The sequence below is a fragment of the Mycolicibacter sp. MU0102 genome, from assembly GCF_963378105.1.
In the GTDB taxonomy this organism is placed as follows: domain Bacteria; phylum Actinomycetota; class Actinomycetes; order Mycobacteriales; family Mycobacteriaceae; genus Mycobacterium; species Mycobacterium holstebronense.
Genome location: NZ_OY726398.1, coordinates 1,371,776 through 1,429,446 on the forward strand (window position 1 = coordinate 1,371,776; position 57,671 = coordinate 1,429,446).

Annotated in this window: 46 protein-coding genes, 1 tRNA gene and 3 rRNA genes (2 of these 50 running past the window's edge); 36 read left to right on the forward strand and 14 right to left on the reverse strand. The window is 66.8% G+C overall.

The window, feature by feature from the left end:
* A protein-coding gene (locus tag RCP37_RS06465) for an LLM class F420-dependent oxidoreductase (protein ID WP_308486115.1) crosses the window boundary here: on the reverse strand, positions 1-2 show a 2-nt sliver of it. Its footprint begins 916 nt before the window's first position; just 2 of its 918 coding nucleotides fall inside the window; the start codon is cut by the window's left edge — 2 of its three bases fall inside, at positions 1-2; the stop codon falls past the left edge of the window.
* 283 nt (positions 3-285) lie between these two features.
* Between RCP37_RS06465 and RCP37_RS06470 the strand changes: the two genes are divergently transcribed.
* Both RCP37_RS06470 and RCP37_RS06475 read left to right on the forward strand, forming a co-directional pair.
* Positions 286-2,901: a PE family protein gene (locus RCP37_RS06470; RefSeq protein WP_308486116.1), complete on the forward strand. Its 2,616-nt coding sequence runs from the start codon at positions 286-288 to the stop codon at positions 2,899-2,901.
* Positions 2,885-3,892, forward strand: a complete 1,008-nt coding sequence (locus tag RCP37_RS06475) for a hypothetical protein (RefSeq protein WP_308486117.1) — start codon at positions 2,885-2,887, stop codon at positions 3,890-3,892. The genes RCP37_RS06470 and RCP37_RS06475 overlap by 17 nt, the downstream gene beginning before the upstream one ends.
* A 173-nt stretch (positions 3,893-4,065) precedes the next feature.
* On the opposite strand, the gene RCP37_RS06480 is transcribed toward RCP37_RS06475, so the two are convergent.
* A tRNA-Arg gene (locus RCP37_RS06480) sits at positions 4,066-4,138 on the reverse strand.
* A 112-nt stretch (positions 4,139-4,250) separates the two neighbouring features.
* On the opposite strand from RCP37_RS06480, the gene argS reads away from it, so the two are divergent.
* The 21 genes from argS (at position 4,251) to RCP37_RS06585 (ending at position 25,631) form a co-directional block, all read left to right on the forward strand.
* Entirely contained in the window at positions 4,251-5,897 is a 1,647-nt protein-coding gene (gene argS / locus RCP37_RS06485) for an arginine--tRNA ligase (RefSeq protein ID WP_308486118.1), read from the forward strand.
* On the forward strand, positions 5,894-7,321 hold the full coding sequence (gene lysA / locus RCP37_RS06490) for a diaminopimelate decarboxylase (RefSeq protein ID WP_308486120.1): 1,428 nt from the start codon (positions 5,894-5,896) through the stop codon (positions 7,319-7,321). Before argS ends, lysA begins: the two co-directional genes overlap by 4 nt.
* A gap of 3 nt (positions 7,322-7,324) precedes the next feature.
* On the forward strand, positions 7,325-8,659 hold the full coding sequence (locus RCP37_RS06495; RefSeq protein ID WP_373693116.1) for a homoserine dehydrogenase: 1,335 nt from the start codon (positions 7,325-7,327) through the stop codon (positions 8,657-8,659).
* The gene (thrC, locus tag RCP37_RS06500) at positions 8,656-9,738 is read left to right on the forward strand and encodes a threonine synthase (protein ID WP_308486121.1); all 1,083 of its coding nucleotides are present in this window, start codon (positions 8,656-8,658) and stop codon (positions 9,736-9,738) included. The genes RCP37_RS06495 and thrC overlap by 4 nt, the downstream gene beginning before the upstream one ends.
* Positions 9,738-10,685 carry a homoserine kinase gene (gene thrB, locus RCP37_RS06505; protein ID WP_308486122.1) on the forward strand — a complete coding sequence of 316 codons (948 nt, stop codon included), beginning with the start codon at positions 9,738-9,740 and terminating at the stop codon, positions 10,683-10,685. Before thrC ends, thrB begins: the two co-directional genes overlap by 1 nt.
* 264 nt (positions 10,686-10,949) lie before the next feature.
* A complete protein-coding gene (rho, locus tag RCP37_RS06510) occupies positions 10,950-12,956 on the forward strand; it encodes a transcription termination factor Rho (RefSeq protein WP_308486123.1) in 2,007 nt (668 codons plus the stop codon).
* Between the two features lie 144 nt (positions 12,957-13,100).
* Positions 13,101-13,346, forward strand: a complete 246-nt coding sequence (rpmE, locus tag RCP37_RS06515; RefSeq protein WP_046285340.1) for a 50S ribosomal protein L31 — start codon at positions 13,101-13,103, stop codon at positions 13,344-13,346.
* A gap of 72 nt (positions 13,347-13,418) precedes the next feature.
* Complete coding sequence (gene prfA, locus RCP37_RS06520) at positions 13,419-14,495, forward strand: peptide chain release factor 1 (RefSeq protein ID WP_308486124.1); 1,077 nt, start codon at positions 13,419-13,421, stop codon at positions 14,493-14,495.
* A 5-nt stretch (positions 14,496-14,500) separates the two neighbouring features.
* Complete coding sequence (prmC, locus tag RCP37_RS06525) at positions 14,501-15,343, forward strand: peptide chain release factor N(5)-glutamine methyltransferase (RefSeq protein WP_308486971.1); 843 nt, start codon at positions 14,501-14,503, stop codon at positions 15,341-15,343.
* Positions 15,340-15,999, forward strand: a complete 660-nt coding sequence (locus RCP37_RS06530; RefSeq protein WP_308486125.1) for an L-threonylcarbamoyladenylate synthase — start codon at positions 15,340-15,342, stop codon at positions 15,997-15,999. Before prmC ends, RCP37_RS06530 begins: the two co-directional genes overlap by 4 nt.
* Positions 15,996-17,174: a glycosyltransferase family 4 protein gene (locus tag RCP37_RS06535; RefSeq protein ID WP_207543140.1), complete on the forward strand. Its 1,179-nt coding sequence runs from the start codon at positions 15,996-15,998 to the stop codon at positions 17,172-17,174. The genes RCP37_RS06530 and RCP37_RS06535 overlap by 4 nt, the downstream gene beginning before the upstream one ends.
* Positions 17,175-17,289: 115 nt before the next feature.
* On the forward strand, positions 17,290-17,736 hold the full coding sequence (locus tag RCP37_RS06540; RefSeq protein ID WP_308486126.1) for an ATP synthase subunit I: 447 nt from the start codon (positions 17,290-17,292) through the stop codon (positions 17,734-17,736).
* A complete protein-coding gene (atpB, locus tag RCP37_RS06545) occupies positions 17,729-18,484 on the forward strand; it encodes a F0F1 ATP synthase subunit A (RefSeq protein ID WP_308486127.1) in 756 nt (251 codons plus the stop codon). The genes RCP37_RS06540 and atpB overlap by 8 nt, the downstream gene beginning before the upstream one ends.
* 61 nt (positions 18,485-18,545) lie before the next feature.
* The gene (locus RCP37_RS06550; RefSeq protein WP_019735417.1) at positions 18,546-18,806 is read left to right on the forward strand and encodes a F0F1 ATP synthase subunit C; all 261 of its coding nucleotides are present in this window, start codon (positions 18,546-18,548) and stop codon (positions 18,804-18,806) included.
* Between the two features lie 8 nt (positions 18,807-18,814).
* The gene (locus RCP37_RS06555; protein WP_308486128.1) at positions 18,815-19,336 is read left to right on the forward strand and encodes a F0F1 ATP synthase subunit B; all 522 of its coding nucleotides are present in this window, start codon (positions 18,815-18,817) and stop codon (positions 19,334-19,336) included.
* Between the two features lie 8 nt (positions 19,337-19,344).
* Positions 19,345-20,676: a F0F1 ATP synthase subunit B/delta gene (locus RCP37_RS06560; protein ID WP_308486129.1), complete on the forward strand. Its 1,332-nt coding sequence runs from the start codon at positions 19,345-19,347 to the stop codon at positions 20,674-20,676.
* A 60-nt stretch (positions 20,677-20,736) separates the two neighbouring features.
* Positions 20,737-22,386, forward strand: a complete 1,650-nt coding sequence (gene atpA, locus RCP37_RS06565) for a F0F1 ATP synthase subunit alpha (RefSeq protein WP_308486130.1) — start codon at positions 20,737-20,739, stop codon at positions 22,384-22,386.
* A gap of 7 nt (positions 22,387-22,393) precedes the next feature.
* Complete coding sequence (locus RCP37_RS06570; RefSeq protein WP_308486131.1) at positions 22,394-23,317, forward strand: F0F1 ATP synthase subunit gamma; 924 nt, start codon at positions 22,394-22,396, stop codon at positions 23,315-23,317.
* A gap of 24 nt (positions 23,318-23,341) precedes the next feature.
* Positions 23,342-24,772: a F0F1 ATP synthase subunit beta gene (gene atpD, locus RCP37_RS06575; RefSeq protein WP_067975131.1), complete on the forward strand. Its 1,431-nt coding sequence runs from the start codon at positions 23,342-23,344 to the stop codon at positions 24,770-24,772.
* A 34-nt stretch (positions 24,773-24,806) separates the two neighbouring features.
* Positions 24,807-25,172 carry a F0F1 ATP synthase subunit epsilon gene (locus RCP37_RS06580; RefSeq protein ID WP_064889093.1) on the forward strand — a complete coding sequence of 122 codons (366 nt, stop codon included), beginning with the start codon at positions 24,807-24,809 and terminating at the stop codon, positions 25,170-25,172.
* A 15-nt stretch (positions 25,173-25,187) separates the two neighbouring features.
* Positions 25,188-25,631 (forward strand): DUF2550 domain-containing protein, encoded by a 444-nt coding sequence (locus RCP37_RS06585; RefSeq protein ID WP_308486132.1) that lies wholly within the window; start codon positions 25,188-25,190, stop codon positions 25,629-25,631.
* A 46-nt stretch (positions 25,632-25,677) separates the two neighbouring features.
* Here the strand turns inward: RCP37_RS06585 and RCP37_RS06590 are convergent, their stop codons facing one another.
* The gene (locus RCP37_RS06590; protein ID WP_308486133.1) at positions 25,678-26,268 is read right to left on the reverse strand and encodes a cob(I)yrinic acid a,c-diamide adenosyltransferase; all 591 of its coding nucleotides are present in this window, start codon (positions 26,266-26,268) and stop codon (positions 25,678-25,680) included.
* 101 nt (positions 26,269-26,369) lie between these two features.
* Here RCP37_RS06590 and murA point away from each other — a divergent pair, with 101 nt between their 5' ends.
* The 5 genes from murA to RCP37_RS06615 all read left to right on the forward strand — a co-directional run bounded on the left by murA (position 26,370) and on the right by RCP37_RS06615 (position 34,643).
* Entirely contained in the window at positions 26,370-27,623 is a 1,254-nt protein-coding gene (gene murA, locus RCP37_RS06595; RefSeq protein ID WP_308486134.1) for a UDP-N-acetylglucosamine 1-carboxyvinyltransferase, read from the forward strand.
* A gap of 371 nt (positions 27,624-27,994) precedes the next feature.
* Positions 27,995-29,529: ribosomal RNA gene (locus tag RCP37_RS06600) — 16S ribosomal RNA — on the forward strand.
* A 357-nt stretch (positions 29,530-29,886) separates the two neighbouring features.
* Positions 29,887-33,007, forward strand: a 23S ribosomal RNA gene (locus tag RCP37_RS06605).
* A 142-nt stretch (positions 33,008-33,149) separates the two neighbouring features.
* Positions 33,150-33,262 (forward strand): 5S ribosomal RNA (gene rrf, locus RCP37_RS06610).
* Together the 16S, 23S and 5S rRNA genes form the textbook arrangement of a ribosomal RNA operon.
* A 298-nt stretch (positions 33,263-33,560) precedes the next feature.
* On the forward strand, positions 33,561-34,643 hold the full coding sequence (locus RCP37_RS06615) for a PE-PPE domain-containing protein (RefSeq protein ID WP_308486135.1): 1,083 nt from the start codon (positions 33,561-33,563) through the stop codon (positions 34,641-34,643).
* A 68-nt stretch (positions 34,644-34,711) separates the two neighbouring features.
* Here RCP37_RS06615 and RCP37_RS06620 read toward each other — a convergent pair whose 3' ends face one another.
* Together RCP37_RS06620 and RCP37_RS06625 are read right to left on the reverse strand one after the other, a co-directional pair.
* Positions 34,712-35,203 (reverse strand): methylated-DNA--[protein]-cysteine S-methyltransferase, encoded by a 492-nt coding sequence (locus tag RCP37_RS06620; protein ID WP_308486136.1) that lies wholly within the window; start codon positions 35,201-35,203, stop codon positions 34,712-34,714.
* A complete protein-coding gene (locus RCP37_RS06625; protein ID WP_308486137.1) occupies positions 35,200-36,705 on the reverse strand; it encodes a DNA-3-methyladenine glycosylase 2 family protein in 1,506 nt (501 codons plus the stop codon). The genes RCP37_RS06620 and RCP37_RS06625 overlap by 4 nt, the downstream gene beginning before the upstream one ends.
* A gap of 95 nt (positions 36,706-36,800) precedes the next feature.
* On the opposite strand from RCP37_RS06625, the gene glsA reads away from it, so the two are divergent.
* Positions 36,801-38,078, forward strand: a complete 1,278-nt coding sequence (gene glsA / locus RCP37_RS06630; RefSeq protein ID WP_308486138.1) for a glutaminase A — start codon at positions 36,801-36,803, stop codon at positions 38,076-38,078.
* Between the two features lie 7 nt (positions 38,079-38,085).
* Here glsA and RCP37_RS06635 read toward each other — a convergent pair whose 3' ends face one another.
* Positions 38,086-39,690, reverse strand: coding sequence for an adenylate/guanylate cyclase domain-containing protein (locus RCP37_RS06635; RefSeq protein WP_308486139.1), 1,605 nt, complete (start codon positions 39,688-39,690; stop codon positions 38,086-38,088).
* Positions 39,691-39,737: 47 nt separating this feature from the next.
* Between RCP37_RS06635 and nucS the strand changes: the two genes are divergently transcribed.
* The 3 genes from nucS to RCP37_RS06650 are packed head-to-tail and all read left to right on the forward strand — an operon-like array spanning position 39,738 to position 41,871.
* Entirely contained in the window at positions 39,738-40,412 is a 675-nt protein-coding gene (gene nucS / locus RCP37_RS06640; RefSeq protein ID WP_308486140.1) for an endonuclease NucS, read from the forward strand.
* A gap of 46 nt (positions 40,413-40,458) precedes the next feature.
* Positions 40,459-41,553 (forward strand): NADH:flavin oxidoreductase, encoded by a 1,095-nt coding sequence (locus tag RCP37_RS06645; protein WP_308486141.1) that lies wholly within the window; start codon positions 40,459-40,461, stop codon positions 41,551-41,553.
* A 24-nt stretch (positions 41,554-41,577) separates the two neighbouring features.
* A complete protein-coding gene (locus RCP37_RS06650; RefSeq protein ID WP_308486142.1) occupies positions 41,578-41,871 on the forward strand; it encodes an Rv1322 family protein in 294 nt (97 codons plus the stop codon).
* 4 nt (positions 41,872-41,875) lie between these two features.
* On the opposite strand, the gene mce is transcribed toward RCP37_RS06650, so the two are convergent.
* Complete coding sequence (gene mce / locus RCP37_RS06655) at positions 41,876-42,367, reverse strand: methylmalonyl-CoA epimerase (protein WP_308486143.1); 492 nt, start codon at positions 42,365-42,367, stop codon at positions 41,876-41,878.
* A gap of 80 nt (positions 42,368-42,447) precedes the next feature.
* Here mce and RCP37_RS06660 point away from each other — a divergent pair, with 80 nt between their 5' ends.
* The gene (locus tag RCP37_RS06660) at positions 42,448-43,629 is read left to right on the forward strand and encodes an acetyl-CoA C-acetyltransferase (RefSeq protein WP_308486144.1); all 1,182 of its coding nucleotides are present in this window, start codon (positions 42,448-42,450) and stop codon (positions 43,627-43,629) included.
* 144 nt (positions 43,630-43,773) lie between these two features.
* Complete coding sequence (locus RCP37_RS06665) at positions 43,774-44,688, forward strand: tetratricopeptide repeat protein (protein WP_308486145.1); 915 nt, start codon at positions 43,774-43,776, stop codon at positions 44,686-44,688.
* 15 nt (positions 44,689-44,703) lie between these two features.
* Here the strand turns inward: RCP37_RS06665 and glgB are convergent, their stop codons facing one another.
* Both glgB and RCP37_RS06675 read right to left on the reverse strand, forming a co-directional pair.
* Entirely contained in the window at positions 44,704-46,932 is a 2,229-nt protein-coding gene (gene glgB / locus RCP37_RS06670; protein WP_308486146.1) for a 1,4-alpha-glucan branching protein GlgB, read from the reverse strand.
* Positions 46,932-48,965, reverse strand: a complete 2,034-nt coding sequence (locus tag RCP37_RS06675) for an alpha-1,4-glucan--maltose-1-phosphate maltosyltransferase (RefSeq protein ID WP_308486147.1) — start codon at positions 48,963-48,965, stop codon at positions 46,932-46,934. Before RCP37_RS06675 ends, glgB begins: the two co-directional genes overlap by 1 nt.
* 133 nt (positions 48,966-49,098) lie before the next feature.
* Here RCP37_RS06675 and glgP point away from each other — a divergent pair, with 133 nt between their 5' ends.
* Positions 49,099-51,681 carry an alpha-glucan family phosphorylase gene (gene glgP / locus RCP37_RS06680; RefSeq protein ID WP_308486148.1) on the forward strand — a complete coding sequence of 861 codons (2,583 nt, stop codon included), beginning with the start codon at positions 49,099-49,101 and terminating at the stop codon, positions 51,679-51,681.
* A 121-nt stretch (positions 51,682-51,802) separates the two neighbouring features.
* On the opposite strand, the gene RCP37_RS06685 is transcribed toward glgP, so the two are convergent.
* From RCP37_RS06685 to RCP37_RS06700, 4 genes are all read right to left on the reverse strand, one after another.
* Positions 51,803-53,245 carry a neutral zinc metallopeptidase gene (locus RCP37_RS06685; protein ID WP_308486149.1) on the reverse strand — a complete coding sequence of 481 codons (1,443 nt, stop codon included), beginning with the start codon at positions 53,243-53,245 and terminating at the stop codon, positions 51,803-51,805.
* A 20-nt stretch (positions 53,246-53,265) separates the two neighbouring features.
* Entirely contained in the window at positions 53,266-55,248 is a 1,983-nt protein-coding gene (locus tag RCP37_RS06690; RefSeq protein ID WP_308486150.1) for an ATP-dependent DNA helicase, read from the reverse strand.
* Between the two features lie 44 nt (positions 55,249-55,292).
* Complete coding sequence (locus RCP37_RS06695) at positions 55,293-55,667, reverse strand: nuclear transport factor 2 family protein (protein ID WP_308486151.1); 375 nt, start codon at positions 55,665-55,667, stop codon at positions 55,293-55,295.
* A 153-nt stretch (positions 55,668-55,820) separates the two neighbouring features.
* Positions 55,821-56,078: a DUF732 domain-containing protein gene (locus tag RCP37_RS06700; protein WP_308486152.1), complete on the reverse strand. Its 258-nt coding sequence runs from the start codon at positions 56,076-56,078 to the stop codon at positions 55,821-55,823.
* 311 nt (positions 56,079-56,389) lie between these two features.
* Here RCP37_RS06700 and RCP37_RS06705 point away from each other — a divergent pair, with 311 nt between their 5' ends.
* Positions 56,390-56,656 carry a YdeI/OmpD-associated family protein gene (locus tag RCP37_RS06705; protein WP_308486153.1) on the forward strand — a complete coding sequence of 89 codons (267 nt, stop codon included), beginning with the start codon at positions 56,390-56,392 and terminating at the stop codon, positions 56,654-56,656.
* A gap of 8 nt (positions 56,657-56,664) precedes the next feature.
* Here RCP37_RS06705 and RCP37_RS06710 read toward each other — a convergent pair whose 3' ends face one another.
* On the reverse strand, positions 56,665-57,671 hold the 3' portion of the coding sequence (locus tag RCP37_RS06710) for a nicotinate phosphoribosyltransferase (RefSeq protein ID WP_308486154.1). It continues 304 nt past the right edge of the window; the window shows 1,007 of its 1,311 coding nt (coding positions 305-1,311); the start codon falls outside the window, past its right edge — the gene reads right to left on this strand; its stop codon occupies positions 56,665-56,667.

Below are 57,671 nucleotides of genomic sequence, written 5' to 3' on the forward strand. Positions count from 1 at the left end.
ACTTAGTTGACCTTAGTTTCGGGAGGCGTCTCCCGGGGTGATTTGCGCTCTCCGCGAAGAAACGCGGAGCCGCTTGACCGTCGACGCAGTGACACCCCAGCTCGGATGCGGCGAATTGCAAGGGTTTTCCCTGATGCGCGCGGCGCCAACTGACACATAACTTTTTATCAGGATCAGCGGTTTCGTCGAGGCGCCCGACGGTGGGCTCCGTGATTGCGGGGGAGGGCCGAGATGATCGGCAGAAGTGGGGACAGGGCAAGCAGGCGCAAGGCTTCTCGTCGGGCCGTGGGGGCGGCTTCGGCGGTCGGTGCGGCCCTGGCGATGGGGTTCGCGCCGGAATCGGCGCCGTCTGCGAGGGCAGATTTCGACGACCTGATCGCGCCGCTGCTCGACCTGTTCGGAGTCGTTGGTCCTGGAGATGCGGCGACCGCAGACCCATCGGGGTGGTGGGCCGCAGCCTTGCCGGAGAGTTCACCGGCGCTGGACACGTCGAATGATCCGCTGCTGGACTGGCTCAACGACGCGTCGGTGGAGTTGTTCGGCCGCGTGATGATCGGCGACGGGGTGGACTTCTTCACCGGTACCAACGACTCACTTTTCGGCTGGCTGCCGGGTATCGGCGACCTGGGCGACGGCGGATTCCTGTCTGGTGACGGGGGTATCGGTGCTGCGGGGACAGTTGATCACCTGGCCGGCTATGCCGGCGGGATGGCCGGGATGTGGGGCAACGGCGGCACCGGCGGCGAGGGCTACGAGGGCGGCGACGGCGGGTCGGGCGCGGCCGGCGGTTGGATGTTCGGTGACGGCGGCGATGGCGGCGCCGGTGGCGTGGGTGGCGACGGCGGTGTCGGCGGGGCAGGCAACTGGCTGTGGGGATCCGGCGGTGACGGCGGCACCGGCGGTGACGGGCTGGCCGGGACTGGTGGGCTCGACGGGGTGCTCGCCGGCAGCAACGGAACCACCGGCGAGGGCGGCGGCATCGGTGGAACCGGTGGTGCGGGCGGCAGGGGTGGGCTGCTTTCGGGCACGGGTGGCAGCGGCGGTAACGGCGGCCTCGGCGGAGTCGGAGGCGACGGCGGTGACGGTGCGTCGGGGGCCACCGGCGTCGCCGGTACGCACAACGGCGACGGGGGTAACGGCGGCCACGGGGGCGACGGCGGCACGGGCGGAACCGGTGGTGCGGGCGGGGCCGCCGGGCAGGGCGCGACGGCCGGTGTGGTCGGCGCGAGTGGCCAGGCGGGCAATGGCGGGGCTGCCGGCGCCGGCGGCGCCGGAGGTGGCGGGGCTGACGGTACGGCCGAGTTCATCACCGGCGGCCCCGGCGGCAATGGCGGGGATGCCGGTGCCGCGGGGGCGGCAGGCGGCGCCGGGGGTGTGGCCGGGGCGGTCTCCCATGGTGGCAACGGCGGCCTCGGCGGTGACGGCTTCGACGGCGGCGGCAATGGCGGGGCCGGTGGCAATGGTGGCGCGGGCGGCGCAGGTACCGGAGGGAACGGCGGCAACGGGGGCATCGGTGGCGTCGCTACGGATATCGACGGCGGTGCCGGCGGTGCGGGTGGCAACGGCGGGGCTGGCGCTGTTGGCGGCGGCACGGGCGGCACGGGCGGACTCGGGGGAGACACCGAACTCAGTGGGATTGCGCTGCCCGTTGTGCCCTTCGCCGGTGCGGGTGGCCTGGGTGGCGCCGGCGGTGACAGTGCCGCGGGCAACGCCGGAGCCGGGGGTGCTGGCGGCGACGGCGGTCGCGGCATAGCGGCCGGTGCCGGCGGTGACGGCGGGGTTGGCGGCAACACCATCAGCGGCAGCGGTGGCGCTGGCGGTTTGGGCGGCAACGGCGGCGACAGTCGGTATCTGGATGGCCTAGGCCTCTATGGCGGGGCCGGCGGTTCCGGCGGTGCGGGTGGCGCTAGCGAGAGCGGCACTGCCGGTAGTGGAGGCGATGGCGGCGGGGGCGGCGATGCCATCTACGCCGCGGGGGCAGGCGGCAATGGTGGTGCTGGCGGCGACGGCAGCGGCACTGCCAACGGTGGCGCCGGCGGCAACGGCGGAGCCGGCGGCGAGGCCACCCAGAACAGTGGGTTGGCGGGCGTCGGTGGCGATGGCGGCGCCGGCGGGGACAGCGTCAGCGGTAACGGCGGGGCCGGTGGCGCCGGCTCGGACGGGACGGTCGGCGTTGGCGCAGGCAGCGCAGGCGGTGCCGGCGGGGCTGGCGGAAACAGCGTCAGCGGCAACGGCGGCGCTGCCGGCAAAGCAGGCGATGGCGGCGATGGCGGCGACGTTGGCGGTAACGGTGGCGCGGGCGGTGCTGGCGGGAGCAGCCAGACCGGGATCGCTGCCAAGGGTGCCGATGGCGGTCGCGGAGGTATCGGCAGCTCCTACGGCGGTGCGGGGGGCGCCGGCGGCGCCGGCGGAAACAGCGGCGGGGCCGCCAATGGTGGTGCCGGCGGGAATGGCGGGCAAGGACGCGCGGCTACCGACCTGGCCAACGGTGTAGGCGGTTCGGGCGGTGCCGGTGGTGCCGGCGGAAGCAGCGTCAGCGGTAACGGTGGTACCGGCGGTGCCGGCGCGTACGGTGCCGCGGGCGGTTCCGACGGGGGTGCTGGCGGCAGCGGTGGTGACGGTGGTGCCGGCGGCAACAGTGTCAGCGGCAACGGTGGCGCTGCGGGTGCGGCCGGCGACGGCGGCGACGGCGGCCTCATCAGTGGCTTGGGCGGTCACGGGGGCGCCGGGGGCGCCGGGGAGCAGCCAGAGCGGGAGCGCCGCCGCCGGTGCCGACGGCGGCGACGGCGGGATCGCAGGCTGGAGCGGGGGCTCGGGCGGCGAGGGTGGTGCCGGCGGGAACAGCGGCGGCACCGCCAACGGTGGCGCCGGGGGCAATGGCGGCGTGGGGCGCGCGGTTGACGCCTTTGGGGGCACCGGCGGGTCCGGTGGTTCCGGTGGTGCCGGGGGCAGCAGCGTCAGCGGCAACGGCGGCGCGGGCGGGACCGGTGCCGACGGCGCTGACGGGGGTCCCGGCGGCGAAGGAGGGCACGGTGGTTCCGGCGGTTCGGGCGGCAACAGCATCAGCGGCAACGGCGGCGCCGCCGGGCTAGCCGGTAGCGGCGGCGATGGCGGCTATTACGGGGGCAACGGCGGTGCCGGGGGTTCCGGGGTAGCAGCCAGAGCGGTCACGTCGCCGCGGGCGCCGATGGCGGTCAGGGCGGGGGCGGCAGCCGTGCCGGCGGCGCCGGCGGCGACGGCGGTGACGGCGGCAACAGCGGTGGGGCCGCCGATGGTGGCGCCGGGGGTAACGGTGGCGCCGCAGGTGCCGGCGGTAGCGACGCCAGTGATGGTCACGGCTACGGCAACGGCGGGGCCGGCGGTTCCGGTGGCAACAGTGTCAGCGGCAACGGAGGCGCCGGTGGCGCGGGCGCTGACGGCACCACCGGTACCACCGACGGCGGCTCCGGCGGCCATGGTGGTGCGGGTGGAAACAGTGTCACTGGCAACGGGGGTGCCGCGGGCGCTGCCGGCAATGGCGCCAACGGTCAGTTCTTCGGAGGATTCGGTGGTACCGGCGGCGCCGGGGGCGGCAGCCAGAGTGGAATCGCCGCTAAAGGTGCTGACGGCGGCCACGGCGGTACGGGCTTCAGCCTGGGGGGCGGCGGTGACGGTGGAGCCGGCGGCGCCGGGGGCACCAGCACCGGCACGGCCGACGGCGGAGACGGGGGCCGTGGCGGCAATGGCGGCAACTCAACTGGGGCGTACGAAACCGGAGGAGCCGGCGGGATCGGTGGCGCCGGAGGCGACAGCGCCAGCGGCTCGGGTGGTGACGGCGGTGTCGGCGGCAACGGCGGCAACGGCCACTCCGGCGGCCACGGCGGTGCTTCCGGTGCCGGCGGCGCTTCGGTAGGGGCCGGGCACCCGGGCGGTGCCGGCACTCCGGGTGGGGCTGCGTCTGGAAACACGGGTGGCATCGGGGGCACTCCGGGCGGCGCGGGCGGCACGCCTTAGGACGTTGGCGACCGTGCAGGTTTACGAGACGAAAACTGCAGACTGAGTAGGCTTCGCGGTCTCTAACAAGGGTGCCCCCGGCAGGATTCGAACCTGCGGCCTTCTGCTCCGGAGGCAGACGCTCTATCCCCTGAGCTACGGGGGCGCTCGCGTGATGCGGCGCCATGTGGGCTTTGACAGACTAGCGCATGATTGCCCGGACCCGAGAACCGGACGGATTCGGGGCCTGACCACGTAAGACCATAAGATGGGGCCTCGTGACCCCCGCCGATCTGGCCGAATTGCTCAAGAACACCGCCGCCGCGGTGCTGGCCGAGCACGACCTGGACACCGCCGCGCTGCCCGCGACGGTGACAGTCGAGCGGCCGCGCAACCCCGAACACGGTGATTACGCCACCAACCTGGCCCTGCAGCTGGGCAAGAAGGTGGGCGTCAACCCGCGCGAGCTGGCCGAGTGGCTGGCCGCAGCGTTGGCGCAGGCCGACGGGATCGCCGCGGCCGAGATCGCCGGGCCGGGCTTTGTGAACCTGCGCATCGAGGCTTCCGCGCAGGGTGCCGTCGTCGCCAACGTCATCGCCGCCGCAGAGAACTACGGGCACTCCCGCGAGTTCGACGGCCTCAACGTCAACCTGGAGTTCGTCTCGGCCAACCCCACCGGCCCCATCCACATCGGTGGCACCCGCTGGGCCGCGGTCGGCGACGCGCTGGGCCGGCTGCTGAGCACCCAGGGTGCCGCGGTCACCCGCGAGTACTACTTCAACGACCACGGCGCCCAGATCGACCGGTTCGCCAACTCCCTGATCGCCGCCGCCAAGGGCGAGCCCGCCCCCGAGGACGGCTACGCCGGCGCCTACATCACCGACATCGCGGCCCAGATCCAGGCCAAGGCCCCCGACGCGCTGAACAGCCCGGATGCGCAGGAGACGTTCCGCGAGATCGGCGTCGACCTGATGTTCACCCACATCAAGAAATCGCTGCACGAATTCGGCACCGACTTCGACGTGTTCACCCACGAAGACTCGATGCACACCTCCGGGCGCGTCGAGCAGGCCATCGAGCGGCTGCGGGCCAACGACAACATCTACGAAAAAGACGGCGCGACCTGGCTGCGCACCAGCGCCTACGGCGACGACAAGGACCGCGTCGTCATCAAGAGCGACGGCAAGCCCGCCTACATCGCCGGCGACTTGGCCTACTACCTGGACAAGCGCGAGCGCGGCTTCAACCTGTGCATCTACATGCTCGGCGCCGACCACCACGGCTACATCGCCCGGCTCAAGGCCGCCGCGGCCGCCTTCGGTGACGACCCGGCGACCGTCGAGGTGCTGATCGGCCAGATGGTCAACCTGGTGCGCGACGGCCAGCCGGTCAAGATGAGCAAGCGCGCCGGCACCGTCATCACCCTCGACGACCTGGTCGAGGCCATCGGCGTGGACGCCGCCCGGTACAGCCTGACCCGCTCCTCGGTGGACACTCCCATCGACATCGACCTGGCGCTGTGGTCCTCGGCGAGCAACGAAAACCCGGTCTACTACGTGCAATACGCGCACGCCCGGCTCTCCGCGCTGGCCCGCAACGCCGCCGAACTGGGCCTGGCCCCGGATACCGCCAACCTCGGGCTGCTCAGCCACGACAAGGAAGGCGCGTTGATCCGCAACCTGGGAGAGTTCCCCCGGGTGCTGGAAACCGCTGCCGCACTGCGGGAACCGCACCGGGTCTGCCGCTACCTGGAAGACCTCGCCGGGGACTACCACCGGTTCTACGACAGCTGCCGGGTGCTGCCCCAGGGCGATGAAGAGCCGGGCGACCTGCACGCCGCGCGGCTGGCGCTGTGTCAGGCCACCCGCCAGGTGATCGCCAACGGGCTGGGCATCCTCGGCGTGAGCGCACCGGAGCGGATGTGAACGTCCACCCCGCGGGCCCTCGCCACGCCGAAGAGATCCAGCACGACGGACTGCCGCCGCGGCCGCAGACCCCGCAGCAGCTGCTGCAGTTGGCGCCGAACGTCTGGCCGCGCAACACCGTTCGCGGCGACGACGGCGTCACCCAGATCGCCGGGGTGAAGGTCACCGACCTGGCCGCCGAGTTCGGCACCCCGCTGTTCGTCATCGACGAGGACGACTTCCGGGGTCGCTGCCGCGAGATCGCCGAGGCGTTCGGCGGGGGCGACAACGTGCACTACGCCGCCAAGGCCTTCCTGTGCAGCGAGATCGCGCGCTGGATCGACCAGGAGGGCCTGTGCCTGGACGTCGCCACCGGGGGAGAGCTGGCTGTGGCCCTGCACGCCGGCTTCCCCGCGCAGCGAATCACCCTGCACGGCAACAACAAATCGGTCACCGAGCTGCAGACCGCGGTCAACGCCGGCGTCGGCCACATCGTGGTCGACTCGCTGATCGAGATCGACCGCCTCGAAGCGGTCGCCAAGGCTGCCGGGACCATCCAAGACGTGCTGGTGCGCGTCACCGTGGGTGTGGAGGCCCACACCCACGAGTTCATCTCGACCGCCCACGAAGACCAGAAGTTCGGGCTGTCGCTGGCCAGCGGTGCGGCCATGGACGCCATCCGGCGAGTGTTCGCCACCGAGCACCTGCGCCTGATCGGCTTGCACAGCCACATCGGCTCGCAGATCTTCGACGTCGCCGGCTTCGAAATCGCCGCCCATCGGGTCATCGGGCTGCTGCGCGACGTGGTCGCCGAGTTCGGGGTCGACAAGACCGCGCAGCTCTCGGTCATCGACCTGGGTGGGGGACTGGGCATCTCGTATCAGCCGCAGGATGACCCGCCGCCGATGGCCGAGCTGGCAGCCAAGCTGGCCGCGATCGTGCGCGACGAGTCCGCCGCGGTGGGCCTGCCCACCCCGCAACTGGTCGTCGAACCCGGTCGGGCCATCGCCGGGCCGGGCACCATCACGCTCTATGAGGTCGGCACCGTCAAGGACGTCGCGGTCAGCGCCACCGGGCATCGCCGCTACGTCAGCGTCGACGGCGGCATGAGCGACAACATCCGGCCGGCGCTCTATGACGCGCACTACGACGTGCGGCTGGTCTCGCGCACTCTGGATGGTGCCGACGCCCTGCCGGAGCTGGGGCGCATCGTCGGCAAGCACTGCGAGAGCGGCGACATCATCGTCCGCGACACCTGGGTGCCCGAAGGCATGGTGCCCGGCGACCTGATCGCGGTGGCCGCCACCGGCGCCTACTGTTACTCGATGTCGAGCAGGTACAACTTGCTCACCCGCCCGGCGGTGGTGGCGGTACGTGACGGGAAAGCCCGCCTTATGCTGCGCCGGGAGACCGTCGAAGACCTGATCAGCCTGGAGGTGGGGTAAAAAGTGTCCGGTTCGCAGGTGTCCGGGGCCCCGGTAGGGGTGGCAGTTCTCGGTTTGGGCAACGTCGGCAGCGAAGTCGTCCGCATTCTCGAGGCCAGTGCAGATGATCTGGCCGCCCGCATCGGTGCGCCGTTGGTGCTGCGCGGCGTTGGGGTGCGCCGGGTGGCGTCCGACCGTGGCGTGCCCGAGGACTTGCTCACCGACGACATCGACAGCCTGGTATCGCGCAGCGACGTCGACATCGTGGTGGAACTGATGGGCCCGGTCGAGCCGGCCCGCAAGGCGATCCTGTCGGCGATCGCGCACGGCAAATCCGTCGTCACGGCCAACAAGGCCCTGCTGTCGCGGTCCACCGGGGAGCTGGCCGAGGCCGCCGAGAACGCCCGGGTGGACCTGTACTTCGAGGCTGCCGTCGCCGGCGCCATCCCGGTGATCCGGCCGCTGACCCAGTCGCTGGCCGGCGACACCGTGTTGCGGGTGGCGGGCATCGTCAACGGCACCACCAACTACATCTTGTCCGAAATGGACTCCACCGGCGCCGACTACAGCGCCGCGCTGGCCGATGCGAGTGCGCTGGGCTACGCCGAGGCCGACCCGACCGCCGACGTGGAGGGCTACGACGCCGCAGCCAAGGCCGCGATCCTGGCATCGATCGCCTTCCACACCCGGGTGACCGCCGACGACGTCTACCGCGAGGGCATCACCAGCATCAGTCCGGCGGACTTCACCACCGCGCGGGCGCTGGGTTGCACGATCAAACTGCTGGCGATCTGCGAGCGCATCACCACCAGCGATGGGCAACAGCGGGTTTCGGCCCGGGTGTACCCGGCGCTGGTGCCGCTGACCCACCCGCTGGCCACGGTCAACGGGGCCTTCAACGCGGTGGTGGTCGAAGCCGAGGCGGCCGGCCGGCTGATGTTCTACGGCCAGGGCGCCGGTGGCGCGCCGACCGCATCGGCGGTCACCGGTGATCTGGTGATGGCCGCCCGCAACCGGGTGCAGGGCGGGCGCGGGCCGCGCGAGTCCAAGTACGCCCAGCTGGCGATCGCCCCGATCGGTGACGTGCAGACCCGCTACTACGTGAGCATGGACGTCGCCGACAAGCCGGGTGTGTTGTCCACCGTGGCGGCCGAATTCGCCGCCCACGGCGTCAGTATCGCCGAGGTGCGTCAGGAGGGTGTGGCCGACAACGACGGCCAACTGATCGGCGCTCGAATCGTGGTGGTCACCCACCGAGCTGCCGACGCAGCATTGTCGAAAACCGTTGCGGCGCTGGCTGACCTGGACGCAGTCCAGCGGATCGCCAGCGTGTTACGACTGGAAGGAACAGACCAGTGAGCTCCACCCGGACACCGATCCACCGCCCCTGGCCCGGCTTGATCGGCGCCTATCGCGATCGGCTTCCCATCGGCGACGACTGGACGGCCATCACCCTGCACGAGGGCGGCACCCCGCTGATCCACGCCAAGCGGATCTCCGAGCAGACCGGCTGCACCGTGCACCTGAAAGTGGAGGGCCTCAACCCGACCGGCTCGTTCAAGGACCGCGGCATGACGATGGCGGTCACCGACGCCGTTGCTCGCGGCCAGCAGGCGGTGCTGTGCGCCTCGACCGGCAACACCTCGGCATCGGCGGCGGCCTACGCTGCCCGCGCCGGCATCACCTGCGCGGTGCTGATCCCACAGGGCAAGATCGCGATGGGCAAGCTTGCGCAGGCAGTCATGCACGGCGCCAAGATCATTCAGATCGACGGCAACTTCGACGACTGCCTGGAACTGGCCCGCAAGATGGCCACCGACTTCCCGACCATCTCGCTGGTGAACTCGGTGAACCCGGTGCGCATCGAAGGGCAGAAGACCGCGGCCTTCGAGATCGTCGACGCGCTGGGCACCGCGCCGGACATCCACTCGCTGCCGGTCGGCAACGCCGGCAACATCACCGCGTACTGGAAGGGCTACCGCGAGTACTTCGCCGACGGCCTGACCGAGAAGCTGCCGAAGATGCTGGGCACCCAGGCTGCGGGGGCGGCACCGCTGGTGCTCGGTGAGCCGGTCAAGAACCCGGAGACCATCGCCACCGCGATCCGTATCGGCTCGCCGGCCTCCTGGACGCAGGCCGTCGAAGCGCAGGTGGATTCGGGTGGGCGGTTCCTGGCCGCCACCGACGACGAGATCCTGGCCGCTTACCACCTGGTGGCGCAGTCCGAGGGCGTGTTCGTCGAGCCGGCCTCGGCGGCCAGCATCGCCGGGCTGCTCAAGTCGGTGGAGGACGGCTGGGTGCCGCGCGGTTCGACCGTGGTGTGCACCGTGACGGGCAACGGACTCAAGGACCCCGACACCGCGCTCAAGGACATGCCCGAGGTGACCGCGGTTCCCGTCGACGCGGCCACCGTGGTTGCCGCATTGGGGCTGGCCTAGTGGTTCAGTTGTTGCCGACCGGGTTGACTGCCAGCGTCGCGGTTGCGGCGTCGAGCGCCAACCTGGGCCCCGGCTTCGACAGCCTGGGCCTGGCGCTGGGCCTCTACGACGAGGTGATCGTCGAGACGGTCGAGTCCGGTCTGGTGGTGCAGGTCGAGGGGGAGGGTGCCGGTCAGGTTCCGCTCACCTCGGATCACCTTGTGGTGCAAGGCATCCTGCGCGGCATGCGCGAGGCGGGTGTCGAGGCGCCCGGCATGGTGGTGCGCTGCCGCAATGCGATCCCGCATCAGCGTGGCTTGGGCTCGTCGGCCGCCGCGGTGGTCGGAGGGCTGGCCGTGGTCAACGGCCTTGTTTCGCAACTTGATCGGCCCGGCCTGTCCGAAACCCAACTGATTCAGCTGGCCTCGGAGTTCGAAGGCCACCCCGACAACGCCGCAGCCGCCGTACTGGGCGGTGCCGTGGTTTCGTGGACAGCAAATGCAGCCGACGGCCAGGTCGACTATGCGGCGGCGCCGCTGCGGCTGCACCCCGACATCCATCTGTTCCCGGCAATTCCGCAACTGCGTTCGTCGACTGCCGAGACCCGGGCTCTGTTGCCCGAGCAGGTCAGCCACCGCGATGCCCGGTTCAATGTCAGTCGGGCCGCGCTGCTGGTGGTGGCACTGACCGAGCGGCCCGATCTGCTGTTGGCGGCCACCGAGGATGTGCTGCACCAGCCGCAGCGCGGCGCTGCGCAGCCGGAGTCGGCGGCATTCCTGCAGTTGCTGCGCCGGCACGGCATTGCGGCCGTGCTCTCGGGTGCCGGACCTGCGGTGATCGCGCTGACGACAGCGGCCCAACTGCCTAGTGCGGTGCTCGAGTCCCCGGAAGCGCGTGTGTTCAACGTCACCGAGATGCCGGTCGGCGCCGCGGTCAAGTGGAACTCCGGGGTGGCGGTACCGGGTTGAGGCGCGCAGCAAAGTATCTGTTGCGTCGAGCTCAGAAGCGGGCTATCCTCGGTCCCGTCCCGCATTCGCGGCATCAGCACCTGAATCAGACTGCGATGTCAACCGGGATGCCACCAAATTCTTCCCGTAGCTGACGGTTTGCGTTACGACGCCGTCGATACGGGCTACACCGTTACACAGTCGACGGTGACACGCACTCGGCAGTCCGCTGAATGCAACCAAGCCCCTCGCGTGAGAAAACCGACGAGGGAAGAAAGGAAATCCGTGACCGAAACGGACCTCTTCACGGCTGAAGGCAGCACCGACCAGGAATCGCTGCCGACCCCCCCGAGTACTTCCGAGACCAGCCAGGACGCAGCCGCCGGCGGTAGTGACGCCGCGCCGTCCGCCCCGGAAACCGCCTCGGCGCCGGCCACCGAGTCCGCTCCCGCTTCGGCGCCCGACAACGGCGCTGCAACCGCCCCCACCGACAGCTCGCTGTCGGCGATGGTGCTGCCCGAACTGCGGGCGCTGGCCAACCGCGTCGGTGTCAAGGGCTCCTCCGGGATGCGCAAGAGCGAACTGATCGCCGCGATCCGCGAGGTCTCCGGCAACGGCGGCAGTGGCGCCGAAGCGCCGAAGACACAGGCCAGCGCCGAGCAGCCCGCCAATGGCGCGGCCAACGGTGCCGAGCCCGCCCCGGCCAACGAGGCGGACGCTGCCGCGGCCCCGCGGCGCCGCGAACGGCGTGGCGCCAGCCGGGCGACCGGCTCGCCCGCTGCCGATGGCGGCGAGGCCGAGAAGCCGGCCGAGCAGGACAAGGACAAGGACGACAAGGACAAGCCTGCCGAGGCAGAGCCCCAGGGCGAGCCGCGCAAGCAGGGTCGGAACGACGACAAGGCCGACAAGGCGGAGCAGTCCGGTGGGCGCCGTGAGCGCGAGGGCGCCAAGAGCGACGCCAAAACCGACGAAGCCGCGCAGTCCAAGCGCGACGACCAAGGCGGCGACCAGTCCAACCGCGGCGGTGGCGACGACGACGACCGCGGTGGCCGTCGTGGCCGTCGCTTCCGTGACCGGCGTCGCCGTGGCGAGCGCGGTGGCGAGGGCGGCGGTGGCGAACGCGGTGACGCCGAGCTGCGCGAGGACGACGTCGTCCAGCCGGTCGCCGGCATCCTCGACGTGCTCGACAACTACGCGTTCGTGCGCACCTCGGGCTACCTGGCTGGACCCAACGACGTCTACGTCTCGATGAACATGGTCCGCAAGAACGGGCTGCGCCGCGGCGACGCGGTGACCGGCGCCGTGCGGGTGGCCCGGGACGGCGACCAGCCCAACCAGCGGCAGAAGTTCAATCCGCTGGTGCGGTTGGACTCGGTCAACGGCGGCCCGGTTGAAGAGGCTCGGAACCGTCCGGACTTCACCAAGCTGACCCCGCTGTACCCGAACCAGCGGCTGCGGTTGGAGACCTCGGGGGAGAAGCTGACCACCCGCGTCATCGACCTGATCATGCCGATCGGCAAGGGGCAGCGTGCCCTGATCGTGTCACCGCCCAAGGCCGGTAAGACCACGATCATGCAGGACATCGCCAACGCGATCACCCGCAACAATCCCGAGTGCCACCTGATGGTGGTGCTGGTCGACGAGCGTCCCGAAGAAGTCACCGACATGCAGCGCTCGGTCAAGGGTGAGGTCATCGCCTCCACGTTCGACCGGCCGCCGTCAGACCACACCCAGGCCGCCGAGCTGGCCATCGAGCGGGCCAAGCGCCTGGTCGAGCAGGGCAAGGACGTCGTCGTGCTGCTGGACTCGATCACCCGGCTGGGTCGTGCCTACAACAACGCCTCCCCGGCGTCGGGCCGCATCCTGTCCGGTGGTGTGGACTCCACCGCGCTCTACCCGCCCAAGCGGTTCCTGGGCGCGGCCCGCAACATCGAGGACGGCGGTTCGCTGACCATCATCGCCACCGCGATGGTGGAGACCGGCTCCACCGGTGACACCGTGATCTTCGAAGAGTTCAAGGGCACCGGTAACGCCGAGCTCAAGCTGGACCGCAAGATCGCCGAGCGCCGGGTATTCCCGGCCGTCGACGTCAACCCGTCGGGCACTCGTAAGGACGAGCTCCTGCTCTCGCCGGACGAGTTCGCGATCGTGCACAAGCTGCGTCGTCTGCTGTCCGGCCTGGACTCGCATCAGGCCATCGACTTGCTGATGAGCCAGCTGCGCAAGACCAAGAACAACTACGAGTTCCTGGTGCAGGTGTCCAAGACCACGCCGGGAATGGACAACGACTGATCTGCCGCTGGAATGCGCCAGCCGCTCCGGGCGTTTTGGGAGGGGCTGGCGCAGCTGGCATAATCGACAACCTCAGGTTCCGGTTCACGTCTGCCCCACATTCGAAGGCGGGCGACCCGGCGGCCCACGATTGAAGAGGACATCATGAAAACTGGCATTCACCCCGCCTACGGCGAGACCACCGTGGTCTGCGGTTGTGGCAACAGCTTCACCACCCGTAGCACCAAGGAGAGCGGCCACATCGTGGTCGAGGTCTGCTCGCAGTGCCACCCGTTCTACACCGGCAAGCAGAAGATCCTGGACAGCGGCGGCCGTGTCGCGCGCTTCGAGAAGCGCTACGGCAAGCGCAACGCCGGTGCCGCCGCAACTGCGGCAGCCGACGACAAATAGCTCCCTCACCGACGCCCGGAACGTGCCAGCACGTCATCCGGGCGTCGGTTTGCGTTCGGGGATGGAGGTGAGATGACCCAAAGCATTCAGGGGATTGACGCCCTGCTGGCCGAGCACGCCGCCCTGGAAACGCAGCTGTCGGATCCCGAACTGCACAACGATCCGGCCGAGGCACGTCGGGCCGGTCGGCGTTTCGCCCAACTGGCGCCCATCATCGCCACCCACCGCAAGCTCGAGTCGGCCCGCGGTGACCTCGAAGCCGCCCGGGAACTGGCCGCCGATGACGCGTCCTTCGCGGCCGAGATCCCGGAGCTGGAGGCGCGCGTCGCCGAGCTGGACACCGCGCTCACCGACATGCTGGCGCCTCGCGACCCGCACGACGCCGACGACATCGTGCTCGAGGTCAAATCCGGCGAAGGCGGCGAGGAATCGGCGTTGTTCGCCGCTGACCTGGCCCGGATGTACATCCGCTACGCAGAACGCCAGGGCTGGAAGGTGACCGTCCTCGACGAGACCACCTCCGACCTCGGCGGCTACAAAGACGCCACCCTGACCATCGCGAGCAAGGGCGACAGCGCCGACGGTGTCTGGTCGAAGATGAAGTTCGAGGGCGGTGTGCACCGCGTGCAGCGAGTCCCGGTGACCGAGTCGCAGGGGCGCGTCCACACCTCGGCGGCCGGCGTGTTGGTCTACCCCGAGCCCGAAGAGGTCGCCGAGGTGGCCATCGACGAGTCGGACCTGCGCATCGACGTCTACCGCTCCTCCGGCAAGGGCGGCCAGGGCGTCAACACCACCGACTCCGCGGTGCGTATCACCCACTTGCCGACCGGGATTGTCGTCACCTGCCAGAACGAGCGGTCGCAGCTGCAGAACAAGGCCCGTGCATTGCAGGTTTTGGCGGCCCGGCTGCAGGCGGTTGCCGAGGAGCAGGCTCAGGCGGATGCCTCGGCCGATCGGGCCAGCCAGATCCGCACTGTGGACCGCAGCGAACGCATCCGCACTTACAACTTCCCGGAAAACCGGATCACCGACCACCGCATCGGCTACAAGGCGCACAACCTCGACCAGGTCCTCGACGGGGATCTCGATCCGATGTTCGACGCGCTGGCAGCCGCCGATAAGGAAACCCGGTTACAGGGGACGGCGTGAGCCGAATGAGGGACGCGATCGACTCCGCTGCAGCGCTTTTCGCTGATGCCGGGATTGATTCCGCCCGCTACGACGCTGAAGAGCTCGCCGCCCATGCGGCCGGCACCGACCGTGGCCGGCTGGCGCTGCTGGGTCCACCCGACGACGAGTTCTTCGGCCGTTACCGGGAATTGGTTGCCGCACGCAGTTCCCGGGTCCCGTTGCAACACCTGATCGGGACCGCGGCGTTCGGCCCGGTGACGCTGCAAGTTGGCCCGGGAGTGTTCACCCCGCGCCCGGAGACCGAGGCCATGCTGGAATGGGCGCTCAAACAAGCCGAGGCTCAACAGCTTCCCGCGCTGATCGTCGACGCCTGCACCGGGTCCGGTGCCCTCGCGATCGCGTTGGCTCACAGTCTCCCCGCCGCGCGGGTACTGGCTGTCGACGACTCCGAATCGGCACTGGATTACGCCCGCCGCAACTGTGCCGGCACCGCGGTAGAGTTGATCCGCGCCGACATAACCCAGCCAGGCCTGCTGTCGGAGCTTGACGGTCAAGTTGACCTGATGGTCAGCAACCCGCCCTATATTCCCGACGGTGCGGAGTTAGATCCCGAAGTAGCCCAGCATGATCCGGAGCACGCGCTGTTCGGCGGCCCGGACGGAATGTCGGTGATCACTCCGCTGGCCCACCTGGCAGCCCGATTGCTGCGCCCGGGTGGACTATTCGCCGTCGAGCATGACGACACCACGCCGGCGGCCACCGTCCAAACTGTGCGCGGCACCGGATTTTTCGACGAGGTAGTGTCCCGGCCCGACCTGACTGGGCGGCTCCGGTTCGTGACGGCGATCAGGAACAATCAACCATGACAGAGGTTTTCGACTGCGCCGACGCCGACCAGCGTGCGGCCGGTATCGCGGCGGCGATCGACGCTGTGCGCGGTGGACGCCTGGTGGTGCTGCCGACCGACACGGTCTATGGCATCGGTGCCGATGCCTTTAACGCCGCCGGGGTGACCGCGCTTCTGGCGGCCAAACGACGCGGCCGTGACATGCCGGTGGGCGTGCTGGTGGGGTCGTGGAACTCCATCGACGGGCTGGCCCTGATCGTGCCGGAGACCGCCCGTGAACTGATCCGCGCCTTCTGGCCGGGCGCGCTCAGCCTGATCGTCACCCAAGCCCCGTCGCTGCAGTGGGACCTCGGCGAAGCCCGCGGCACGGTCATGGTGCGCATGCCGCTGCATCCGGTGGCACTGGAAGTCCTCAAGGCGGTGGGCCCGATGGCGGTGTCCAGCGCCAACGTCTCCGGCGGGTCGCCCGCCGTCGAGGCCGGCGAAGCGCAAAGCCAACTGGGGGAGTCCGTCGACGTCTACCTCGACGCGGGACCGGCCGAACAGGGTGCGGCCTCGACGATCGTGGATCTCACCGGCCCCGCACCGCGGATCGTCCGCACCGGACCGGTCACCGCCGAACAGATCGGCGCGGTGCTGGGGCTGGATCCGGACTCGCTGACGGGAACACCGTGACCAGCCTGCTGGCCCTGGCCGACCGTGGCGCCGGCGTGCCACTGCGAGAACTCGCGTTAGTGGGCCTGACCGCCGCGATCATCACCTACTTCACCACCGGACCCGTTCGCTGGATGGCCACCCGGATCGGCGCGGTCGCCTACCCGCGCGAACGTGACGTCCATGTGCAGCCCACTCCGCGGATGGGCGGGTTGGCGATGTACGTCGGCATCGTCGCCGGGATCTTCCTGGCCTCTCAGCTGCCGGCACTGACGCGCGGCTTCGTCTATTCCACCGGCATGCCGGCGGTGGTGCTGGCCGGCGGCGTCATCATGGGAATCGGTCTGCTCGACGACAAGTGGGGCCTGGACGCCCTGACCAAATTCGCCGGCCAGATCACCGCGGCCAGCGTGCTCGTCACCATGGGTGTGGCCTGGAGCGTGCTCTACATCCCGATCGGCGGCGTGGGCACCGTGGTGCTCGACCAGGTGTCCTCGATCCTGCTGACGCTGGCGCTGACGGTCTCGATCGTCAACGCGATGAACTTCGTCGACGGCCTCGACGGGCTGGCCGCCGGCCTGGGATTGATCACCGCACTGGCGATCTGCATGTTCTCCGTCGGCGTGCTGCAGGACCACGGCGGCGACGTGCTGTTCTACCCGCCCGCGTTGATCTCGGTGGTCTTGGCCGGGGCTTGTTTGGGTTTCCTGCCACACAATTTCAGCCCCGCAAAGATCTTCATGGGCGACTCCGGCTCGATGCTGATCGGCCTGATGCTGGCGGCGGCGTCCACCACCGCGGCCGGGCCGATCTCGCAAACCGCCTACGGCGCGCGCGACGTCTTCGCGCTGCTGTCGCCGTTCCTGCTGGTGGCGGCAGTGATGTGCGTGCCGGCGCTGGACGTGCTGCTGGCGATCATCCGTCGGACTCGTGCCGGGCTCAGTCCGTTCAGTCCGGACAAGATGCACCTGCACCATCGGTTGCTGCAGATCGGCCACTCCGATCGCCGGGTGGTGCTGCTGATCTACTTGTGGACGGCGATCGTCGCGTTCGGGGCGGCTGGCACCATCTTCTTCGACCCGCGCTACACCGGGGCGGTGATGTTGGGTGCAATGCTCATCGCGATTGTCGTTACGCTCATCCCGTTGCTACGCCGGGGCGGCGCCTCGGAAGACGACCCCTACGACACGCGGTAGTAGCACCGTCTAAGATGGTGTTGTAGGTGGTTCCACAGTGCGTTCGGGCATCCGATACGCTCGGCGGGCGACTTCACGACAGTGACGCAGGGCAGATTCAGATTGGGGTGAGGCGGTGACGACACCAGCGCAGGATGCGCCGTTGGTGTTGCCGTCGGTGGTGTTCCAGCCGATTCGGCTGTCACTGATCTGTGTTGCTCTGACCGCTGCCGCAATTGCCGCGGCCGCTCAGTTCGGCCGACCGCTCTTCGGTGTGTTCTTCGGGCTGGGCCTGGCGCTCGGCTTGGGCAATGCGCTCCTGATTCGCCGGTCGGCGCTGAAGATCACCGCCGCCGACCACCCGCTGAAGAAGAAGATGGCGCTGAACTCGGCGTCTCGTCTGCTGGTCATCAGCGTGATCGGCTTGGCGATCGCTTACCAGTTCCGTCCAGAGGGCCTCGGTGCGCTGTTCGGATTGGCCTTGTTCGAGGTAGTGCTGGTGCTGACCACCATGCTGCCAGTGGTAAAAAAGCTCCGCGCGCAAGCGTCAGAGTCGGGCGCTGAAGGGACGGAAAATGACTGAGTCGATCCTGGCTGAGGGAGCCATCGAGGTCGGCCACCACGAGACCGCGGTGTGGCCGCTGGTCGGTGAGGTCAACATCGACACCATCACCTCCACCGCGATCGCAGCGGTGATCGTGATCGCCCTGGCGCTCTTCCTGCGCGCCAAGGTCACCTCGAGCGGGGTCCCCGGCGGGGTGCAGCTGTTCTTCGAGGCGATCACCATTCAGATGCGCAACCAGATCGAGGGTGCCATCGGGATGAAGATCGCCCCGTTCGTGCTGCCGCTGGCGGTGACGATCTTCATCTTCATCCTGGTCTGCAACTGGCTCTCGGTGCTGCCGTTCCAGTACGCCGACGAGCACGGCATCCACGAGCTGATCTCCTCTGCCGCCGCCGACATCAACTTCGTGCTGGCGCTGGCCCTGCTGGTGTTCTGCGGCTACCACTTGGCCGGGTTCTGGCGCCGCGGCTTCATCGGCCACCCGCTGCGGGTTCTCAAGGGCCACGTCGCGATCCTGGCGCCGATCAACCTGGTCGAAGAGATCGCCAAGCCGGTCTCGCTGTCTCTGCGTCTGTTCGGCAACATCTTCGCCGGCGGCATCCTGGTCAGCCTGATCGCGCTGCTGGGGCCGGTCTTCATGGTCGCGCCGAACGCGATCTGGAAGACCTTCGACCTGTTCGTCGGACTGATCCAGGCGTTCATCTTCGCGCTGCTGACGATCCTGTACTTCAGCCAGGCCATGGAGCTCGAAGAAGACCACCACTAGTACCACCTGCACGACCACATCAGACCTGGTAGAGCACTACCAGCTAGCAAGGAGGAATGAAATGGCAGATCCCAATCTGATCGGACTTGGTGCCCTCATCGGCGGCGGTCTCATCATGGGCGGCGGTGCCATCGGCGCCGGTATCGGTGACGGTATCGCCGGTAACGCTCTGATCGCCGGTATCGCCCGTCAGCCCGAAGCCCAGGGTCGCCTGTTCACCCCGTTCTTCATCACGGTTGGTCTGGTCGAAGCGGCCTACTTCATCAACCTGGCCTTCATGGCGTTGTTCGTCTTCGCCACCCCGATCGCCGCACAGCAGTAACGCACAAGATGGGTGACATGAGCGTTGCTGTCCTCGCGTTGAGCGAGGCGGCTGAGGAAGGCCCGAAGAAGAGCTTCCTCATTCCCGACGGCACCTTCTTCGTCGTGCTCGCGATCTTCCTGATCGTGCTCGGCGTGATCAGTACCTTCGTGGTGCCGCCGATCATGAAGGTGCTGCGGGAGCGCGAGAACATGGTCACCAAGACTCTCGCCGACAATCGGGAGTCCGCTGAGCAGTTCGCGGCCGCCGATGCCGACTACGAGAAGCAGATGGCGGCAGCGCGCCTTGAGGCCAGCACGGCACGGGACGAAGCTCGTGCCGAGGGGCGCAAGGTGATCGACGAGCAGCGGTCGGCGGCCGAGGCGGAGGTGGCCTCGACATTGCAGGCCGCCACCGACAAGCTCAAGCAAGAAGGCGATGCGGTGAGTGAGCAGCTGCAGGCCCGGGTGGAGGCACTGTCTTCCACCCTGGCCAGCCGGATCCTCGGTGTTGAGGCTGAGGCACTTTCCGCGGCGAGTACGGGGCGGTAGCAACAGAGATGTCGATTTTCATCGGGCAGCTGGTCGGCTTTGCCATCATCGTTTGGCTGCTGGTCAAGTTCGTCGTACCACCGGTACGCAAGCTGATGGCCGACCAGCAGGAGTCGGTGCGCAAGCAGCTGGAGGAGGCGGCAGCAGCCGCCGCTCGTCTGACCGAAGCCGGTCAGGCGCACTCCACGGCACTGGCCAACGCCTCGGCCGAGGCGCAGCGGGTCACCGCGGAGGCCCACTCGGACGCCGAGCGGATCGCCGAGCAACTGCGCAGCCAGGCCGGCGTCGAAGCCGAGCGCGTGAAGACCACCGGCGGACAGCAGGTCGGTCTCATGCGGGCGCAACTCATCCGTGAGCTGCGGTCCGGCTTGGGTGCCGAAGCTGTGCAGCGGGCGGGCGAACTGGTTCGCGCGCACGTCTCCGACCCGCAGCGGCAGTCCGCCACTGTGGACCGGTTCCTCGACGAGCTCGACGCCATGGCGCCGAAGTCCGTCGAGGTCGAATCGCCGATCTTGGTCCGGATGCGTTCGGCCAGCCGTCAGGCGTTGGCCGGCCTGCTGGACAAGTTCGGCGAGGTGGCCGGTGGCCTGGACCAGCAGGGCTTGGCCTCGCTGGCCGATGACCTGACCGCGGTCGCCGAGCTGCTCGAGCGCGAGGTCGTGATCACGCGGCACCTGACCGTGCCGATCGACGACGCCGCACCGAAGGTCCGCCTCGTGCAGCGCCTGTTCGCCGACAAGGTCGGTGCCCCCGCCCTGACGCTGGTGACCGCCGCCGCTTCTGCCCGGTGGTCCAACGGCGCGGACCTGATCACCGCCGTGGAGCACGTCGCCCGGCAGGCACTGCTGCTGTCGGCCGAGAGCGCTGGCACGGTCGACGAGGTGGAGGACCAGCTGTTCCGGTTCTCCCGCGTGTTGGACGCCCAGCCCCGTCTGGACATCCTGCTCGGCGACACCGCGACCCCGGCCGCTGGTCGGGTCGGGTTGCTGCGCAATGTCGTCGGCAGTGGTACCAACCCGATCACGGTGGCGCTGCTTGAGCAGACCGTACGGCTGCTCAGTGGCCAGTCCGCACACGAAGCGATCACCGAGCTTGCTCAGATCGCAGTGGCACGTCGCGGCGAGCTGGTGGCGCACGTCGGTGCGGCCGCCGAGCTCAGCGACGCCCAGCGCACCCGGCTGAACACGGTCCTGAGCCGGATCTACAGCCACCCGGTCCGCGTGCAGGTCGGCGTCGACCCGGCACTGCTGGGCGGGTTGACGATCTCGGTCGGCGACGAGGTGATCGACGGCGCGCTGTCGTCGCGTCTCGCCGCAGCCAAGACGCAGTTGCCCGACTGATCAAGACCTACCCGGTCCAAGAGCCCAACACCCATTTCGAAGGCAGGAAGACGAAAAGCCATGGCAGAGTTGACAATCTCCTCTGACGACATTCAGGGGGCGATCGAGGAGTACGTGAGCTCCTTCAGCGCCGACACCGCGCGCGAGGAGGTCGGCACCGTCATCGACGCCGGCGACGGCATCGCACACGTCGAGGGCCTTCCTTCGGTGATGACCCAGGAGCTCCTCGAGTTCCCCGGCGGCGTGCTGGGCGTAGCCCTGAACCTCGACGAGCACAGCGTCGGCGCGGTCATCCTGGGCAACTTCGAGAACATCGAGCAGGGCCAGCAGGTCAAGCGCACCGGTGAGGTGCTCTCGGTGCCGGTCGGCGACGGCTTCCTCGGTCGCGTCGTCAACCCGCTGGGACAGCCCATCGACGCGCGCGGCGAGATCGAGGCCGAGACCCGTCGTCCGCTGGAGATGCAGGCCCCCTCGGTGGTTCAGCGTCAGAGCGTGTCCGAGCCGCTGCAGACCGGCATCAAGGCCGTCGACGCCATGACCCCGATCGGCCGCGGCCAGCGTCAGCTCGTCATCGGCGACCGCAAGACCGGCAAGACCGCGCTCTGTGTGGACACCATCCTCAACCAGCGCAAGAACTGGGAGACCGGCGACCCGAACCAGCAGGTTCGTTGCGTCTACGTCGCGATCGGCCAGAAGGGCACCACCATCGCCAGCGTGCGTCGCGCGCTGGAAGAGGGTGGCGCCATGGACTACACCACGATCGTCGCCGCGCCCGCGTCGGACTCCGCCGGCTTCAAGTGGCTGGCCCCCTACACCGGCTCGGCGATCGCCCAGCACTGGATGTACTCGGGCAAGCACGTGCTGATCGTCTTCGACGACCTGACCAAGCAGGCCGAGGCCTACCGCGCCATCTCGCTGCTGCTGCGCCGCCCGCCGGGCCGCGAGGCCTACCCGGGTGACGTGTTCTACCTGCACTCCCGTCTGCTGGAGCGTTGCGCGAAGCTCTCCGACGAGCTGGGTGGCGGTTCGCTGACCGGTCTGCCGATCATCGAGACCAAGGCCAACGACATCTCGGCCTACATCCCGACCAACGTCATCTCGATCACCGACGGCCAGTGCTTCCTGGAGAGCGACCTGTTCAACCAGGGCGTCCGCCCGGCCATCAACGTCGGTGTGTCGGTGTCCCGTGTCGGTGGCGCCGCCCAGATCAAGGCGATGAAGGAGGTGGCCGGCTCGCTGCGTCTGGACCTGTCGCAGTACCGCGAGCTGGAGGCCTTCGCCGCTTTCGCCTCCGACCTGGACGCCACCAGCAAGGCTCAGCTGGAGCGTGGTGCACGCCTGGTGGAGCTGCTCAAGCAGCCCCAGTACGCACCGCTGCCCGTCGAGGAGCAGGTGGTCTCGATCTTCCTGGGTACTGAAGGTCACCTGGACTCGGTGCCGGTCGAGGATGTGGGCCGCTTCGAAGCCGAGCTGCTGGACCACATCCGGGCCTCGGAGAACGACCTGCTGACCGGGATCCGCGAGAGCAAGAAGCTCTCCGACGAGGCCAACGAGAAGCTGGTTGCAGTGATCAACCAGTTCAAGAAGGGCTTCGCCGCCTCGGACGGCAGCTCGGTGGTTCCCGACGAGCACGTCGACGCGCTTGACGAGGACAAGCTCGGCAAGGAAGCGGTGCAGGTCCACAAGGCCGCGCCGGCGAAGAAGAAGTAACGCCGCTATGGCAGCCACACTTCGCGAACTACGCGGGCGAATCCGCTCAGCCGGGTCGATCAAGAAGATCACCAAGGCTCAGGAGCTGATCGCCACCTCGCGTATCGGCCGGGCGCAGACTCGGCTGGAAACGGCCCGGCCGTACGCCGACGAGATCACCCGATTGCTCACCACTCTGGCCGCCGAGGCGGCCCTGGAGCACCCGCTGCTGGTCGAGCGCAGCGAGCCCAAGCGGGCGGGTGTCCTGGTGGTGTCGTCCGACCGTGGTCTGTGTGGCGGCTACAACGCCAACGTCTTCCGCCGGGCAGAGGAGCTGTTCTCTCTGCTGCGCTCGGAGGGTAAGGACCCGGTTCTCTACGTCGTCGGACGCAAGGCCCTGGCCTACTACTCGTTCCGGAACTGGGCGGTCACCGACTCCTGGACCGGATTCTCCGAGCAGCCGACCTACGAGAACGCCGCCACGATCGCCTCGACTCTGGTTGAGGCCTTCCTGGCCGGCGTCGACGACGACGGCGACCACCCGGGCACCGACGGGGTCCTGGGCGTCGACGAACTGCACATCGTGTCGACCGACTTCCGCTCGATGCTGTCGCAGTCGGCCGAGGCGCGTCGGATCGCCCCGATGCTGGTGGAGTACGTGGGCGAGGAGAGCGGTCCGAAGACCCTGTACTCCTTCGAGCCGGACGCCACCACGCTGTTCGACTCGTTGCTGCCGCGGTATCTGACCACCCGTGTGTATGCCGCGCTGCTCGACTCGGCGGCCTCGGAGCTGGCTTCGCGCCAGCGCGCGATGAAGTCGGCGACCGACAATGCCGACGACTTGATCAAAGCGTTGACCCTTGAGGCCAACCGTGAGCGCCAGGCTCAGATCACCCAGGAAATCAGCGAAATCGTTGGCGGTGCGAATGCCCTCGCCGACGCCGCCCGGTAAGTCCCCAAGGAAGCGAAGAAGATAATGACTGTTACCGCTGACAAGACAACCGCCGGCCGCGTGGTACGCGTCACCGGCCCCGTCGTCGACGTCGAGTTCCCCCGGGGCGCGGTGCCTGAGCTGTTCAACGCTCTGCACGCGGAGATCTCCTTCTCGGAGCTGGCCAAGACGCTGACCCTCGAGGTCGCCCAGCACTTGGGTGACAACCTGGTCCGCACCATTTCGATGCAGCCCACCGACGGCCTGGTGCGTGGCACCGAGGTCACCGACACCGGTGCCGCGATCTCGGTGCCGGTGGGTCACGAGGTCAAGGGCCACGTGTTCAACGCCCTCGGGAACTGCCTCGACAAGCCGGGCTACGGCGAGGACTTCGAGCACTGGGGCATCCACCGGAAGCCCCCGGCCTTCAATGAGCTGGAACCGCGCACCGAGATGCTCGAGACCGGCCTGAAGGTCGTCGACCTGCTCACCCCGTACGTGCGTGGCGGCAAGATCGCCCTGTTCGGTGGTGCCGGCGTGGGCAAGACCGTGCTTATCCAGGAGATGATCAACCGTATCGCCCGCAACTTCGGTGGCACCTCGGTGTTCGCCGGCGTGGGGGAGCGCACCCGTGAGGGCAACGACCTGTGGGTCGAGCTCGAGGACGCCAACGTGCTCAAGGACACCGCCTTGGTGTTCGGTCAGATGGACGAGCCGCCGGGCACTCGTATGCGCGTGGCGCTGTCGGCCCTGACCATGGCCGAGTGGTTCCGCGACGAGGCGGGCCAGGACGTGCTGCTGTTCATCGACAACATCTTCCGGTTCACCCAGGCCGGCTCCGAGGTTTCGACCCTGCTGGGCCGCATGCCTTCGGCCGTGGGTTACCAGCCCACGCTGGCCGACGAGATGGGTGAGCTGCAGGAGCGGATCACCTCGACCCGCGGTCGGTCCATCACCTCGATGCAGGCCGTGTACGTGCCCGCCGACGACTACACCGACCCGGCGCCGGCGACCACGTTCGCGCACCTGGACGCGACCACCGAGCTCAGCCGTGCGGTGTTCTCCAAGGGCATCTTCCCGGCGGTGGACCCGCTGGCCTCCAGCTCGACCATTCTGGACCCGGCCATCGTCGGCGACGACCACTACCGTGTCGCCCAGGAGGTCATCCGGGTGCTCCAGCGGTACAAGGACCTGCAGGACATCATCGCCATCCTCGGTATCGACGAGCTCTCCGAAGAGGACAAGCAGCTGGTCGGCAGGGCACGGCGTATCGAGCGGTTCCTGAGCCAGAACATGATGGCTGCCGAGCAGTTCACCGGCCAGCCCGGTTCGACGGTGCCGCTGAAGGAGACCATCGAGGCCTTCGACCGCTTGACCAAGGGCGACTTCGACCACCTGCCCGAGCAGGCGTTCTTCCTGATCGGTGGTCTCGACGACCTGGCCAAGAAGGCCGAGAGCCTGGGCGCCAAGCTGTGACGCGGACTCCTACCAAGACGAAAGGCGGTGGGTAATGGCAGAGCTTGACGTCGACATCGTCGCGGTCGATCGCAAGGTGTGGTCGGGCAAGGCCACGTTCATCTTCACCCGGACCACCGTCGGTGAGATCGGCATCCTGCCGGGACACATCCCGGTGGTTGCCGAGCTCGTCGATGACGCGATGGTGCGGGTGGACCGCGTCGAGGAGGACGAACTGCGGCTTGCCGTACACGGCGGCTTCCTGTCGGTGACCGAAGAGGGCGTCAGCATCTTGGCTGAGGCCGTCGACTTCACCTCGGAGATCGACGAGGCGTCCGCACGGCACGAGGCCCAGTCCAGCGACCCCAAGATGGCTGCACGGGGGCGGGCCAGGCTGCGCGCCCTGGGTCTAATCGACTAAGAGGCTCGAGAACCGATGAGCACGCCCATGATCTGCATGGTCGTGCTCGTCGGCGTTTTGCTGGGCGCCGTTGTTGCGCTCAGCTACCGGCTGTGGAAGCTGCGTCAGGGCGGTACGGCCGCGATCATGCGCGACCTTCCGGCCGTTGGCGGACACGGCTGGCGTCATGGCGTGGTCCGCTATCGCGGCGGCGAAGCGGCTTTCTACCGTCTTTCCAGCGTGCGGTTGTGGCCGGATCGTCGGCTCAGTCGACGTGGCGTGGACGTGGTGGCCCGCCGTGCGCCCCGCGGCGACGAATTCGACATCATGACCGACGAGATCGTGGTGCTCGAACTCTGCGATGTCGCTCAGGACCGTCGGGCCGGCTTCGAGATAGCGCTGGACCGCGGCGCGCGGACCGCCTTCCTGTCCTGGCTGGAGGCGCGCCCGTCCCCGCGGGCCCGGCGGCAGAGCTACTGAACAAGCCGACTGAACAAGCCGAGGTCGCTGGAGCCGTTGGCGCAGACTACTTTTCGGGGCGATCAGTGCGTTCGCCGCCGGGCTTCCAGAGCACGTCACCATCGGTGTTTGCCACTCGGCACAGGACAAACATCAAGTCCGACAAGCGATTCAAATACTTTGCCGGCAGCACCGACACGCCCTCGGGGTAGGCATCGAGTGCGGCCCAGGCCGAGCGCTCGGCCCGGCGCACCGCGGTTCGAGCCACGTGCAGCAGTGCCGACAGTGGTGAGCCGCCCGGCAGGATGAACGAGTTGAGCGGGGGCAGCTGTTCGTTGTACTCGTCACACCACGCCTCCACTCGGTCGACGTAGTCGGCGGTGATCCGCAGCGGCGGGTACTTCGGATTCTCGGCGACCGGCGTGGCCAGATCCGCACCTGCGTCGAACAGGTCGTTTTGAATGTGCAGCAGTGTGGCGCTCACCACCTCGGCGGGTTCGCCGAGCGCAATCGCGACACCGATCGCGGCGTTGGCCTCCTCGACATCGGCGTAGGCCACCAACCGCGGATCGGTCTTGGGTACGCGGGAGAAGTCGCTCAAGCCGGTCGTTCCGTCGTCGCCGGTACGGGTGTAAACGCGCGTGATGTGCACTGCCATAGCCCAAACCGTACCGGGGGAGGGAACCGGTGCAATCCCCGCTTCGGCAGCAGCCCCGGATTGGTCGGGATAGGGCTCGTGTCGTCACTACACTGACGCGAGTGGGTGAGCGTTTCGTGGTTACCGGGGGTAACCGATTGTCCGGTGAGGTCGCCGTCGGTGGCGCTAAGAACAGCGTCCTGAAGCTGATGGCGGCGGCTTTGTTGGCGGAGGGCACCAGCACCATCACCAACTGCCCGGACATTCTGGACGTGCCGCTGATGGCCGAGGTGCTGCGCGGCTTGGGTGCCAATGTCGAACTTGAGGGCACCACCGTGCGCATCACCTCGCCCGACGAACCCAAATACGACGCGGACTTCGCCGCGGTGCGCCAGTTCCGGGCGTCGGTCTGTGTGTTGGGCCCCCTGGTGGGGCGGTGTCTGAAGGCGAAAGTCGCACTACCGGGCGGCGACGCGATCGGCTCGCGCCCGCTCGACATGCATCAAGCCGGCCTGCGGCAGCTGGGCGCCACCTGCAATATCGAACACGGCTGTGTGGTTGCCCACGCCGAGAAGCTGCGCGGCGCCGAGATCCAGTTGGAGTTCCCGTCGGTCGGCGCCACCGAGAACATCCTGATGGCCGCGGTCCTGGCCGAAGGCGTCACGACCATCCACAACGCGGCACGTGAGCCCGATGTCGCTGATCTCTGCACGATGCTCAACCAGATGGGCGCCCAGATCGAAGGTGCGGGTTCTCCAACGCTGAAGATCACCGGGGTACCACGTCTGCATCCCACCGAACACGAAGTGATCGGCGACCGGATCGTGGCGGCGACCTGGGCGATTGCTGCGGTGATGACCCGCGGCGACATCTCGGTCACCGGGGTGGACCCATCTCACCTGCAGCTTGTTCTGCACAAGCTGCACGATGCGGGGGCGACGGTCACCCAGTCCGATAACGGCTTCCGGGTGGTGCAATACGAGCGGCCGAAGGCCGTCAACGTCGCGACCTTGCCGTTTCCCGGATTCCCCACTGACCTGCAGCCGATGGCGATCGGCCTCGCGGCGATCGCCGATGGCACATCGATGATCACCGAGAACGTCTTCGAGGCCAGATTCCGGTTCGTCGAGGAGATGATCCGCCTTGGGGCCGATGCGCGTACCGACGGCCACCATGCGGTGGTGCGTGGGCTGCCGCAGCTCTCGAGTGCACCCGTGTGGGCCTCCGACATCCGTGCTGGAGCCGGTCTGGTCCTTGCGGGCCTGGTCGCAGACGGTGAGACCGAGGTCCACGACGTTTTCCACATCGATCGCGGCTACCCGTTATTCGTGGAATATCTAGGCGATTTGGGCGCTGAGATAGAACGTGTAATATAGGTCGAGCCGGAGGGACGCGGACCGCGGAACTACCGGCAGTCTGGAAGTCCTTCCGGAAGCCCCGAAAAATTGGGAGTTGACTCAACTCCGAAAAGCGAGTACAGTAGCGGGGTTGCCTGAAGCCAGGCAGCAAGTCTGGAAGTCCTTCTGGAAGCCCCGAAAAGCTCGGAGTTGACTTAGCTTCAACTCAAGAGTATAGTACGGGGGTTGCCTGAAGCCAGGCGGCGTGTTGTTTGAGAACTCAATAGTGTGTTTGGTGAAATTTTTTGTTGTTGTTTTTGCCATGCCTTCGGCGCCCCGTGTTGGGGGTGTGGCGTATTTTTTGATGTCAGTTTTTGACTGATGTTTTGGGATTGTTTCCAAATTGTTTTTGTTTGGAGAGTTTGATCCTGGCTCAGGACGAACGCTGGCGGCGTGCTTAACACATGCAAGTCGAACGGAAAGGCCCCTTCGGGGGTACTCGAGTGGCGAACGGGTGAGTAACACGTGGGTGATCTGCCCTGCACTTTGGGATAAGCCTGGGAAACTGGGTCTAATACCGAATAGGACCACGCGCTTCATGGTGTGTGGTGGAAAGCTTTTGCGGTGTGGGATGGGCCCGCGGCCTATCAGCTTGTTGGTGGGGTAATGGCCTACCAAGGCGACGACGGGTAGCCGGCCTGAGAGGGTGTCCGGCCACACTGGGACTGAGATACGGCCCAGACTCCTACGGGAGGCAGCAGTGGGGAATATTGCACAATGGGCGCAAGCCTGATGCAGCGACGCCGCGTGGGGGATGACGGCCTTCGGGTTGTAAACCTCTTTCAGTATCGGCGAAGCTCCAAGGTTTTCTTTGGGGTGACGGTAGGTACAGAAGAAGCACCGGCCAACTACGTGCCAGCAGCCGCGGTAATACGTAGGGTGCGAGCGTTGTCCGGAATTACTGGGCGTAAAGAGCTCGTAGGTGGTTTGTCACGTTGTCCGTGAAAACTCACAGCTTAACTGTGGGCGTGCGGGCGATACGGGCAGACTGGAGTACTGTAGGGGAGACTGGAATTCCTGGTGTAGCGGTGGAATGCGCAGATATCAGGAGGAACACCGGTGGCGAAGGCGGGTCTCTGGGCAGTAACTGACGCTGAGGAGCGAAAGCGTGGGGAGCGAACAGGATTAGATACCCTGGTAGTCCACGCCGTAAACGGTGGGTACTAGGTGTGGGTTTCCTTCCTTTAGGGATCCGTGCCGTAGCTAACGCATTAAGTACCCCGCCTGGGGAGTACGGCCGCAAGGCTAAAACTCAAAGGAATTGACGGGGGCCCGCACAAGCGGCGGAGCATGTGGATTAATTCGATGCAACGCGAAGAACCTTACCTGGGTTTGACATGCACAGGACGCCGGTAGAGATATCGGTTCCCTTGTGGCCTGTGTGCAGGTGGTGCATGGCTGTCGTCAGCTCGTGTCGTGAGATGTTGGGTTAAGTCCCGCAACGAGCGCAACCCTTGTCTCATGTTGCCAGCACGTAATGGTGGGGACTCGTGAGAGACTGCCGGGGTCAACTCGGAGGAAGGTGGGGATGACGTCAAGTCATCATGCCCCTTATGTCCAGGGCTTCACACATGCTACAATGGCCGGTACAAAGGGCTGCGATCCCGTGAGGGTTAGCGAATCCTTTAAAGCCGGTCTCAGTTCGGATTGGGGTCTGCAACTCGACCCCATGAAGTCGGAGTCGCTAGTAATCGCAGATCAGCAACGCTGCGGTGAATACGTTCCCGGGCCTTGTACACACCGCCCGTCACGTCATGAAAGTCGGTAACACCCGAAGCCGGTGGCCTAACCCTTGTGGAGGGAGCCGTCGAAGGTGGGATCGGCGATTGGGACGAAGTCGTAACAAGGTAGCCGTACCGGAAGGTGCGGCTGGATCACCTCCTTTCTAAGGAGCACCATTTTCCCCCGTCCCCGCAACAGTGCGGGATGTGATGGTTGGGATATTTTTCGCCGGCGCCTGTAGTGGGTTGTCGGTGGTGCAGATTGTTTTGAAACAACAACAGCTTTGATCATCAACCGGCACGATCTCTTCGGGGGTGGTGTTGGCCGGCTTTGGCTGGGCACACTGTTGGGTCCTGAGGCAACAGGCCTGTTTTCGCCCCTTTTGGGGGGTGGGTGTGTTGTCGCTCCATCTTGGTGGTGGGGTGTGGTGTTTGTTTTGTGGATAGTGGTTGCGAGCATCTAGCAAGCAAGGCTTGTGTCTTGTTTGTTTTTGCAATTTTTGTTTCTTGGTTTTTGTGATTTGTAAGTGTTTAAGGGCGCATGGTGGATGCCTTGGCATCGAGAGCCGATGAAGGACGTAGGAGGCTGCGATATGCCTCGGGGAGCTGCCAACCGAGCGTGGATCCGAGGATGTCCGAATGGGGAAACCCGGCACGAGTGATGTCGTGTCACCAACTGGTGAATGTATAGCCAGTGGGGAGGTAACGCGGGGAAGTGAAACATCTCAGTACCCGTAGGAAGAGAAAACAAAATGTGATTCCGTGAGTAGTGGCGAGCGAAAGCGGAGGATGGCTAAACCGTATGCATGTGATACCGGGTAGGGGTTGTGTGTGCGGGGTTGTGGGAGCGTCATGTCTGGGTCTACTCACCTGGAGGACAGTAAAAAAGTGTTGTGGTTAGCGGAAGTGGCTTGGGATGGCCTGCCGTAGACGGTGAGAGCCCGGTACGTGAAAACCCGATACCTGTCTTGTGACGATTTCCCGAGTAGCAGCGGGCCCGTGGAATCTGCTGTGAATCTGCCGGGACCACCCGGTAAGCCTGAATACTACTCGATGACCGATAGCGGATTAGTACCGTGAGGGAATGGTGAAAAGTACCCCGGGAGGGGAGTGAAATAGTACCTGAAACCATGTGCCTACAATCCGTCAGAGCCCTCTCTTTGAGTGGGGTGATGGCGTGCCTTTTGAAGAATGAGCCTGCGAGTCACCGGCACGTCGCGAGGTTAACCCGTGTGGGGTAGCCGCAGCGAAAGCGAGTCTGAATAGGGCGTATCACATCCGTTGGGGTGTGTGTAGTGGCGTGTTGTGGACCCGAAGCGGAGTGATCTACCCATGGCCAGGGTGAAGCGCGGGTAAGACCGCGTGGAGGCCCGAACCCACTTAGGTTGAAGACTGAGGGGATGAGTTGTGGGTAGGGGTGAAAGGCCAATCAAACTCCGTGATAGCTGGTTCTCCCCGAAATGCATTTAGGTGCAGCGTTGCGTGTTTCTCACTGGAGGTAGAGCTACTGGATGGCCGATGGGCCCTACTAGGTTACTGACGTCAGCCAAACTCCGAATGCCGGTGAGTATAAGCGTGGCAGTGAGACGGCGGGGGATAAGCTCCGTGCGTCGAGAGGGAAACAGCCCAGATCGCCGGCTAAGGCCCCAAAGCGTGTGCTAAGTGGAAAAGGATGTGCAGTCGCTTAGACAACCAGGAGGTTGGCTTAGAAGCAGCCACCCTTGAAAGAGTGCGTAATAGCTCACTGGTCAAGTGATTGTGCGCCGATAATGTAGCGGGGCTCAAGCACACCGCCGAAGCCGCGGCAATACGTAAGTATTGGGTAGGGGAGCGTCCTGCATCCGGTGAAGCCACAGAGTGATCTAGTGGTGGAGGGTGTGGGAGTGAGAATGCAGGCATGAGTAGCGATGAGGCAAGTGAGAACCTTGCCCGCCGAAAGACCAAGGGTTCCTGGGCCAGGCCAGTCCTCCCAGGGTGAGTCGGGACCTAAGGCGAGGCCGACAGGCGTAGTCGATGGACAACGGGTTGATATTCCCGTACCCGTGTGTGCGCGCCCATGATGAATCAGTGGTACTAACCACCCAAAAGGTGGTCGATTAATCCCTTCGGGGAGAGACGACTGCTGGCTGCGTGGGACCTTCGCTGGTAGTAGTCAAGCGATGGGGTGACGCAGGAAGGTAGCCGTACCAGTCAGTGGTAATACTGGGGCAAGCCCGTAGGACGTCAGATAGGCAAATCCGTCTGGCATGTAGTCCGAGAGGTGATGCATAGCCAATTGTGGCGAATTCGGTGATCCTATGCTGCCGAGAAAAGCCTCTAGCGAGCTCACACACGGCCCGTACCCCAAACCAACACAGGTGGTCAGGTAGAGAATACCAAGGCGTACGAGTTAACTATGGTTAAGGAACTCGGCAAAATACCCCCGTAACTTCGGGAGAAGGGGGACCCTCATACCGTCATGGCCTTCGCGGCCGGCAGCGGGAGGGGGTCGCAGAAACCAGTGAGAAGCGACTGTTTACTAAAAACACAGGTCCGTGCGAAGTCGCAAGACGATGTATACGGACTGACGCCTGCCCGGTGCTGGAAGGTTAAGAGGACCGGTTAACCCTTCGGGGTGAAGCTGAGAATTTAAGCCCCAGTAAACGGCGGTGGTAACTATAACCATCCTAAGGTAGCGAAATTCCTTGTCGGGTAAGTTCCGACCTGCACGAATGGCGTAACGACTTCTCAACTGTCTCAACCATAGACTCGGCGAAATTGCATTACGAGTAAAGATGCTCGTTACGCGCGGCAGGACGAAAAGACCCCGGGACCTTCACTATAGCTTGGTATTGATGTTCGATGCGGTTTGTGTAGGATAGGTGGGAGACTGTGAAACTCGCACGCCAGTGTGGGTGGAGTCGTTGTTGAAATACCACTCTGATCGTATTGGACCTCTAACTTCGAACCATGAAGCTGGTTCAGGGACAGTGCCTGGTGGGTAGTTTAACTGGGGCGGTTGCCTCCTAAAATGTAACGGAGGCGCCCAAAGGTTCCCTCAACCTGGACGGCAATCAGGTGTTGAGTGTAAGTGCACAAGGGAGCTTGACTGTAAGACTGACACGTCAAACAGGGACGAAAGTCGGGACTAGTGATCCGGCACCCCCGAGTGGAAGGGGTGTCGCTCAACGGATAAAAGGTACCCCGGGGATAACAGGCTGATCTTCCCCAAGAGTCCATATCGACGGGATGGTTTGGCACCTCGATGTCGGCTCGTCGCATCCTGGGGCTGGAGCAGGTCCCAAGGGTTGGGCTGTTCGCCCATTAAAGCGGCACGCGAGCTGGGTTTAGAACGTCGTGAGACAGTTCGGTCTCTATCCGCCGCGCGCGTCAGAATCTTGAGGAAACCTGTCCCTAGTACGAGAGGACCGGGACGGACGAACCTCTGGTGTACCAGTTGTTCCACCAGGAGCACGGCTGGATGGCTACGTTCGGACAGGATAACCGCTGAAAGCATCTAAGCGGGAAACCTACTCCAAGACCAGGATTCTCACCCTTTTAGAGGGATAAGGCCCCCCGCAGACCACGGGATTGATAGACCAGACCTGGAAGCACCGCAAGGTGTGCAGGGAACTGGCACTAACCGGCCGAAAACTTACAACACAAAGAAACAACAGTGTTGCCCGCAACCACACCACAAAATACTTAAAGACCCACACCCCACCACCAAACACAAACTTGGTGACACAGGTGAACCACCCCCACACCGGGAACCGGTTCACCACACAGGAAAAGAAAATAGAGTTACGGCGGAAATAGCGACAGGGAAACGCCCGGTCCCATCCCGAACCCGGAAGCTAAGCCTGTCAGCGCCGATGATACTGCCCACACGGGTGGAAAAGTAGGACACCGCCGAACACAACATTAAGACCTGTGCCCCCCAAGAAATTGGGGGGCACAGGCATTTGTGCATCAGGTCGCCTCCGCCGTCGGCCGGTGATGTCGGGCGGGCCGGCTCCGCCCGCGGGCGCTGACACGTGTCAAATTTTCCGTTGAAACTATTGCGGAGATCACTCCCTGGGGATACCTTTAAGGTTCAGTTAAGGATCTTTATAGGAGGAACCGCGTGCGAGTTAACGCTTGCTTACCGCTTGTTGCCACTGTTGCTGCTGCCAGTGTCTTCGCGGGTGCCCCTGTTGTCTCACCGTTAGCCCATGTGCAGTCGCCGGCGTTCTCGCTCACGGGGAACGGTACGTCGCTCGGAGACGGCGTCGCATTGATCATGGGCGGTACGGGCATTCCCCAGCCCACTCCCGCCTTTATGGCGGCCATCGACGAGCTCTTCTTGAAGCCGCATGGCTTCACCGGCGACCTGTACTCGCAGTTTGGCCCGGAGAACGTCAGTTCGACCTCGAGTGCGGTCGGCCTTCGGTACCTGGAGAACTCGATTGCCGAGCGGCTCAATGCCGGGACCGTGGATGCAGAGCATCCGATCGTGGTCTTCGGCTACTCCCAGAGTGGCGGGATCGCGGCAAACCTGGTGGCTTGGCTGCAAGAGAACGAGGTGTCCAACGACCTTGTCCGGATCGTGACGATCGGTTCCATGTCGGCCGCTCGGGTCGATCTCGATGGTTATCACACCGACGTCTACAACTACGAGTACGACCCGGTTGGGGTCAAGCCGATCTACGACAACCCGTTGTCGCAGCTCAACTCCGCGCTGGGTTTCATCTACGGACACTCGGTGTACGCGAGCGCGACTCCGGAAGAGATCGCGAATGCCATCGAACTACCGGTCAGCGACCCTGACTCGCTGACCACGTTCCACATGATGCCGTTGGAGATCCTGCCGCTGCTGGCACCGCTGCAGCTGCTCCCGATCATCGGAATGCCGCTCTATGAGCTGCTGGAGCCGGTAACCCGGATCTTGGTGAATCTCGGCTACGGCAGCATCGACCACGGCTGGCCGCCGGGAGACATCGACCAGTTGCCTGCCGGCGGTGGTCTGTTACCGCCCAACATCGACTTCGGTGACCTCGTCACCGCGTTGGGCAAGGCAGCGCTGGACGGGATCAGCAACTCCATCTCCAGCTGGTTCGACCCCGAGACGTACCACATCTACGGATTGAACGACCACCCGTCGCTGCTTCCGATCATCAACGAGGGATACCTGGCGGGATACCTGGACTCGCCGACCCCGACATTGGACGAGGCCCTGACCGGTCTGTCTGCCTTCCTGGCGGCGTTCACCAACCAAGACGTGTTCCCGATGCCCGACCCGATCGACATCATCGGCTAGGCCGCTGTTGCCCGAGATTCGGGGCCGGAACCACCCGTGGGGGGTTCCGGCCCCGGCTCGTTTCACGATCAGTCGAACAGGGTGGCGTGGCTGTGCTGCTGTTCGAGGGCGAGCAGGGTCCGCTTGCGGTCGATTCCGCCGCCGTACCCGGTGAGGCTGCCGTTGCTGCCAATCACCCGGTGGCAGGGGACGATGATCGAGATCGGGTTGCGGCCGTTGGCCAACCCAACTGCGCGCGACGCCGTGGGCGACCCGATCTGGCTGGCCAGCTCACCGTAAGAGCGCGTCTGGCCGTACGGGATGGTCAGTAGGGCAGTCCACACGCGGCGTTGGAATTCGGTGCCGGCCATCTCGTAGGCCAGATCGAAGTCGGTGAGGTCGCCGGCGAAGTAGGCCGCGAGCTGCTCCACCACATCCGGAAACGCGGTGTCGTCGCGAATCCAACCGGTCCGGCTGGGGGCGTGGGAGTGATCCAGCATCAACAGATGGCTGAGCTTGTCGTCATTGCCGGCCAAGGTCAGCGGACCGATGGGGCTATCGATGATGCGCTGCGTGGTCATGCGATCTCCTTCGACGCCGGTGGCCAGTCGTTCACGGCGTGATCGAGGCTGGCCCACAGATGCTGGGTGGCATAGGAGCGCCACGGTCGCCACCGCGCACTGCGCTGGATCAGGGCTTGCGGGGTGTCGGGCAGGCCGTATCGGCGCGCAGCCACCTGCACGCCGAGATCGGTGACGGGAAACGCGTCGGGGTCGCCCAGCCCGCGCATGGCGATCATCTCGGCGGTCCAGGCCCCGATACCCGGGAGCGCCATCAGGTCGTGGCGCGCCTGTTCCCAGTCGCAGCCCGCATTGAGGCCCAGAGTGCCGTCGGCCAAGCCCGCGACCAGAGTGAGCAGCGTTCGCCGACGGGCTTGAGGGAGGGCGAGCTGATCGGGATCGATGTCGGCGAGCCGTTCCACCGAGGGAAAGACATGAGTGAGCCCGCCTTCGGCATCGTCGATCTGTTGACCGTGGGCAAAAACTAGCCTATGGGTATGGGTGCGTGCGGCTTTGGTCGACACCTGCTGGCTGAGCACCGCCCGCACCGCGAGCTCGGCTTCGTCGACGGTACGCGGAATGCGTTGCCCCGGCGCCTTGGCCACCAGGGGAGCCAGATCGGAGTCGGCCGTAAGGGCCTCCACGACGGCTTCGGGGTCAGCGTCGAGGTCCAACAGTCGTCGGCAGCGGGTGATCGCGGCGGTGAGATCGCGGAAGTCGTCGAGCACGAGACGGCATCGGACATGGTCGGACGCCGGGCGCAGGCTGACAATGCCGTTGCCGTGCGGCAGCCGCAGAGTGCGCCGGTAGGCGCCGTCACGTACCTCCTCGCAACCGGGCACCGCGCACGCCGCCAGATGCCCGAACACACCCTCGAACGCAAACGGCGTGCGCACCGGTAGCCGCAGCGACAATGCGCCCGGACCGGGGGCCTCGCGGTCGGAGGGAGCTCGTGACCGCGCCACGGCATTGCTGCGCAACGCCGTCGGCGTCGTGGCGCACACGGCGCGGACGGTGTCATTGAACTGCCGAATACTGGCGAAGCCGGCGGCGAAGGCCACATCACCCAACGGCAGGTCGGTGGTCTCGATCAGCACGCGGGCGGTCTGCGTGCGCTGGGCGCGGGCCAGTGCCAGCGGGCCGGCGCCGACCTCGGCCTGCAGCAACCGCTGCAACTGGCGGGCCGAGTAGCCGAGGTGGCCGGCAAGCCCGCTTACGCCCTCCCTATCGACCGTGCCGTCGGCGATCAGGCGCATGGCCCGCCCCACGATGTCGCCGCGGATGTTCCATTCCGGAGAACCCGGCGCGGCGTCTGGTCGGCAACGCTTGCAGGCGCGGAAGCCGGCTCGCTGCGCTGCCGCGGCGGTGGGGTAGAACTCCACATTCGGCGGCAGCGGCGTGCGCGCCGGGCAACTGGGCCGGCAATAGATGCCTGTCGTGAGAACCGCGGTGATGAACCAGCCGTCGAAACGGGCGTCCTTGGACTTCACGGCGCGATAGCAGCGGTCGAAGTCGTCATGCACGTTTCCACGATGACACGCGACGGCCGACGACACTAGCGGGAAAGCGACACGACAGTGCCGGGCCGTTGGCGCGGCTGGGAGCTAGCATTCGGTGCGTGGCGGCACTGGTACAGCGGTACTTGGACGGGATCCTCGCCGAGCACGCCGGGGTGAGCCATGGCGCCCTGGCGAGCTACATCCCGGAATTGGCCGAAGTCGATCCCACGGGGTTCGGCCTGGCGTTGTCGTCGTCGGACGGCTACGTCTACGAGTCCGGCGACGCCGACGTGCAATTCACCATGCAGTCCATATCCAAGCCGTTCACCTACGCGCTCGCCCTCGATCAGCTGGGGCAGACGGACGTCGACGCGCGGATCGGCGTGGAACCCTCCGGTGAGGGCTTTAACAAGATCAGTGTGGATCAGGTCACCAATGTGCCGAAGAACCCGATGATCAACGCCGGGGCGATCGTGGCGTGTTCGCTGATACCCGGGAAGACCATTGAAGACCGCTTCGATCTTGTCCGGGACTTCTTCAGCGCCTGTGCCGGGCGCAGCCTGGACTTCGACGAGGCCGTGTACCAGTCCGAGCGGGCGAGCGGCAGCCGCAACCGCGGGATCGCTTATCTGCTGGAGAGTTTCGGCGCCTTGGGTGCGGACCCCGACGATGCGCTGGATCTCTACATCCGCCAGTGTTCGCTGAAGGTCACCAGCACCGACTTGGCCCGGATGGCCGCGACGCTGGCTCGCGGCGGCCTCAACCCCTTGACCGGGCGGCAGGTGACCGATGCCGCGGTGGTGCGGCGAACGCTGTCGGTCATGGTGACCTGCGGCATGTATGACGCCGCCGGTGCGTGGGTCAGTGCGGTCGGGATGCCGGCCAAGAGCGGTGTGGCCGGTGGCATCGTGGCGGTGCTGCCTGGACAGCTCGGTATCGGCGTCTATTCGCCGCGGATCGACGCCAAGGGCAACAGCGTGCGTGGGATGCTGGTGTGCCGCAGCCTGTCCCAACAGCTGGGGCTGCACTTCCTGACGGTGAGCAGTGAAGCGCATGCGGCGATTCGCGGGGTGTACACCCCACGTCCGGGCATTCGGGTCTACGAGGTGCACGGTGATCTGCTGTTCGCCGGCGCCGAACAGGTGGCCCGCACCGCGACCCGCGAATGTGGTGAGTTCGACACCGCGATCCTCGATGTCTCGCGGCTGCACACGATCAGCGAGCCGGCCCGCGGCCTGCTTGCGGGGCTCTCCGAGGAGCTGCGGGCATTGGACAAGCAGGGTCTGCTCGTCGATCCCAACGGATCAGTGTCGCCCGATCCGGCGGCCTATGCCGGGCTGGTGTTCGCCACGGTCGAGGATGCGCTGGCGGCAACCGAGACCTGGGCGGGGGACTAGACCCGCGTTACAGCGGGCTGGCCAGCACCGTGGGTGCTTCGTAGCCGCGCAACACGATCGAATCACCCACCACCCAGTGGGCCTGTTCGCTGATGCTGGCGGCATACATGGTCTTGGCCGTCGTCAACACGGGCAGTGGCTGGGTCTTCGCCAACTCGCACAGCCGGGCGGCCTCGTTGACCGGTTCGCCGATCACGGTGTACTCGAAACGTTCTTTGGCGCCGACGTTTCCGGCCACCACCTGCCCGGCCGCCACGCCGATGCCCGCCCGGATCTCCGGCACCTCGTCGGCCAGCCGGTACAGGATGGCCCGGGCCGCGGCCAACGCTTCGTCCTCGGGCTGGTCGAGGTGGTTCGGGGCGCCGAAGATCGCCAGAGTGGCATCGCCCTCGAATTTGTTGATCAGCCCCCGATGGCGGTCGACTTCGTCGACGACGACGGCGAAGAATCGGTTCAGCAGGGTGACGACCTCGGTCGCGGGCTTGGCGGTCACGATCTGCGTCGAGCCGACGATATCGACGAAAATGACTGCGACATGGCGCTCTTCGCCGCCCAGTTGTATCTGATCGCGTTCGGCGGCGGCGGCCACCTCACGTCCGACGTGGCGGCCGAACAGGTCGCGCACACGCTCACGCTCGCGCAGCCCGTGCACCATCGCGTTGAAACCGCTCTGCAGCTCACCGAGTTCGGTTCCGTCGAACACCACTAGATCGCCTTGTAGGTTGCCCTGCTCGACGCGTCGCAGAGCTGCGCGCACCACGCGTACCGGCGTTGCGGTGAGCCAGGACAGGATCAGCATGAGGAGGAACCCGAAAACCAGCGTCGTCACCGAGGCGATCAGCACGGCAACGCCGAACTGCGTCAACGTCAGGTTCTTCAGCACCACGGCGAACAAGGCGGTCAGGCCGATACCCAGAATGGGGACGCCCGAGGTGAGCAGCCAGACCATCATGGTCCGGCCCATGATGCCCGAGAGGATTCGCCGCGGCGGCGGACCGGCGGCCAGCGCCTGTGCGGCCACCGGCCGCAACGCGAATTCGGTGAACAGATAGCAGGCGGTGGCCACCAGAATGCCGCAGACGCTCATCGTGAAGCCGATGATCGGGATGAAGATCTTGTCGTATATGCCGTAGAGCGCGGTGAACAACACCGTCGCGACACCCCACAGGGCCAGCACGACCTGCGCCACTCGCCACGGAGTCAGGAAGGCGTTGCGTTCGTCGTCGCGGGTTGGCGTCTGTTCCTTGATGGCCCAACGCAATTTCTGGATGGTGCGCCGGGTGATTCCATAGGTGCCGGCGACCACCGCGATCACCACGTAGGCCGGCACCAGCCCGAAGGTCAGCCACTTTGGGGCGTCGGTGAACACATTGGGCACCGGAAAGGCCACCGTCACCAGCAGGACATCCACGGCGACACCGAGCAGGTTCGTGCCCACCATGACGATGGTCAAGATGAACTGAATACGTATCCGGCGCAGGTACTGACTTTCAGACACCTGGCCTAACAGCCAGGAGCCGTATTCGGGTGTCTCGGGCAGCCGACCGCTCTGACGCGTGAGCATCTCCAGCGCGCGGCCCAGGCGTTGCGCGGTCGTCTTTGTCGGCTTCATCGTGGCGTAAGAATAATTGCTCGGCGCGGGCCTTTAAGGTGGATCGGATGCGACTCGTAATCGCCCAGTGCACCGTCGACTATGTCGGCCGGCTCACCGCGCACCTACCCTCTGCCCGGCGACTGCTGCTGTTAAAGGCCGATGGTTCGGTCAGCGTGCACGCCGACGACCGTGCCTATAAGCCGCTGAACTGGATGAGTCCACCGTGCCGCATCACCGAGGAGACCGGCGGTGAATTGCCGGTCTGGGTGGTGGCGAACAACAAAACCGGCGACCAGCTGCGGATCACCATCGAGGAGATCGAGCACGACTCAAGCCACGAGCTGGGTGTCGACCCCGGTCTGGTCAAAGACGGCGTCGAAGCACAACTGCAGGCGCTGCTCGCCGAGCACGTCGAATTGCTCGGCGAGGGCTACTCGTTGGTGCGCCGCGAGTACATGACCGCGATCGGCCCGGTGGATCTGCTGTGTCGCGATGAAAACGGGCGCGCGGTCGCGGTGGAGATCAAGCGGCGCGGCGAGATCGATGGTGTGGAACAGCTCACGCGATACCTCGAACTGCTCAACCGCGACAGCCTGCTCGCGCCGGTCAGTGGGGTGTTCGCCGCCCAGCAGATCAAGCCGCAGGCCCGCACGCTGGCCACCGACCGCGGTATTCGTTGCCTGACACTGGATTATGACGCGATGCGCGGCATGGACAACGACGAATTCCGGCTGTTCTGATCGCCTTGCCGGAATAGGAGCGCACGGTCGCGCGTTGGAGGACCGCATGGCACTAGATGACCTTTTCCATCCCCTGACGGTCCGCTCGCTGACCGTTCCGAATCGGTTCGCGATGGCGCCGATGACCCGCCAGGCTTCGCCGGGTGGCATTCCGGGCAGCGATGTGGCCGAGTACTACCGGCGGCGTGCCGCGGGCGGGGTGGGACTGATCATCACCGAGGGCATCCGGCTGCCCGAACCGGCAGCGGGATTTCCGGCCAGCGTGCCGACGCTCGCCGGCGACGAGGTGCTCGCCGGCTGGACCCGCGTCGTCGACGGCGTCCACGCCGAGGGAGCGACGATCGCTGCGCAGCTGTGGCACCAAGGGGTTGAGCGCCGCGATGACGACGGTGTGGAACCGGTCGGTCCGTCGGGCATCGACGGGCACGGGGAACCGCGCGGCCGCGCCCTGCGGACCGACGAACTCGCCGAGATCGCACAGCTCTACGCCACCAGCGCCGCCACCGCACGAGACCTCGGCTTCGACACGGTCGAGATCCATGGTGCCCACGGCTATCTGCTCGACGAATTCTTCTGGGAACGCACGAATCGCCGTACCGACGGCTACGGCGGATCGTTGGCCGCTCGCACACGTTTTCCTGCAGAGGTGGTCGCGGCGGTGCGCGCCGCGGTCGGCCCGGACTATCCGATCATCTTCCGCTTCTCCCAGTGGAAGGGCACCGACTACGCGGCCTCCATCGCCGAGGACCCGACCCAGTTGCAGGAACTACTCACGCCCCTCGTCGACGCCGGCGTGGATGCCCTGCACCCCTCGACGCGCAGGCACTACGCCCCCGGCTTCCCCGACCATGACAGCGAGTTGAGCCTCGCTGGGTGGACCAAGAAGGTCACCGGCGTGCCGGTCATCGCAGTCGGGTCGGTCGGATTGGAAACGCAGTTCCGCAGCGAGAAGCGTGGCGAGGTGATTGCGCCCGCACCGGTCGACCGGCTGGTCGAACAGTTCGACGCCGGGGAGTTCGACGTGGTGGCCATCGGGCGCGCGCTGCTCGCCGACCCGACTTGGGTGAATCGCCTGCGTCGCGATGAGCTGGGCGGGTTCAGCGGCTACGACGCGGCGGCCGCGCTGTCCAAACTGGCCTGATGTGGGGTCACTAGGCTGATCGGCATGGCTCGCCGCAGTCCGTCGCGTCGGCAACAGCCGCTACGGCCGCTGCCGCTGCAACAGCGCGTGGAGACCGGCCCAGACGGCTACGAATACCTCGTCTTGCCGATTGCTGGCTCGCGGGCCGTCAAGGTCTACCGGTGCCCGGGTTGCGATCACGAAATCCGGTGCGGCATAGCCCATGTGGTGGTGTGGCTTGCCGAATTCGGCGACGCCGCAGGCGATGATCGGCGGCATTGGCATACGCCTTGCTGGGCTAACCGCAGCAACCGGGGTCCGACCCGAAAGTGGTCCTAGAAGGTCAGTGCGCTGCGGGGTTCGCGGCCGGCTCGACCAGCTCGACCAGCACGCCGCCGGCGTCCTTGGGGTGGATGAAGTTGATCCGCGAGTTCGACGTGCCGCGCCGCGGCGCCTCATAGAGCAACCGCACGCCCTGCTCGCGCAGCCGCTCGGAAAGCGCGTCGATGTCGCTGGTCCGGTAGGCCAGCTGCTGCAGGCCCGGGCCGCGCTTGTCCAGGAACTTCGCGATCGTCGAAGACTCGTCGATCGGGGCCATCAGCTGAATCTGGGCGCTGCCGACCGGCGCGCCGCGCACCGCGAGCATCGCCTCGACGATGCCCTGCTCCTCGTTGACCTCTTCGTGCAGCACGATCATCCCGAGCTTGTCGTGGTACCACTTCTTGGCCACTTCCAGGTCCGGGACCGCGATACCGACGTGGTCGACCGCCGTCACCAAGGCCGAGGCCAGGGCGGGGCGTGCCTCACAGGAGTCAGCGACGGATTCGGTGGTCATAACGTAACGGTAACCTGAGCGGAAACATCGTGCTGCGCCGACCGGAAGATCGGCCTTTCAGACCCGCCCGGGAGGTAGTCATGACGACATCGGTGATCGTTGCTGGGGCTCGGACCCCGATCGGCCGGTTGATGGGTTCGCTGAAGGATTTCTCCGGCAGCGACCTGGGCGCCGTGGCCATTGCCGGGGCGCTGGAGAAGGCGCAGGTGCCGGCGTCGCTGGTGCAGTACGTGATCATGGGCCAGGTGCTGACCGCGGGGGCCGGCCAGATGCCGGCGCGGCAGGCGGCGGTGGGCGCCGGCATCGGCTGGGACGTGCCGACGCTGACCATCAACAAGATGTGTCTGTCGGGAATCAACGCCATCGCCATGGCTGACCAGCTGATTCGCGCCGGCGAATTCGACGTGGTGGTGGCCGGCGGCCAGGAGTCGATGAGCAAGGCCCCGCACCTGCTGCTGGACAGCCGGTCGGGCTACAAGTACGGCGACGTGACGGTGCGTGACCACCTGGCCTACGACGGTCTGCACGACGTCTTCACCGACCAGCCGATGGGCGCGCTCACCGAGCAGCGCAACGACGAGGACAAGTTCACCCGCGCCGAGCAGGACGAGTTTGCGGCCGAGTCGCACCGTAGGGCCGCAGCGGCCTGGAAGGACGGCGTTTTCGCCGACGAGGTGGTGCCGGTGAAGATCCCGCAGCGTAAGGGCGATCCGCTGGAGTTCACCGAGGACGAGGGCATCCGGGCTAACACCACCGCGGAGTCGCTGTCCGGGCTCAAGCCGGCGTTCCGCTCCGGCGGCACCATCACCGCCGGCTCGTCGTCGCAGATCTCCGACGGCGCCGCCGCGGTGGTTGTGATGAGCAAGGCCAAGGCGCAGGAACTGGGTCTGGACTGGCTGTGCGAGATCGGCGCCCACGGCGTCGTGGCCGGGCCGGATTCGACCCTGCAGTCCCAGCCGGCCAATGCCATCAAGAAGGCGATCGAGCGCGAGGGGATCTCCGTCGACCAGCTCGACGTGGTGGAGATCAACGAGGCCTTCGCGGCGGTGTCGCTGGCCTCGACCCGGGAGCTGGGGCTCAACGGCGACGCGGTCAACGTGCACGGCGGCGCGATCGCCGTCGGGCACCCCATCGGGATGTCCGGTGCGCGGATCACGCTGCACGCCGCTCTTGAGCTCAAGCGGCGCGGCTCGGGCTATGCGGTGGCCGCGCTGTGCGGTGCCGGCGGCCAGGGCGACGCGCTGATCCTGCGGGCGGGGTAGCGGCTTGCCTACGGTTGCGTAGGTTGCTGGCGCGGCCCGTTTCCGTGTCGCGACGCGCGGGTGTGATCTTGGTCATAGTGCGTTGGTCGTGCGCGGAAACGGCCGTCGGCGGCGCCGCGAGGACGGCGTGACAGACTTGACGGCGTGACGCGTCCTCGACCCCCGATCGGCCCGGCGTTGGCCGGAGCAGTGGACTTGTCCGGCCTCAAGAAGCCGGCTCAATCCGGCGGCGCCGCCGCGAACACCCCGGCTCCGCCGGGTGCCACCGAGATCACCGAGGCCAACTTCGAAGACGAGGTGCTGGTCCGGTCCAATCAGGTGCCGGTGGTGGTGCTGCTGTGGTCGCCGCGCAGCGAAGCCTGCATTCAGCTCGCCGACAACCTGGCTGCGCTGGCTCAGGCGGACAACGCCGGCGGCGCGCCCAAGTGGGCGCTGGCGACCGTCAACGTCGACGTCGCCCCGCGGGTGGCGCAGGTGTTCGGCGTGGACGCGGTGCCGACCGTGGTGGCACTGGCCGCCGGCCAACCGATCACCAGCTTTCAGGGGCCCCAGCCGCCCGACCAGCTGCGCCGCTGGGTGGACTCGCTGGTGTCGGCCACCGCGGGCAAGCTTGCCGGCGGCGGCGGCGACGCTGAGCAGCCGGAGCCGGTGGACCCGGTGCTGGCACAGGCCCGTGACCAACTCGACGCCGGTGACTTCCCGGCGGCGCGAGCCTCTTATCAGGCGTTGCTGGACACCGACCCCAACCACGTCGAAGCCAAGGGGGCGCTGCGCCAGCTGACCTTCCTGGAACGCGCAACAGCTCGGCAACCCGATGCACCCGCACAGGCCGACGCCGAGCCGGGCAACGTCGAGGCCGCCTTCGCCGCCGCTGACGTGCAGATCCTCAACCAAGACGTCACCGCTGCGTTCGACCGGTTGATCGCACTGGTGCGACGGACCGCCGGTGACGAGCGGACTGAGGTGCGGACCCGGCTGGTGGAGTTGTTCGAGCTGTTCGACCCCGCCGACCCGGAGGTCGTTGCCGGCCGGCGCAATCTGGCCAACGCGCTGTACTGACCCAGCCGGCTGACGCTATTCGGGCGCCAGCCACACCGCCGACAGGGCCGGCAACACCAGCACCGCCGAGGCCGGACGGCCGTGCCACGGTTCGTCGGTGGCCACGACCCCGCCGAAGTTGCCCTCACCCCACCCGCGGTAGCCGGCCGCGTCGGTGTTGAGCACCTCACGCCAGCGACCCGCGCGCGGCAGCCCCAGGTGGTAATCGGCGTGGGTGACGCCGGCGAAGTTGAACACGCAGGCCAGCACCGAACCGTCGGTGCCGTAGCGCAGGAAGCTCAGCACGTTGTTGGTGGAGTCGTTGGCGTCGATCCAGGAATAGCCGCGCGGGTCGGAGTCCTGGGTCCACAGCGCGGGCAGTGCGCGGTAGTGGGCGTTGAGGTCGCTGACCAGCCGCAGGATGCCAGGGGAGTAGCCGTCGGGCTCGATCTGCGGGTCGAGCTGGAACCAGTCGACTCCGCGCTCGTTGCACCACTCGGCGCGCTGGCCGAATTCCTGGCCCATGAACAGCAATTGCTTGCCGGGATGCGCCCACTGGTAGGCCAGCAGGGCGCGCAGGCCCGCGGCCTTGTGGTGGTCCTCTTGATAGCCGAAGCCGGGCATCCTGGACCACAGCGTGCCCTTGCCGTGCACCACCTCGTCGTGGCTGACCGGCAGCACGTAGTTCTCGCTGAAGGCGTAGAGCATCGAGAACGTCATGTTGTGGTGGTGGTAGCTGCGGTGCACCGGATCGTGGCCGAGGTAGGCCAACGTGTCGTGCATCCAGCCCATGTTCCACTTCATCGAAAATCCCAGTCCGCCAAGGCTGGTGTCGCGGGTGACTCCTGGCCAGGAGGTGGACTCCTCGGCGATGGTCACGATGCCCGGTGCGACCCGGTGGGTGGTCGCGTTCAGCTCCTGCAGGAACTGAACCGCCTCCAGGTTCTCGCGGCCGCCGTGGATGTTGGGGGTCCACCCGCCGTGCGGGCGCGAATAGTCCAGGTAGAGCATCGATGCCACGGCATCCACCCGCAGCCCGTCCACGTGGAACTCGGTCAGCCAATACAGCGCATTGGCGACCAGGAAGTTGCGCACCTCCGGGCGACCGAAGTCGAACACGTAGGTGCCCCAGTCGAGTTGCTCACCGCGGCGTGGATCGGAGTGCTCGTAGAGCGGCGTCCCGTCGAATCGGCCCAGCGCCCAGTCGTCTTTGGGGAAGTGCGCCGGCACCCAGTCCACGATGACGCCGATACCGGCACCGTGCAGGGCGTCGACCAACGCCCGGAAGTCGTCGGGAGTGCCGAAGCGCGCCGTCGGGGCGTAATACGACGTCACCTGGTATCCCCAAGACCCGCCGAAAGGGTGTTCCGCCACCGGCAGCAGTTCGACATGGGTGAAGCCTTGTTGAACCACGTATTCGGTCAGTTCCACCGCCAGTTGGCGGTAGGTGAGCCCCGGGCGCCAAGAGCCCAGATGGACCTCGTAGGTGCTCATCGGCTCGCTCACCGGGTCGCGCTTGCAGCGCTGCGCCATCCAGTCGGCGTCGTTCCAGGTGTAGTCACTGGTCGTCACCATCGATGCGGTCCGCGGCGGCACCTCGGTGGCGTAGGCAAACGGATCGGCGCGCTCGGTGACCGCGCCGTCGGCCCCGTGGATACGGAACTTGTAGAGGCCGGCGGGGGGGAAGTCGGGCCAGAACACCTCCCAGATTCCCGAGGAGCCCAATGATCGCAGCGGGACGTCGTCACCGGCCCAGCCGTTGAAATCACCGATCAGGCTCACCCCGATGGCATTGGGCGCCCACACCGCGAAGGACACGCCGGACACCTCGCCGTCGGGTGTGGTGAAGCTGCGGTGCTGAGCCCCCATCACCTCCCAGAGACGTTCGTGGCGTCCCTCGGCGAACAGGTACAGGTCGAATTCGCCCAGCGTCGGCGCGAATCGATACCCATCGGCGACCGTCTGCACCCCGGTGGGCTCGGCGAATTCGGCCGTCTCGGGGTAGTGCACCTCCAGCCGGTAATCGATGAGATCGGTGAACGGTAGGGCGGCCGCGAACAACCCGGACCCCAGGTCGCGCATGACGAAGCGTTCGGTACCGACGAGCACCGCCACGCGCCGAGCGCGTGGGCGCAGTGCCCGGATGATGGTGGTCCTGCCGTATTCGTGAGCGCCCAGGACGGAATGCGGATCGTGGTGCTCACCGGCCAGCAGCCGGGCCAGGTCGCCACGATGGGGTGCCAGGTGTCGGGTCATCGTGCTCATCAGCGGCGCAGCAGCTCGATGCGGGCACCGGCGTTGATCGGCGGCATGGTGACGATGTGGGCGACCGCGTGTGCCGGGTCCAAGCGCACGTAGTTGTCCTGTCCCCAGTTGTAGTCTTCACCGCTGATCTGGTCACGTACCCAGAAGCGTTGGTAATCAGGCATTCCCAGCGCCCACATGTCGAGGTGCAGCGTCGCCTGCTCAGCGCTGAATGGATTCAGTGTGACCACTACCAGCACGGTGTCGCCGGTAGCCGGGTCGAACTTGCTGTAGGCCAGCAGTGCGTCGTTGTCGACATGATGGAAGTGCACGGTGCGCAGCTGGTTGAAGGCCGGGTGCAGCCGGCGAATCTCATTGAGCCGGGCGATGAACGGCTCTAGGGAGCGGCCTTCGGCGACGGCGCCGGCAAAATCGCGGGGGCGAAGCTCGTACTTCTCCGAATCGAGGTACTCCTCGCTGCCTTCATGCACTGCCCGGTCCTCGAACAACTCGAATCCGGAGTACACGCCCCACGCCGGCCCCAGTGTCGCTGCCAGTACCGCGCGGATGGCGAACATTCCGGGGCCGCCGTGCTGCAGGCTGGCGTGCAGGATGTCGGGGGTGTTGACGAACAGATTCGGCCGCCGGAAATCGGCGAGTTCGGCGATCTGCTGGCCGAACTCCGTGATCTCGGATTTCGTTGTCCGCCAGGTGAAGTACGAGTAGGACTGGGTGAAGCCCAGCTTGGCCAAACCGTACTGGCGCGCCGGTGGGGTGAACGCCTCGGACAGGAACAGCACATCCGGGTCGATGTTCTTGACGGCGGCGATCAACCAGAGCCAGAAGTCCGGAGGCTTGGTGTGCGGGTTGTCGACCCGAAAGATCTTCACCCCGTGGTCCATCCAGAACCGGACCACCCGCAACACCTCGGTGTACAGGCCGGCCGGATCGTTGTCGAAGTTCAGCGGGTAGATGTCCTGGTACTTCTTCGGCGGGTTCTCCGCGTAGGCGATGGTGCCGTCGGGCAGCTCGGTGAACCATTCCCGATGCTGGGCAGCCCAAGGATGATCCGGTGCGCACTGCAACGCCAGGTCCAGCGCAACCTCCAGGTCGAGCCGGTGGGCCGCGGCGACGAAGTCGTCGAAGTCACCGATGTCGCCCAGCGCCGGATGCACCGCGTCGTGACCGCCCTCGGTGCTGCCGATGGCCCACGGCGAACCCACATCCCCGGGTTCGGCCGTCGCGGAGTTGTTGCGGCCCTTGCGGTGTATTCGTCCGATGGGGTGCACCGGCGGCAGGTACACCACGTCAAACCCCATCTGTGCGATCCGGGGCAGTGCCGCGGTGGCCGTGGCGAACGTGCCGTGTACCGGGCGGCCCTCGGCGTCCCAACCGCCGGTCGAGCGCGGAAACATCTCGTACCACGCGCCGCGGCGTGCCAGCGGCCGATCCACCCACACCCGGTGCGGGACGCCGGTGGTGACCAGCTCACGCAGCGGGTAGCGGGCTAGCAGTTCGTCGAGTTCGGCCGACAGGGCCGGCGCGGCCCGCGACACGGGATCGCCTGAGGCACGCAATGCCGCGGCCGCTGCCAGCACCGGTTCGCGCCGTGCGGTCGGGACCCCGGCTGCGGCACGGTCGAACAGGTCGGCGCCGATCAACAGGTCGTTGGACAGTTCGGCCGCGGCCTGGCCGGCGTCCAGCTTGGCGGTCACCGCGTGCCGCCAGCTCTGCAACGGATCCCCCCAACCCTCGACGTGGAAGGTCCACAAGCCGACGGCGTCGGGGGTGAAGGCGCCGTGGAAGACGTAGGCGTCGAACCCGGTGTGCATGGGCAGATGCAGTGCTGAACCGGTCGAGGTCGGTGGGGGATCACCGGGCAGCGGATAGTGGCGCCCGCCGTAGCGCACCACTAACGTCGCAGCGACGGCCTCATGGCCTTCACGCCAGACGGTGGCCTTGACCGGCACGGTCTCACCGACCACCGCCTTGGCCGGGTAACGGCCGCACGAGACGACCGGTTCGACATCGTCGACCTCGACTCGTCCAGCCACCACACTCCGTTCGTCGTCGGGCTGTATGCGCCCACGGTAGCTGTCCAGCGACGTCCACCGGAACCGAGCGAGGTGTTCGCAACCGAATCGTCAGGTCTGTTCGGCAGCCTCCGCTTCGGTAAGGTGGTGAGTCGTGAAGGCCCTCCGCCGGTTCACCGTTCGCGCCCACCTTCCCCAGAGGCTGCTGGCACTCGAGCAGCTGTCGATGAACCTGCGCTGGTCGTGGGAGCAGCCGACGCAGGAGCTCTTCGCCGCCATCGACCCCGAATTGTGGGACGGGTGTGGGCGCGACCCGGTCGCGCTGCTCGGTGCGGTCAGTCCCGCGCGGCTCGAAGAGCTGGCCGCCGACCCGGAGTTCACCGCCCGGCTCGATGCTCTGTCTGCCGACCTCACGGCGTATCTGACCCGGCCGAGGTGGTATCAGCACCAGCAAGACGGCGGGGCGGCGTTGCCGACGGCGGTCGCCTACTTTTCGATGGAATTCGGTGTCGCCGAAGCTCTGCCCAACTACTCAGGCGGCCTGGGGATCCTGGCCGGGGATCACCTGAAGTCGGCGTCGGACCTGGGCGTGCCGCTGATCGCGGTGGGGCTGTACTACCGGTCCGGGTATTTCCGTCAAGCGTTGACCGCCGACGGCTGGCAACGCGAAACCTATCCGGCACTGGATCCGCAGGGGCTGCCGTTGCGGCTGCTGGTCGATACCGACGGCAGGCCGGTGCTGATCGATGTGGCGTTGCCCGGCGCCGGCCGGTTGCGGGCCCGGATCTGGGTCGCGCAGGTGGGCCGAGTGCCGTTACTGCTGCTGGATTCCGACATCGGTGAGAATCCCCACCAGCTGCGCGGAATCACCGACCGGTTGTATGGCGGCGACCAGGAGCATCGGATTCGTCAGGAGATCCTGGCAGGCATCGGCGGTGTGCGGGCGATCCGCGAATTCACCCGGTTGCAAGGCATGCCCGCTCCCGAGGTCTTTCACATGAACGAGGGACACGCGGGCTTCCTCGGCGTCGAACGCATCCGTGAGCTGATCGCCGAGCAGGGACTGGATTTCGACACCGCGCTGGCCGTAGTCCGTTCGGCGACGGTGTTCACCACCCACACCCCGGTGCCGGCCGGAATCGACCGGTTTCCCGCCGACATGGTGTGCCGCTATTTCGACGACAGCGGTGATGCCCTGGTCGCCGGGGTGCCCACCGAGCGGATCATGGAACTGGGCGTGGAACACGATCCCGGGATGTTCAACATGGCCCACATGGGCCTGCGGCTGGCGCAGCGCGCCAACGGTGTTTCGCGGCTGCACGGCCGGGTCAGTCGGGTCATGTTCAACGACCTGTGGCCGGGGTTCGACGGCGACGAGGTGCCGATCGGCTCGATCACCAACGGCGTGCACGCGCCGAGTTGGGCGGCGCCGCCGTGGCTGCAGCTCAGTCGCGACGTGGCCGCGCCCGACTCGTTCAGCGAGCCCGCGGCCTGGCAACGTCTGCAGCAGGTCGATCCCGTGACGCTGTGGTCCATCCGCTCGCAGCTGCGGGCCCTGCTCGTCGACGAGGTCCGGCTGCGGTTGCTGCAGTCCGGGCTGGAACGCGGCTCCTCGGAGGCCGAGTTGGGCTGGATCGCTACGGCATTCGACCCTGACGTGCTGACGATCGGCTTCGCCCGACGGGTGCCGACGTACAAGCGGTTGACGCTGATGCTGCGTGATCCCGACCGATTGGAGCAGCTGCTGCTTGACGAGCAGCGCCCCGTCCAGCTGATCGTCGCCGGTAAGTCCCATCCGGCCGACGACGACGGCAAGGCGCTGATTCAGCAGGTGGTGCGGTTCGCCGACCGCCCGGAGGTGCGGCACCGCATTGCATTCCTGCCCGACTACGACATGTCGATGGCGCGGCGCCTCTACTCGGGATGCGATGTCTGGCTGAACAATCCGCTGCGCCCGTTGGAGGCCTGCGGTACCTCCGGAATGAAGAGCGCGCTCAACGGCGGGCTGAACCTGTCGATTCGCGACGGCTGGTGGGACGAGTGGTTCGACGGTCAGAACGGCTGGGCGATTCCCACCGCGGACGGGGTCGCCGACGAGAATCGGCGCGACGACCTGGAAGCCGCGGCGCTCTACGACCTGCTGGCGTCATCGGTGGTGCCGAAGTTCTACGAACGCGACGACCGGGGCGTGCCGCCGCGCTGGATGAAGATGGTGCACCACACCCTGCAGACGCTGGGGCCGAAAGTGCTGGCGTCGCGGATGGTGCATGACTACGTGGAGCAGTGCTATGCGCCGGCCGCGCAGTCGTTGCGGCGCACCTGCGAGCCGATCGACGGTGTGCCCTTCGGTGCGGCACGTCAATTGGCCGACTACCGGCGTCGGGCAGAAGCGGCCTGGCCGCACATCCAGATCACCGACGTCGACAGCACCGGGCTGCCCGACGCACCCTGGCTGGGCTCGGAGCTGACGCTGACTGCCTCGGTGCGTCTGGCTGGGTTGCGGCCGGACGAGGTGGCCGTTCAGGCGGTGCTGGGCCGAGTGGATTCCGGTGACACCCTGCTGGATCCGGTCACCGTGGCGATGTCGCACGCCCACACTAACGCCGACGGAACGGAAGTCTTCTCCACGACCAGTCGGCTACCGGTGGCCGGGTCGGTGGGCTACACCGTGCGGGTGCTGCCGTGCCATCCGTTGCTGTCCGGCGATGCCGAACTGGGCCTGGTGACGTTGGCCTGAGGCCGACAGGGGGCGGCGTGAGCCTTCCCGTCGCTGACATTGCGCTCAGGGCTGCGATTCGTCGCGATCTACGACCCTCAGTGCAATCTGAACGGTTCGCCGTCCTGCGGAGAACGCCTGATCACGGGAATCGGGCCAGGCAGCGATCGAAATCGCCGAGCACCCCGGTGCGGTAGGCATCGATGCGCGAGAAGCCGGCCGGCACCGACTCGCCGTTGATATCGCCGGCGGCCAGACCGTTGGTCAGCAACCCGGCGACCGCCTCGTCCAGATCACCCGCGGTCAATGCGATCCTGCCGCCGTTGGAGGTGGTGACGCCCTGGGACAGCCGCGTGGTGGCCACCCCGGTTAGGCACGCGGTGCGCAGCGCGGCCGCGGCGTTGTCGAGCACCAGCCCGCCGTGCTCGATCTGCACGCGCTGCAAGTACCGCGAGATCAGTGCCGAGTAGGCGGTGTTGTCACCGGACAGCGTCGCCAACTTCTGGTCCTTGCTGGGGGTGCCCATGGTCTGCAGGGCCGGCAGGTCGACCGCGATGGTGTTGGTCGCCGGGCAATAGGAGGCCGGCGGGCTGGGGCGCGCGTCCGAGCACGACGATGCGGTCGCGGCGTCGAACGTGAGTTTCGGTGGCTGGGCCGGCGTGAACGCGATGTTCATCGCGTCGATAACCAGCCGCACCGATTCCTCGCTGACCGGCACCTCACCGGTCTCGTCCTGTTGCAGCTGCACCGGCAGTTCGCCGCGCCGCTGCTCGATCTCCTTGGCGTCGATGGCCTTACACGAGCCGGCGCCGTCGGTGAACCCGAACTGGAACGCCGAGATCCGCTCGAAGGCCGAGCCATGCTCGTTGTTGCCGATCGACTCGTCGGGACCGAGCAACGGATCCCGCAGCGCCAGCATCGCGGCCAACACCCCGTTGAGCCCGTCGCCGGTGCTCAACGTGAAGCGCGGGGAATCCCCCTGGGCCACCCAGCGCAGGTAGACACCCGCCAGGCAGTCGGCCTGCTGCTCGGCCACCAGTGTCGGGGTCTGGCGCCGTTTGGTGATGCCGGCGGTGCGGGCGATCGCGTGGCCGTACTCGTGGGCGAGCACCATGGTGATGGCCATATCGCCATAGGCGCTGCGCAGTGCGGGCAGCAGCAGTCGGCGATCCCAGCCGATGGTGTTGTCCAGATAGCAGTAGGCCGCGTTCACCAACAGGAAAGTCCTGCTGTCACAGAACTTTCCGCGTAGTTGCGCCGGATCCCAGGACAGCAGTGATTTCGCCGGCTTGAAATCGCCGTCGAAGGTGTTGGGATAGGTCGTGGTCCAGAACGCCTCGAGGTCGCTGACGGACTGGGCAGCGAGCTGATCGATCCGTCCACCGTCGGTGCCGTCGACCTCCCGGGTCGGCGGCGGGGCGTCAGGGCGCAGCCCGGTGGGGCCGTCGACGGCCTGCAGGCCGCCCACCCGGAACGGGTCGGCGAAGACCGACACGGGTTTCCCGTCGAGCATGCGGGCACATCCGCTCAGCAACAACACCAGCGCGCAGGCGGTGACGAGCACACGGTGGTTGGCAGGGCGCATGAGGTATCACGATAGTGGGCTCAGGCGCCGCGCAGTCGCTTCAGCGCCAGCTGCACCTTCGCGGTGTCGGTGGTGCCCCAGAACGGCGGTAGCGAGGCCCGCAGATAACCGGCGTAACGGGCGGTGGCCATCCGGGAGTCGAGCACCGCCACCACGCCCCGGTCGTCGTTCCCACGTAGCAGCCGGCCGGCGCCCTGGGCCAGCAGCAGAGCCGCGTGGTTGGCGGCCACCGCCATGAAGCCGTTGCCGCCGCGCGCGGTGATGGCGCGCTGCCGGGCGGTCAGCAGCGGATCATCGGGCCGCGGGAACGGGATGCGGTCGATGAGCACCAGCGACAGCGACGGTCCCGGGACATCGACGCCCTGCCACAGCGACAGCGTGCCGAATAGCGAAGTCTCGGCGTCGTCGGCGAACTGCTCGACCAGCGCGCCGGTGGTGTCGTCGCCCTGGCACAGCACCGGGGTGTCGAGGCGCTCGCGCATCGCTTCGGCCGCGGCTCGTGCCGCTCGCATCGAAGAGAACAAGCCCAGGGTTCGGCCGCCGGCCGCCGTGATCAGCGCGGTGATCTCGTCGAGTTGTTCGGCCGTGCCGGTGCCGTCGCGTCCGGGTGGCGGCAGGTGTGCCGCGATGTAGAGGATGCCCGACTTGGCGTGCGCAAACGGCGAGCCGACATCAAGGCCCCGCCAGCGCGCGGCCTGGGGGTCTTCGCCGCGCCGCAGACCCCAGTCGCCGGCCATGGCGTCGAAAGACCCGCCGACCGTCAGCGTCGCCGAGGTCAGCACCGTTGTCGCGCGGGCGAACAGTCGCTCGCGCAGCAGGCCGGCCACCGACAGCGGTGCCACCCGCAGCACGGCCCGCACCGAGCCCCGGTTGTCTTCGTGGCTGAGCCAGACCACGTCGTAGCGGTCGGGGATGGCCGGCTCGAACGAGGTCAGGATCCGGGACGCGGTGTCGGCGATCTCGGTCAGTGCGGCGACGGACTCCTTGCGCGCGGCCGCGGCCTTGGGATCGGCGGGTGCGGTGTCAATGGCTGCGCGGGCCGCCCCGGCGGCATCACGCAGGGCGGCCAGATAGGTAGCCAGCTCCTCGTCGAGGTGATCCATCCGGCCGGGGGTGCCGTCGTGGATCGCCGAGCCGAACGTCAACGATGCGGCATCGAGGCGCTGGACCAGTTCGGGGGAGACCAGCCGGCCAACACGGCGCACCGCGACGCTGAGCATGGTCGCGCTCAGCTCGGCGGTGGCCACCGAGGTCACCCGGTCGGCGAGCTCGTGCGCCTCGTCGATCACCAGCAGGCGATGCTCGGGCAACACCGTGGTGTCGGAGATGGCGTCGATGGCCAAGAGGGCATGGTTGGTGACCACGACGTCAGCATCGGACGCGACGGCGCGGGCCCGCTCGGCGAAGCAATCCGTGCCGTATTGGCAGCGCACGGCGCCCACACATTCCCGTGCCGAGACGCTGACTTGAGACCAGGACCGTTCCGGTACACCGGGTTTGAGGTCATCACGATCACCGGTGTCGGTGTCTTCAGCCCACGCGGTCAGCCGCTGCACGTCGCGGCCCAGGGCGCTTGCCGCGAACGGGTCGAACAGCTCGGCCTGCGGCTCGTCGTCGGATTCCTCGGCGATGCCGGTGTGGATCTTGTTCAGGCACAGGTAATTCCGCCGACCCTTGAGCAGTGCGAAGGTGGGTCGCCGGGGCAGCACCTTTTCCAGGGCGCCGGCCAGACGCGGCAGGTCGCGGTCGACGAGCTGGCGCTGCAGTGCGATGGTTGCAGTCGACACCACGACGGGGTTCTCGTCGGTCAACGCCCGCGCGATCGCCGGAACCAGGTAGGCCAGCGACTTGCCGGTACCGGTGCCGGCCTGCACCGCCAGATGCTCGCCGGTCTCGAAGCAGCGCGCCACCGCCTCGGCCATACGGACCTGGCCCTCGCGTTCGCTGCCGCCCAGTGCGGCTACCGCGGCGGCGAGTAGCTCGGATACGGACGGGGCAGCCATGGTGTGCACACGGTAGCCCGCTTTGCGATCTGCACGCTCATTCGTCAGGCCGTGGCGGCGGACCGAGCGACCAGATAAGTTCCATGCCCCTCGATGACCAAGCCGTCACCGCCGAATCGCAGCACCTCGTTGACGAGCCCGCCGTTCTGGTTGCGGTAGTTGATCACGATGGTGTCGATGCCCCGGTACACGTCTTCGACGACGAAATGCAGATCCGGCATGCGCTGCACCGCGCCGGACCAGTAGTGGCGCAGCGCTGCCTTGCCGTGGATCACGCCGGCCGTCTCGGGGTACATCTGGGCGGCTACCGGGGAGGTGAACAGCACGTCGTCGTGAAAGTGCGCCAGCACCGCGTCCACGTCGTGGTTATTCCAGTCCCGCGCCCATTCCTGGCTGAACGCGGTCGCGTCGATATCCATGCTTTCGGACGGTAACCGTATCGGCGTCCGCGGATCGACTGATTTTCTGGCCGAAGACCACCGGGAAACCATGGGCTATCAGTTGTTCAAGGTCAGCATCCGAAATCGGCGACCTCCTCGATCCACTGCGAGTCGACGCCGAAGTTGGCTGGCTTATTCGGCGGCAGCGGCCTGTTTGAGCGTGTCGGGGCACAATTCGCGTTGAGCGCCTTCGACTAGCTGCGGCTTGTACTGCTCCTGTACCAGCCCGAGGAACGGCAGATCGGCTGGAGTGTGGCCGGTGCGCAGCATCCGGCAAATCATGTCTCCTGCCATCAAATGGCTGGCGTCTCCGACACCCATCGGCGCATTCAATGGCACGCCGTTGTCGTGGATGTAGTTCAAGAAACTCTGGTCGTCGGCTTGGGCCACCCCGGCAGTTCCGAGCAGAAATCCCAGCGCTGTCAAACCAGTGCTCGCTGCTCGCGCAATGTTTCCCATCACGTCCCTTCCGTCATTTCACACCTGGGGCGCCCTCAATGGCTGGCCCAGTATTACCTGACCGCACGCTCTATGGCCCGCGGTTCGTGAACATTCGGGTGGTGAGCTCGACACCAACGCCCCTGGGGTGGTGGACGGGTCGCGCCGCACTTCGGCAGCGCGGTCGCCTGACGGCTGGTTCATCTAACCGTCCATCAACGTCGTACAGCACCGATGGCGCCGTCGGCCGCTACCCTGAGGCGATGAGCAGCCAGCGATTGCCGGGCGGCGCACTGCACGAACTACCGGAAGACCTTCGCGACGGACTGTTGGTCAGCCCCACCGCACGTGACGCGTGGCTGGACATAACGCCCTTGGCGCGCAACGAGTTCATCTGCTGGGTTGAGGACGCCAAGCAGCAGGCGACCCGCGAGCGCCGGATCCGCCGCACGCGCGAGGAGCTCGAAGAAGGCATGCGCCGCCCGTGCTGCTGGCCCGGGTGCAAGCACCGGGAACGCAACGGCAAATAGAACCGCGCTCACGCGCCGCCGGGCACCAGCCGCGTCGGGATCGCCGGCTCACCGTGCGCGAGTTTGAGCCCCTCCCACGGCAGGCTGTGCAGCCCGGCCACCACGCGCTCGCGCGCCGCGGCCAGCGCCGTCGCCCCGGTTTCAGTGACTACCTCGCCGCCGCGTACCAGCGAAACGGTCAATGTCCGGGCCCGCGCGTCCACCGCCGGCGGGTGCCCGGCCGGGTAGACGACCTCGTCGGTGACGATGCCGCTTTCGCGGGCGACCCGCAGCGCCTGTTTGAGTCCGCCCTGCGACTCCTTGCCGGTGCTGCGCTTGTGCACCGGTTTGCCGTCCACCTCGACCAGTTTGTAGACGAACCCGGCCGCGGGTACGCCTGAGCCGGTCACCAACGCGGTGCCGACGCCATAGCTGTCCACCGGCGCCGCCCGCAGCGCCGCGATGCCGTACTCGTCGAGGTCGCCGGAGACCACGATCTTGGTGCCGGTGGCGCCCAACCGGTCCAGCTGGTCACGGACCTGATGGGCCAGCACCGCCAACTCCCCGGAGTCGATGCGCACCGCGCCGAGGTTCGGTCCGGCCGCCGCGACGGCGTTGGCGACCCCGGTGGTGACGTCATAGGTGTCCACCAGCAGCGTGGTGTCGACGCCTTGGGCGGCGACCTGGGCGCGGAACGCCGCCACCTCGCCGTCGGCGCCGGTATGCAACAGGGTGAAGGCATGTGCGCTGGTGCCCAGCACCGGCACACCGAAGCGGCGGTGCGCCTCCAGGTTGGAGGTTCCGGCGAACCCCGCCAGGTAGGCGGCGCGGGCCGCGGCCACGGCGGCCTGCTCGTGCGTGCGGCGTGAGCCCATCTCGATCAGGGGCCGTCCGCCGGCCGCGTTGACCATGCGGGCCGCCGCCGAGGCGATCGCGGTGTCGTGATTGAAGATCGAGAGCAGCAGCGTTTCCAGCACCACACACTCAGCGAAGCTGCCCTGCACGCTGAGCACCGGCGACCCGGCGAAATACAGCT

What these genes read in the sequence shown, in the direction of transcription:
- RCP37_RS06570 (WP_308486131.1), top strand. Translation starts at nt 22,394, where the DNA reads ATGGCAGCCACACTTCGCGAACTACGCGGGCGAATCCGCTCAGCCGGG.
- RCP37_RS06635 (WP_308486139.1), bottom strand. Translation starts at nt 39,690, where the DNA reads ATGAAGCCGACAAAGACGACCGCGCAACGCCTGGGCCGCGCGCTGGAG.
- RCP37_RS06590 (WP_308486133.1), bottom strand. Translation starts at nt 26,268, where the DNA reads ATGGCAGTGCACATCACGCGCGTTTACACCCGTACCGGCGACGACGGA.
- RCP37_RS06685 (WP_308486149.1), bottom strand. Translation starts at nt 53,245, where the DNA reads ATGCGCCCTGCCAACCACCGTGTGCTCGTCACCGCCTGCGCGCTGGTG.
- RCP37_RS06690 (WP_308486150.1), bottom strand. Translation starts at nt 55,248, where the DNA reads ATGGCTGCCCCGTCCGTATCCGAGCTACTCGCCGCCGCGGTAGCCGCA.
- atpA (WP_308486130.1), top strand. Translation starts at nt 20,737, where the DNA reads ATGGCAGAGTTGACAATCTCCTCTGACGACATTCAGGGGGCGATCGAG.
- RCP37_RS06560 (WP_308486129.1), top strand. Translation starts at nt 19,345, where the DNA reads ATGTCGATTTTCATCGGGCAGCTGGTCGGCTTTGCCATCATCGTTTGG.
- RCP37_RS06530 (WP_308486125.1), top strand. Translation starts at nt 15,340, where the DNA reads ATGACAGAGGTTTTCGACTGCGCCGACGCCGACCAGCGTGCGGCCGGT.
- RCP37_RS06580 (WP_064889093.1), top strand. Translation starts at nt 24,807, where the DNA reads ATGGCAGAGCTTGACGTCGACATCGTCGCGGTCGATCGCAAGGTGTGG.
- mce (WP_308486143.1), bottom strand. Translation starts at nt 42,367, where the DNA reads ATGACCACCGAATCCGTCGCTGACTCCTGTGAGGCACGCCCCGCCCTG.
- prfA (WP_308486124.1), top strand. Translation starts at nt 13,419, where the DNA reads ATGACCCAAAGCATTCAGGGGATTGACGCCCTGCTGGCCGAGCACGCC.
- RCP37_RS06705 (WP_308486153.1), top strand. Translation starts at nt 56,390, where the DNA reads ATGAGCAGCCAGCGATTGCCGGGCGGCGCACTGCACGAACTACCGGAA.
- RCP37_RS06650 (WP_308486142.1), top strand. Translation starts at nt 41,578, where the DNA reads ATGGCTCGCCGCAGTCCGTCGCGTCGGCAACAGCCGCTACGGCCGCTG.
- atpB (WP_308486127.1), top strand. Translation starts at nt 17,729, where the DNA reads ATGACTGAGTCGATCCTGGCTGAGGGAGCCATCGAGGTCGGCCACCAC.
- atpD (WP_067975131.1), top strand. Translation starts at nt 23,342, where the DNA reads ATGACTGTTACCGCTGACAAGACAACCGCCGGCCGCGTGGTACGCGTC.
- RCP37_RS06695 (WP_308486151.1), bottom strand. Translation starts at nt 55,667, where the DNA reads ATGGATATCGACGCGACCGCGTTCAGCCAGGAATGGGCGCGGGACTGG.
- RCP37_RS06585 (WP_308486132.1), top strand. Translation starts at nt 25,188, where the DNA reads ATGAGCACGCCCATGATCTGCATGGTCGTGCTCGTCGGCGTTTTGCTG.
- glgB (WP_308486146.1), bottom strand. Translation starts at nt 46,932, where the DNA reads ATGAGCACGATGACCCGACACCTGGCACCCCATCGTGGCGACCTGGCC.
- nucS (WP_308486140.1), top strand. Translation starts at nt 39,738, where the DNA reads ATGCGACTCGTAATCGCCCAGTGCACCGTCGACTATGTCGGCCGGCTC.
- RCP37_RS06550 (WP_019735417.1), top strand. Translation starts at nt 18,546, where the DNA reads ATGGCAGATCCCAATCTGATCGGACTTGGTGCCCTCATCGGCGGCGGT.
- RCP37_RS06620 (WP_308486136.1), bottom strand. Translation starts at nt 35,203, where the DNA reads ATGACCACGCAGCGCATCATCGATAGCCCCATCGGTCCGCTGACCTTG.
- RCP37_RS06555 (WP_308486128.1), top strand. Translation starts at nt 18,815, where the DNA reads ATGGGTGACATGAGCGTTGCTGTCCTCGCGTTGAGCGAGGCGGCTGAG.
- rpmE (WP_046285340.1), top strand. Translation starts at nt 13,101, where the DNA reads ATGAAAACTGGCATTCACCCCGCCTACGGCGAGACCACCGTGGTCTGC.
- RCP37_RS06645 (WP_308486141.1), top strand. Translation starts at nt 40,459, where the DNA reads ATGGCACTAGATGACCTTTTCCATCCCCTGACGGTCCGCTCGCTGACC.
- RCP37_RS06660 (WP_308486144.1), top strand. Translation starts at nt 42,448, where the DNA reads ATGACGACATCGGTGATCGTTGCTGGGGCTCGGACCCCGATCGGCCGG.
- prmC (WP_308486971.1), top strand. Translation starts at nt 14,501, where the DNA reads ATGAGGGACGCGATCGACTCCGCTGCAGCGCTTTTCGCTGATGCCGGG.